This window comes from Kitasatospora sp. NPDC088391 (assembly GCF_044753345.1).
Lineage (GTDB): Bacteria > Actinomycetota > Actinomycetes > Streptomycetales > Streptomycetaceae > Kitasatospora.
The window spans coordinates 331,386-387,883 of record NZ_JBIVNB010000008.1 but is presented as its reverse complement, the minus strand read 5'-3'; the positions used below and the strand labels follow the sequence as shown (position 1 = coordinate 387,883).

Annotated in this window: 48 protein-coding genes and 1 pseudogene (1 of these 49 only partly in view); 27 read left to right on the top strand and 22 right to left on the bottom strand. The window is 74.4% G+C overall.

Annotated elements, in window-relative coordinates:
- On the top strand, window positions 1-1,687 hold the 3' portion of the coding sequence (locus ACIQBJ_RS24830) for an RNA ligase family protein (protein ID WP_400714544.1). Its footprint begins 5 nt before the window's first position; only the last 1,687 of its 1,692 coding nucleotides appear in the window; its start codon lies off the left edge, out of view; it ends in the stop codon at window positions 1,685-1,687.
- Window positions 1,687-4,386 carry a poly(A) polymerase gene (locus tag ACIQBJ_RS24825; RefSeq protein WP_400714541.1) on the top strand — a complete coding sequence of 900 codons (2,700 nt, stop codon included), beginning with the start codon at window positions 1,687-1,689 and terminating at the stop codon, window positions 4,384-4,386. Before ACIQBJ_RS24830 ends, ACIQBJ_RS24825 begins: the two co-directional genes overlap by 1 nt.
- A gap of 205 nt (window positions 4,387-4,591) precedes the next feature.
- On the opposite strand, the gene ACIQBJ_RS24820 is transcribed toward ACIQBJ_RS24825, so the two are convergent.
- Genes ACIQBJ_RS24820 through ACIQBJ_RS24795 form a run of 6 tightly spaced genes read right to left on the bottom strand, consistent with a single transcriptional unit; the run spans window position 4,592 to window position 11,161 of the window.
- Window positions 4,592-7,246, bottom strand: coding sequence for a fumarate reductase/succinate dehydrogenase flavoprotein subunit (locus ACIQBJ_RS24820; RefSeq protein WP_400714538.1), 2,655 nt, complete (start codon window positions 7,244-7,246; stop codon window positions 4,592-4,594).
- 17 nt (window positions 7,247-7,263) lie between these two features.
- Complete coding sequence (locus ACIQBJ_RS24815; RefSeq protein WP_400714535.1) at window positions 7,264-7,980, bottom strand: ABC transporter ATP-binding protein; 717 nt, start codon at window positions 7,978-7,980, stop codon at window positions 7,264-7,266.
- Window positions 7,977-8,762: an ABC transporter permease gene (locus ACIQBJ_RS24810; protein WP_400714532.1), complete on the bottom strand. Its 786-nt coding sequence runs from the start codon at window positions 8,760-8,762 to the stop codon at window positions 7,977-7,979. Before ACIQBJ_RS24810 ends, ACIQBJ_RS24815 begins: the two co-directional genes overlap by 4 nt.
- A complete protein-coding gene (locus ACIQBJ_RS24805) occupies window positions 8,759-10,144 on the bottom strand; it encodes an ABC transporter substrate-binding protein (RefSeq protein ID WP_400714529.1) in 1,386 nt (461 codons plus the stop codon). The genes ACIQBJ_RS24810 and ACIQBJ_RS24805 overlap by 4 nt, the downstream gene beginning before the upstream one ends.
- Before the next feature lie 11 nt (window positions 10,145-10,155).
- Window positions 10,156-10,383 carry a ferredoxin family protein gene (locus tag ACIQBJ_RS24800; protein WP_099900096.1) on the bottom strand — a complete coding sequence of 76 codons (228 nt, stop codon included), beginning with the start codon at window positions 10,381-10,383 and terminating at the stop codon, window positions 10,156-10,158.
- A 25-nt stretch (window positions 10,384-10,408) separates the two neighbouring features.
- Entirely contained in the window at window positions 10,409-11,161 is a 753-nt protein-coding gene (locus ACIQBJ_RS24795) for a GntR family transcriptional regulator (protein WP_400714524.1), read from the bottom strand.
- Between the two features lie 212 nt (window positions 11,162-11,373).
- Between ACIQBJ_RS24795 and ACIQBJ_RS24790 the strand changes: the two genes are divergently transcribed.
- Window positions 11,374-11,751, top strand: coding sequence for a VOC family protein (locus tag ACIQBJ_RS24790; RefSeq protein WP_400714521.1), 378 nt, complete (start codon window positions 11,374-11,376; stop codon window positions 11,749-11,751).
- Window positions 11,752-11,755: 4 nt separating this feature from the next.
- Here ACIQBJ_RS24790 and ACIQBJ_RS24785 read toward each other — a convergent pair whose 3' ends face one another.
- Window positions 11,756-12,484 (bottom strand): MOSC domain-containing protein, encoded by a 729-nt coding sequence (locus ACIQBJ_RS24785; RefSeq protein ID WP_400714518.1) that lies wholly within the window; start codon window positions 12,482-12,484, stop codon window positions 11,756-11,758.
- 100 nt (window positions 12,485-12,584) lie between these two features.
- Window positions 12,585-13,325: a cyclase family protein gene (locus tag ACIQBJ_RS24780; RefSeq protein WP_400714515.1), complete on the bottom strand. Its 741-nt coding sequence runs from the start codon at window positions 13,323-13,325 to the stop codon at window positions 12,585-12,587.
- 271 nt (window positions 13,326-13,596) lie between these two features.
- Between ACIQBJ_RS24780 and ACIQBJ_RS24775 the strand changes: the two genes are divergently transcribed.
- The 6 genes from ACIQBJ_RS24775 (at window position 13,597) to ACIQBJ_RS24750 (ending at window position 19,237) form a co-directional block, all read left to right on the top strand.
- Window positions 13,597-14,277, top strand: a complete 681-nt coding sequence (locus ACIQBJ_RS24775) for a UbiX family flavin prenyltransferase (protein WP_400714512.1) — start codon at window positions 13,597-13,599, stop codon at window positions 14,275-14,277.
- Window positions 14,278-14,395: 118 nt separating this feature from the next.
- Window positions 14,396-14,857: an Lrp/AsnC family transcriptional regulator gene (locus ACIQBJ_RS24770; protein ID WP_380473557.1), complete on the top strand. Its 462-nt coding sequence runs from the start codon at window positions 14,396-14,398 to the stop codon at window positions 14,855-14,857.
- 34 nt (window positions 14,858-14,891) lie between these two features.
- Window positions 14,892-15,854, top strand: a complete 963-nt coding sequence (locus ACIQBJ_RS24765) for a threonine/serine dehydratase (RefSeq protein WP_400714508.1) — start codon at window positions 14,892-14,894, stop codon at window positions 15,852-15,854.
- A 53-nt stretch (window positions 15,855-15,907) separates the two neighbouring features.
- On the top strand, window positions 15,908-17,071 hold the full coding sequence (mqnE, locus tag ACIQBJ_RS24760) for an aminofutalosine synthase MqnE (protein WP_400714505.1): 1,164 nt from the start codon (window positions 15,908-15,910) through the stop codon (window positions 17,069-17,071).
- A gap of 201 nt (window positions 17,072-17,272) precedes the next feature.
- Entirely contained in the window at window positions 17,273-18,193 is a 921-nt protein-coding gene (locus ACIQBJ_RS24755; protein WP_400714502.1) for a L,D-transpeptidase family protein, read from the top strand.
- A 96-nt stretch (window positions 18,194-18,289) separates the two neighbouring features.
- Window positions 18,290-19,237: a beta-ketoacyl-ACP synthase III gene (locus tag ACIQBJ_RS24750; protein WP_400714499.1), complete on the top strand. Its 948-nt coding sequence runs from the start codon at window positions 18,290-18,292 to the stop codon at window positions 19,235-19,237.
- A 192-nt stretch (window positions 19,238-19,429) separates the two neighbouring features.
- Here the strand turns inward: ACIQBJ_RS24750 and ACIQBJ_RS24745 are convergent, their stop codons facing one another.
- A complete protein-coding gene (locus tag ACIQBJ_RS24745) occupies window positions 19,430-20,071 on the bottom strand; it encodes a TetR family transcriptional regulator (RefSeq protein ID WP_400714496.1) in 642 nt (213 codons plus the stop codon).
- Between the two features lie 304 nt (window positions 20,072-20,375).
- Here ACIQBJ_RS24745 and ACIQBJ_RS24740 point away from each other — a divergent pair, with 304 nt between their 5' ends.
- Complete coding sequence (locus ACIQBJ_RS24740) at window positions 20,376-22,637, top strand: serine/threonine-protein kinase (RefSeq protein WP_400714493.1); 2,262 nt, start codon at window positions 20,376-20,378, stop codon at window positions 22,635-22,637.
- Window positions 22,638-22,698: 61 nt separating this feature from the next.
- Here the strand turns inward: ACIQBJ_RS24740 and ACIQBJ_RS24735 are convergent, their stop codons facing one another.
- The 9 genes from ACIQBJ_RS24735 to galE all read right to left on the bottom strand — a co-directional run bounded on the left by ACIQBJ_RS24735 (window position 22,699) and on the right by galE (window position 33,243).
- Complete coding sequence (locus ACIQBJ_RS24735) at window positions 22,699-23,760, bottom strand: threonine aldolase family protein (RefSeq protein ID WP_400714490.1); 1,062 nt, start codon at window positions 23,758-23,760, stop codon at window positions 22,699-22,701.
- Window positions 23,761-23,806: 46 nt separating this feature from the next.
- Window positions 23,807-25,024, bottom strand: a complete 1,218-nt coding sequence (locus ACIQBJ_RS24730) for an acetyl-CoA carboxylase biotin carboxylase subunit family protein (RefSeq protein WP_400714487.1) — start codon at window positions 25,022-25,024, stop codon at window positions 23,807-23,809.
- A gap of 29 nt (window positions 25,025-25,053) precedes the next feature.
- Window positions 25,054-26,658, bottom strand: coding sequence for a class I tRNA ligase family protein (locus ACIQBJ_RS24725; protein ID WP_400714484.1), 1,605 nt, complete (start codon window positions 26,656-26,658; stop codon window positions 25,054-25,056).
- 26 nt (window positions 26,659-26,684) lie between these two features.
- On the bottom strand, window positions 26,685-27,809 hold the full coding sequence (locus ACIQBJ_RS24720; RefSeq protein WP_400714481.1) for an FAD-dependent oxidoreductase: 1,125 nt from the start codon (window positions 27,807-27,809) through the stop codon (window positions 26,685-26,687).
- A complete protein-coding gene (locus ACIQBJ_RS24715; protein ID WP_400714478.1) occupies window positions 27,806-28,192 on the bottom strand; it encodes a cupin domain-containing protein in 387 nt (128 codons plus the stop codon). Before ACIQBJ_RS24715 ends, ACIQBJ_RS24720 begins: the two co-directional genes overlap by 4 nt.
- Window positions 28,193-28,194: 2 nt before the next feature.
- Entirely contained in the window at window positions 28,195-29,415 is a 1,221-nt protein-coding gene (locus ACIQBJ_RS24710) for a lysine N(6)-hydroxylase/L-ornithine N(5)-oxygenase family protein (RefSeq protein ID WP_400714475.1), read from the bottom strand.
- Window positions 29,412-30,683, bottom strand: a complete 1,272-nt coding sequence (locus ACIQBJ_RS24705) for an ATP-grasp domain-containing protein (protein ID WP_400714472.1) — start codon at window positions 30,681-30,683, stop codon at window positions 29,412-29,414. The genes ACIQBJ_RS24710 and ACIQBJ_RS24705 overlap by 4 nt, the downstream gene beginning before the upstream one ends.
- Window positions 30,680-31,960, bottom strand: coding sequence for an MFS transporter (locus ACIQBJ_RS24700; RefSeq protein ID WP_400714469.1), 1,281 nt, complete (start codon window positions 31,958-31,960; stop codon window positions 30,680-30,682). Before ACIQBJ_RS24700 ends, ACIQBJ_RS24705 begins: the two co-directional genes overlap by 4 nt.
- Before the next feature lie 308 nt (window positions 31,961-32,268).
- Window positions 32,269-33,243: a UDP-glucose 4-epimerase GalE gene (gene galE / locus ACIQBJ_RS24695; RefSeq protein ID WP_400714466.1), complete on the bottom strand. Its 975-nt coding sequence runs from the start codon at window positions 33,241-33,243 to the stop codon at window positions 32,269-32,271.
- Between the two features lie 201 nt (window positions 33,244-33,444).
- Here galE and ACIQBJ_RS24690 point away from each other — a divergent pair, with 201 nt between their 5' ends.
- Window positions 33,445-34,536: a S1C family serine protease gene (locus tag ACIQBJ_RS24690; protein ID WP_400714602.1), complete on the top strand. Its 1,092-nt coding sequence runs from the start codon at window positions 33,445-33,447 to the stop codon at window positions 34,534-34,536.
- Between the two features lie 118 nt (window positions 34,537-34,654).
- Here the strand turns inward: ACIQBJ_RS24690 and ACIQBJ_RS24685 are convergent, their stop codons facing one another.
- Window positions 34,655-35,809, bottom strand: coding sequence for a sensor domain-containing protein (locus ACIQBJ_RS24685; RefSeq protein WP_400714463.1), 1,155 nt, complete (start codon window positions 35,807-35,809; stop codon window positions 34,655-34,657).
- Window positions 35,810-36,096: 287 nt separating this feature from the next.
- Here ACIQBJ_RS24685 and ACIQBJ_RS24680 point away from each other — a divergent pair, with 287 nt between their 5' ends.
- The 12 genes from ACIQBJ_RS24680 (at window position 36,097) to ACIQBJ_RS24625 (ending at window position 47,357) form a co-directional block, all read left to right on the top strand.
- Window positions 36,097-36,504: an NADH-quinone oxidoreductase subunit A gene (locus ACIQBJ_RS24680; RefSeq protein ID WP_400714460.1), complete on the top strand. Its 408-nt coding sequence runs from the start codon at window positions 36,097-36,099 to the stop codon at window positions 36,502-36,504.
- On the top strand, window positions 36,495-37,124 hold the full coding sequence (locus ACIQBJ_RS24675) for an NADH-quinone oxidoreductase subunit B (RefSeq protein ID WP_400714457.1): 630 nt from the start codon (window positions 36,495-36,497) through the stop codon (window positions 37,122-37,124). The genes ACIQBJ_RS24680 and ACIQBJ_RS24675 overlap by 10 nt, the downstream gene beginning before the upstream one ends.
- The gene (locus tag ACIQBJ_RS24670) at window positions 37,121-38,275 is read left to right on the top strand and encodes an NADH-quinone oxidoreductase subunit C (protein WP_400714454.1); all 1,155 of its coding nucleotides are present in this window, start codon (window positions 37,121-37,123) and stop codon (window positions 38,273-38,275) included. The genes ACIQBJ_RS24675 and ACIQBJ_RS24670 overlap by 4 nt, the downstream gene beginning before the upstream one ends.
- Window positions 38,272-39,231 (top strand): NADH-quinone oxidoreductase subunit NuoH, encoded by a 960-nt coding sequence (gene nuoH, locus ACIQBJ_RS24665; RefSeq protein WP_400714451.1) that lies wholly within the window; start codon window positions 38,272-38,274, stop codon window positions 39,229-39,231. Before ACIQBJ_RS24670 ends, nuoH begins: the two co-directional genes overlap by 4 nt.
- Entirely contained in the window at window positions 39,228-39,779 is a 552-nt protein-coding gene (locus ACIQBJ_RS24660) for a NuoI/complex I 23 kDa subunit family protein (RefSeq protein ID WP_400714599.1), read from the top strand. Before nuoH ends, ACIQBJ_RS24660 begins: the two co-directional genes overlap by 4 nt.
- Entirely contained in the window at window positions 39,776-40,393 is a 618-nt protein-coding gene (locus ACIQBJ_RS24655) for an NADH-quinone oxidoreductase subunit J (protein WP_400714448.1), read from the top strand. The genes ACIQBJ_RS24660 and ACIQBJ_RS24655 overlap by 4 nt, the downstream gene beginning before the upstream one ends.
- Before the next feature lies 1 nt (window position 40,394).
- Window positions 40,395-40,757 carry an NADH-quinone oxidoreductase subunit NuoK gene (gene nuoK / locus ACIQBJ_RS24650; RefSeq protein WP_400714445.1) on the top strand — a complete coding sequence of 121 codons (363 nt, stop codon included), beginning with the start codon at window positions 40,395-40,397 and terminating at the stop codon, window positions 40,755-40,757.
- Window positions 40,754-42,751, top strand: a complete 1,998-nt coding sequence (locus ACIQBJ_RS24645) for an NADH-quinone oxidoreductase subunit L (protein ID WP_400714442.1) — start codon at window positions 40,754-40,756, stop codon at window positions 42,749-42,751. Before nuoK ends, ACIQBJ_RS24645 begins: the two co-directional genes overlap by 4 nt.
- 43 nt (window positions 42,752-42,794) lie before the next feature.
- On the top strand, window positions 42,795-44,321 hold the full coding sequence (locus ACIQBJ_RS24640; protein WP_400714439.1) for a NuoM family protein: 1,527 nt from the start codon (window positions 42,795-42,797) through the stop codon (window positions 44,319-44,321).
- The gene (locus ACIQBJ_RS24635; RefSeq protein WP_400714436.1) at window positions 44,321-45,859 is read left to right on the top strand and encodes an NADH-quinone oxidoreductase subunit N; all 1,539 of its coding nucleotides are present in this window, start codon (window positions 44,321-44,323) and stop codon (window positions 45,857-45,859) included. The genes ACIQBJ_RS24640 and ACIQBJ_RS24635 overlap by 1 nt, the downstream gene beginning before the upstream one ends.
- Window positions 45,860-45,965: 106 nt before the next feature.
- Window positions 45,966-46,823: a zinc metalloprotease HtpX gene (gene htpX, locus ACIQBJ_RS24630; protein WP_400714433.1), complete on the top strand. Its 858-nt coding sequence runs from the start codon at window positions 45,966-45,968 to the stop codon at window positions 46,821-46,823.
- Between the two features lie 135 nt (window positions 46,824-46,958).
- Complete coding sequence (locus ACIQBJ_RS24625) at window positions 46,959-47,357, top strand: SHOCT domain-containing protein (RefSeq protein WP_400714430.1); 399 nt, start codon at window positions 46,959-46,961, stop codon at window positions 47,355-47,357.
- A gap of 68 nt (window positions 47,358-47,425) precedes the next feature.
- Here ACIQBJ_RS24625 and ACIQBJ_RS24620 read toward each other — a convergent pair whose 3' ends face one another.
- Window positions 47,426-49,006: a purple acid phosphatase family protein gene (locus ACIQBJ_RS24620; protein WP_400714427.1), complete on the bottom strand. Its 1,581-nt coding sequence runs from the start codon at window positions 49,004-49,006 to the stop codon at window positions 47,426-47,428.
- A 188-nt stretch (window positions 49,007-49,194) separates the two neighbouring features.
- Here ACIQBJ_RS24620 and ACIQBJ_RS24615 point away from each other — a divergent pair.
- A pseudogene (locus tag ACIQBJ_RS24615) lies at window positions 49,195-49,317 on the top strand (YccF domain-containing protein); the annotation flags it as partial.
- Here ACIQBJ_RS24615 and ACIQBJ_RS24610 read toward each other — a convergent pair.
- Both ACIQBJ_RS24610 and ACIQBJ_RS24605 read right to left on the bottom strand, forming a co-directional pair.
- Complete coding sequence (locus tag ACIQBJ_RS24610) at window positions 49,301-51,181, bottom strand: recombinase family protein (protein WP_400714424.1); 1,881 nt, start codon at window positions 51,179-51,181, stop codon at window positions 49,301-49,303. The pseudogene ACIQBJ_RS24615 and the gene ACIQBJ_RS24610 sit on opposite strands and share 17 nt — an antisense overlap.
- Window positions 51,182-51,928: 747 nt before the next feature.
- On the bottom strand, window positions 51,929-52,501 hold the full coding sequence (locus tag ACIQBJ_RS24605) for a helix-turn-helix domain-containing protein (protein WP_400714421.1): 573 nt from the start codon (window positions 52,499-52,501) through the stop codon (window positions 51,929-51,931).
- Between the two features lie 183 nt (window positions 52,502-52,684).
- Here ACIQBJ_RS24605 and ACIQBJ_RS24600 point away from each other — a divergent pair, with 183 nt between their 5' ends.
- From ACIQBJ_RS24600 to ACIQBJ_RS24590, 3 genes are all read left to right on the top strand, one after another.
- Window positions 52,685-53,635: a DUF2637 domain-containing protein gene (locus ACIQBJ_RS24600; protein ID WP_400714419.1), complete on the top strand. Its 951-nt coding sequence runs from the start codon at window positions 52,685-52,687 to the stop codon at window positions 53,633-53,635.
- Between the two features lie 408 nt (window positions 53,636-54,043).
- Window positions 54,044-54,592, top strand: coding sequence for a plasmid mobilization protein (locus ACIQBJ_RS24595; protein WP_400714416.1), 549 nt, complete (start codon window positions 54,044-54,046; stop codon window positions 54,590-54,592).
- Window positions 54,589-56,337, top strand: a complete 1,749-nt coding sequence (locus ACIQBJ_RS24590) for a hypothetical protein (RefSeq protein WP_400714413.1) — start codon at window positions 54,589-54,591, stop codon at window positions 56,335-56,337. Before ACIQBJ_RS24595 ends, ACIQBJ_RS24590 begins: the two co-directional genes overlap by 4 nt.
- Window positions 56,338-56,498: the final 161 nt, after the last annotated feature.

Here is a 56,498-nt window from a genome sequence, read left to right as displayed (position 1 = left end):
CGTCTCCTACCCCCGGACCCCGCACCTCCCGTGGTCGCCGGGGGCGGCGGCCGACGACCTCCGCAGCGGCGACCTGTCCGGCCTGGCCGGGGCCGAGGTGGTGGTCACCGAGAAGCTCGACGGCGAGAACACCACGCTGTACGCGGACGGGCTGCACGCCCGCTCGCTGGACTCCGGGCACCACCCGTCCCGGGCCTGGGTGAAGGGCCTCCAGGGCCGGATCGGCGCGGGCGTCCCGGCGGGCTGGCGGATCTGCGGCGAGAACCTGTTCGCCCGGCACTCGCTGGCCTACACCGACCTGGACAGCTGGTTCTACGGCTTCTCGGTCTGGACGGCCGAGGACCGCTGCCTCGACTGGGACGCCACCGTCCGCTTCCTGCGCCGGCTCGGCGTCCCGGCGCCCCGGGTGCTCTGGCGCGGCCGGTACCAGGAGCGGGCGATCCGCGCGCTCAAGCTCGACCCGGAGCGCCAAGAGGGCTACGTCGTCCGCACCGTCGCCGGGTTCGACCGCGCCGAGTTCGGGCGGCGGGTCGCCAAGTGGGTCCGGCCGCACCACGTCCGGACCGACACGCACTGGATGCACGCCGCCGTGGTGGAGAACGGCCTCGGGCCGAACTCCGCGCTCTGGCACGTCCGTTCGGGCGGCGAACCGGACGCCGCCGGGCTCGGCGCCGCGCTCGGCCTCCCGCTGCACCCCGACCTCGACGACGTCACCGCCCGGCTGGACGCGCTCGGCCGCACCGGCGATGCCCGGCTCGCCGGCGTGCTCGCGCACGGGCTGCGCACCGCCCGCCGCGCCGAGCTGATGCCCCGGCTGGCCGGGCCGCTCGGCCTCCGCCAGGCCCGCCGGGTCGCCGACCTGGTCGGCCTCCACCCGCGGCTCGGGCAGCCCTTCCCCGACGAGGAGCGGCGGGCCGGACTGACCGGCCTCACCGCCGCCGCCGACCTCGGGGTGCTGCACGCCGTCGCGGCCGCCGCGCTGCCCGGCGACGAGCAGGTGGCCTGGTCGGCGCTGCACGCCGAGGACGCCGGGCTGCTCGGCCCCGACCCGCTGTCCTGGCTGCGCACCGGGCTGCGCGAGGCCCTGGCCGACCTCGACCCGGACGTCCGGGACCGCTGCTGGGCGCAGGCCCGGGAAGCGTACGCGCGCGGCCGGATCTCCACCGTCGAGGAGGCCGTCGCCGCCACCTGGTCCCGGCGGGACGGCCGCTTCCCCCGGTTGGTGCACCTGTGCGGGCCCTCCGGCAGCGGCAAGTCGACGTACGCGGCGACCCTGCCCGGGACGCGGATCTCGCTCGACGACCTGCGGGCCGCCCGCGGCTCCCGCGCCGAACAGCGTGACAACCCCGAACTCCTGCGAGAGGGTCTCACCGCCCTGGAGGCGGCCCTGGCCGGCGACGGCACCGCCGTCTGGGACGCCACCTCGCTCAACCGCCACCAGCGCGGCCACCTGCACGGCATCGCCGAACGCCGGGGCGCGCTGCTCACCCAGGTGGTCGCGGTCGTCGACGAGGCCGAACTGCTCCGCCGCAACGCCGTCCGCCCGCACCCCGTCCCCGCCGAGGTGCTGACGGCACAGCTCCACCGCTGGAACCCGCCCTACCCCGGCCAGGCCCACCGCACCCGCTACCTCGGCGCCGACGGCACCGTGCAGGACACCGCCGGCTCCCTGGACGAGGAGGACTGATGCGCCCCATCGAGCAGGTCTGCCAGCGCATCCGCTGGGACGACCGCTTCGACCCGGCCCGGTTCGTGCTCGGCGTCCGGCAGCGCGACGACCGCACCAAACTCGTCCCGCTGGAGACCTTCACCGCCGCCGGGGACGTGCCCTGGCACCGGGTCCGGCACGTCGAGGCCGACGGCCGGGTGGTCTGGGACCGCGCCACCGGCACCGACCTGCTCGACACCACCGACGCCGGACGGCGCACCGCCCCGCGCGGCCTGCCCGCCCCGTACTTCACCCCGAGCACCCCGCACGCCTGGCACCGCGACCGGGGCTGGCGCCCCGCCGACTTCCAACCCGGCCAGTTCACGCGGCAGTTGCGGGTGGTCAGCTGGAACACCCTGTGGGACCGCTACGACCCCGAGCTGATCCACACCGCCCGCCGCCGCCCGCTGCTGCTCGCCGCACTCGAAGCCGCCGACGCCGACCTGATCGCCCTCCAGGAGGTCGAACCCGCCCTGGTCAAGCAACTGCTGGCGCAGGACTGGGTGCGGGCCGGCTACACCCTGGGCGCCGACCCGTTCGGCCGCGAGATCGACGGCCACGGCCTGCTGCTGCTCTCCCGGCTGCCCGTACTGGAGGCCGGACGGCACGAACTGGGCCCGCACAAGGCCGTCACCGCGATCGCCGTGCACACCGGGGCCGCCCCGCTCACCGTCGCCGCCGTCCACCTCAGCAGCGACCACTCACCGCGCGGCGCCGACCGGCGCGCCGCCGAACTCGCCGAACTCGCCCGGGGGTTCGCCGAGATCGAGGGCGACCTGCTGGTGCTCGGCGACTTCAACGACAGCACCCGCACCCCCGCCGCGGCCCTCGCCCTGCGCGACACCTGGGCGGAGGTGCACGGCCCGCAGGACGACACCCCCACCTTCGACCCCGTCGCCAACCCGCTCGCCGCCGTCGCCTCGCTCAGCGGCCGCCCCGGCCGACTCGACCGCGCCCTGCTCCGCCCCGGCCCGGTCCGTGCCACCGCCGCCCGGCTGCTCGGCGACCGCCCCGACGCCACCGGCCTGCACCCCTCCGACCACTACGGCCTCGCCGTCGACCTCGACCTCGCCCCGGCCCCGGACGCCGGCCGGCTCGACGCCCCGCCCACCGCCCGGACCGCCGTCGCCTGGCTGCCGCCCGCCGAACTCCTGCCCGCCGTCCAGGAGTTGCGCGCCCGCTGCGACCCGCAGTACGACCGCTGGCCGCCGCACGTCAACCTGCTCTTCGGGTTCGTCGCCGAGCACCACTTCGACCGGGCCCTCCCGCTGCTCGCCGAGGCCGCCGCCGAGACCGCCCCGTTCACCACCACGCTGTCCGGCGTCCACACCTTCACCCACCGGCTCACCGCCACCCTCTGGCTCGACCCCGCCGTCGGCGCCGCCGCCCCCTGGGCCGCCCTCCGCCACGCCCTGGCCCGCCGCTTCCCCGACAGCCCCGTTCACGGCGACGGCTACCACCCGCACCTCACCCTCGGCCGGGCCCACGACCCGGCCGACGCCGAACGCGCCGCGGCCGCCCTCGGCAGCACCACCGCCACCGTCGGCGAACTCGTCGTGCTCTCCCGGCGCGGCGACGGCCCGATGCTCCCGCGCGCGACCGTCGCGCTCGGCACCGGCGAGATCCGCGAACTCCCCGGGGCGCAGTTCCCCGAACGCCCCGAACCAGCCGTCGACACCGCGGAGTTGACCCGCAGGATCGCCGCCGTCCTGCCCGCCGGGACGGTCCTCCACCAGGTCGGCTCCCGCCGCCTCGGCTGCCACCTCGACGGCGCCGACCTCGACCTGGTCGCCGCCCTCCCCGCCGAGCCCGACCCCGCCGACCTGCTCGCCCGGCTCGCCACCGCCCTCCCCGAGGCCCGCGGCCTCCGCGAGGTGCACGGCGCCCGCGTCCCCGGCCTGCGCGCGGACGTCGCCGGCCTCCCGGTCGACCTGGTGCTCGCCCCGCCCGACGCCGACCTCGCCCGCAGCGCCGTCACCGACGCCGACGCGGTCCTCGCCGCCGTCGGCGACCGCCACCCCGCCTTCGCGGCCCTCGCCCGCCGGGTCAAGACCTGGACCCGGGCCCGCGGCCTGCACTCCGCCCCCTTCGGCCAACTCCCGTCCCTCGCCTGGACGGTGCTCGCCGCCCGGACCGTCCGCGACCACCCCGGCGAGGACGACCCCGCCACGCTCTTCCAGCACTTCACCGCCACCTGGGCCGCCTGGGACTGGCAGCACCCCGTCACCCTGCTCGGCGACCCCGCCGCCCCCCACCCCGACCCCGTCACCGTCCTCACCCCCACCGCGCCCGTCCGCAGCTGCACCACCCAGGTCACCGCCGCCACCCGCGACCTGATCACCGAAGAGCTCTACCGCGCCTGGGAACTGGGCCCCGACCACCCCGAACTCCACACCCTCCCCCCGCTCCACCGCCGCCACGCCGCCTGGCTCCTCCTCACCCCCACCCCCGAAAGCCACGGCCCCACCCGCAGCCGCCTCCGCACCCTCCTCACCACCCTGCCCCCCACCGCCCACGCCTGGCCCCACCCCCTCCCCGGCCCCACCCTCGCCATCGGCCTCGGCCCCCACCCCCCGGACCGCGCCACCCTCCTCCCCGCCCTCCACCCCTGGCTCCGCACGGTCCCGGGCACCACCGCCCAATACCTCCCGGGCGGAGACCTGGACGTGCGCCCGTAGGGGGCCCGCCGGGCTCTGCTCTTCCGGGGCCCGGGGAGCGAAGCTCCAGGGGCCCGGGGAACGGCGGTGCCGAGTGGCGGGTGTCCGACGGGCCGCGAGGCGCCACCCCGTTTCGGGCCGAAGGTCCTCGGCGACAGCCCCGTGGCGCCCCACTGTCCTCCGGCGATCAGCCTCTCGGCCCCACCGTTCCCAGGCCCCTGATTTCTTAGGCGTTCAGGGCCAGCCGCGCGTACGCGCGGACGTCCGCGTCCGGGTCGGTGAGGCGTTCGTGGAGGGCGGCCGCGACCACGGCCTCCGCGGTGCCCGCCGCCATCGCGCGGACGGCGGCCTTCCGGACGTCGCCGTTGCGGTCCGCGGCCAGCGGGACGAGGGCGGGCCACCGTCCGGCCGCCCCCAGGGTCGCCGCCGCGGCCTTGCGGACCTGCCAGGCGTCGTCCGGGCGCTCCGCGAGGTCGGCCAGGGGGGCGGGGCCGCCCAGGCCGGCGGCGCCGGTGAACGCGGCGGCCCGGACCAGGGGGTCGGGGTCCTGGGCCAGGGCCGCCAGGACCGGCGCGGACGCGGGGGAGCCGATCACCCCGAGCCCCTCGCCGACGGCGACCCGCACCTCCCGGGCGGGGTCCTGCGCGCCGGGCGCCAGTTCCGCGGCGGCGTCCAGCGAGACCAGGCCCCGGACGGCCTGCAGCCGGACGGGGATCTCACGGTCCGTCAGTCCGGTGCTGAACAGGCCGGCCGTCCCGGTGCGCAGGACCCGGGCCAGTTCCAGGACGCCGGCCCGCACCACGGGGTCGGCGGAGCCGGCGACGGCGGCCAGCCCGGGGCCGAGCGAGGCGTCCAGGACCTCGACCAGTTCGCGGAGCGCGGCGACGGCCGCCGCCCGGACCCGCGCGTCGGTGTCGGCGAGGGCGCCGACCAGCGCGGCGCCCGTCCCCTCGGGGAGGTGCTCGCCGATCGCGGCGACGGCGGCCAGCCGGACGTCCGGCTCACGGTCCGTCAGGTAGCGGACGACCTCGGGGCCCTCGGCCCGCAGCACCTCCAGCACCCGGCCCTGCGGCTTCGCCGCCCCCGCGGCTCCCGTCCCGCCCGCGGCGACCGCGCTCGCGCCGGTGCGGCCGACCACCATCGCCTCGACGGTGCCGAGCAGTTCGACCTCCCCGGCGGGGGGCTCCAGGCCCTCGACCGGGACCAGGTAGGGGGCGACGGGGCGGGTCAGGAACTCCATCCCGCCGTCCGCCCGCTTGCGCAGGTTGAGGTGCCGGAACCAGGCGTCGTCGTCCTGCGCGGGCCGGTCCAGGCGCTGGTGGTAGAGGCCCCAGCGGGACTCCTCGCGGGCCAGCGAGGCGCGCGCCGCCATCTCGGCGCAGTCCCGGATGAAGTCCACCTCGACGGCCCGCATCAGCTCGTGCGGGGTGCGGGCGCCGATCCCGGCGACCTCGCCGCGCATCCGCTCGAAGTGGTCGAGCGCGACCGAGAGCCGGGCACCGGTCTTGGGCGGCGCGATGTAGTCGTTGACGAAGCGCCGCAGCTTGTACTCGACCTGCTGCTGCGGCGGCCCGTCGGGGTGGTCCAGCGCCCGGTACACCAGCCGGTGCGCGTCGGCGACCTGGTCCTCCGGCAACTCGTGTGCGACGGAAGGCAGTTGGGAGGCCGCATGGGTGCCTGCCAGCTCCCCGAAGACGAACGCCCCGATCATGTAGTTGTGCGGCACGCAGGCCAGGTCCCCGGCCGCGTACAGGCCGGGCACGGTGGTCGCGGCGTTCTCGTCCACCCAGACGCCGCTGGCGCTGTGCCCGCCGCACAGGCCGATCTCGGAGATGTGCATCTCGACGTCGTGGGTGCGGTAGTCGTGGCCGCGCCCGGCGTGGAAGGTGCCCCGGCTGGGGCGCTCGGTGGTGTGCAGGATCGACTCCAGCGCCTGCACGGTCTCCTCCGGCAGGTGGGTGGTCCGCAGGTACACCGGGCCGCGCTCGGAGGCGAGTTCGACCGCGAACTCGGCCATCATCTGCCCGGACCAGTAGTCGGAGTCGACGAACCGCTCGCCGTGCCGGTTCACCTGGTAGCCGCCGAACGGGTTGGCCACGTACGCGCAGGCCGGGCCGTTGTAGTCCTTGATCAGCGGGTTGATCTGGAAGCACTCGATGCCGGACAGCTCCGCGCCCGCGTGGTACGCCATCGCGTAGCCGTCGCCCGCGTTGGTCGGGTTCTCGTACGTCCCGTACAGGTAGCCGCTGGCCGGCAGGCCGAGCCGCCCGCACGGGCCGGTGGCCAGCACCACCGCCCCGGCCGAGACCAGCACGAACTCGCCGCTGCGGGTGTCGAACCCGGCCGCGCCGACCGCCCGGCCCCCGGAGGTGAGCACCCGCACCGGCATGACCCGGTTCTCGATGGTGACCTTCTCGCGCATCCGGCGCTCCCGCAGCACGCGGTACAGCACCTTCTTGACGTCCTTGCCCTCCGGCATCGGCAGCACGTACGACCCGGAGCGGTGCACCTGCCGGACCGCGTACTCGCCGTGCTCGTCCTTCTCGAACTTGACGCCGTACCGCTCCAGCCGCTGCACCATGGCGAAGCCGCGCCGGGCGGTCTGCCGGACGGTGGCCTGGTTGACGATGCCGTCGTTGGCCCGGGTGATCTCGGCGACGTACGCGTCCGGGTCGGCCCGGCCGGGGACGATCGCGTTGTTGACGCCGTCCATGCCCATCGCCAGCGCCCCGGAGTGGCGCACGTGCGCCTTCTCCAGCAGCAGGACGCGCGCCCCGGCCTCGGCGGCGGCGATCGCGGCCATCGACCCGGCGGTGCCGCCGCCGACCACCAGGACGTCGCACTCCAACCGGCGCGCCTCGCTGATCTCGGGTGTGCGCATCTGCCGTGCCTCTCAAGTCAGGTGTACTGGGTGAGGAGCAGCGCCCGCAGCGCGCTCCGGTCGGCCGCCGGGTCGCGCGGCGCGGGCACCTCGTGCAGGGCGGCCAGGGTGCCGCCGGACAGCACGGCGACCCGGTCGCCGAGCAGCAGCGCCTCGTCCACGTCGTGGGTGACGAAGACCACCGTGCAGCGCTCCTTCTCCTGGACGGCGAGCAGGAGTTGCTGCATCGCGGCGCGGGTCTGCGGGTCGAGCGCGCCGAACGGCTCGTCCATCAGCACGGCCTTCGGCGCGCCGACCAACGCCCTTGCCAGCTGGACGCGTTGGCGCTGGCCGCCGGACAACTCCCTTGGCAGCCGGTCGCCGTGGCCGTCCAGACCGACCCGGTCCAGCCAGTCGGCGACCGGGGCCCGCCGCTCGGCGCGCCGCAGCCCGGCGATGGCCAGCGGCAGTTCGACGTTGCGGCGGACGGTCCGCCAGGGCAGCAGCCCGTCCTCCTGGAAGACCAGCGCCCGGTCGGCGCCGGGGCCGGTCAACGGCCGCCCGTCGGCCAGCAGTTCGCCGCCGGACGGCCGGAGCAGCCCGGCCAGCGCCCGCAGCAGGGTGGACTTGCCGCAGCCGGACGGGCCGAGCACGGTCAGCACCTCGCCCGGCGCGACGTCCAGTTCGACGTCGCGCAGCACCGGCCGGCCGGGGTGGCCGACGCCCAGGCCGCGCGCGGTCAGTCGCAGGCTCATGCCCGCACCCCCGCCGGGCCGGCGGCGGGCAGCCAGCGGGTCAGCCGCCGCCCGAGCAGTTCGACCGCGCCCGAGGTGGTCCAGCCGAGCAGGCCGATGGTGGCCATCCCGACGAACACCCCGGGGTAGTCCAGCACGGTGTACGCGGACCAGGTCCGGTAGCCGACGCCGTACTGGCCGGAGACCATCTCGGCGGAGATCACGCAGATCCAGGAGACGCCCAGGCCGACCGACAGGCCGCCCACCACGCCCGGCAGCGCGCCGGGCAGCACCACGCCGAACAGCACCCGCCCGGTCCCGCCGCCCATCGTGCGGACCGCCTCCTCCCAGCGCGGCGGCACCGCCCGCACCGCGTGCCGGGTGGCCACCGTGATCGGGAAGAACGCGGCGGCGCAGGTGATGAACACGATGCCCTGCTCGTTCTCCGGGAACAGCATGATCGCCACCGGGACGAGCGCGATCGCCGGGATCGGCCGGACCAGCTCCAGCACCGGGCCGAGCAGGTCGGCGGCGAGGCGCGAACGGGCCGTCAGCACCCCGGCGGCGACGCCGAGCAGTGCGGCCAGCGCGAAGCCGGTGGAGATCCGCCGCAGGCTGTCCGCCAGGTCCTGCCAGTACACGGCGGTGCCGAGCTGGACCCGCAGCGCGTCGGCGACCTGGAGCACCGTCGGCAGGTGGTCGAACCGCACCCAGAACCGGGCCTTCCCGGCGGTCAGCGCCTGCCACAGCCCCAGGAAGCCGAGCAGCGCGCCCGCCCGCAGCAGCCTGCGCCGCGCGCTCACGCCGCGTCCAGGGCCTGCTGGTACGTCAGCTGCCGGGCCGCCGGGTGCGCGGCCAGGTAGGACTTCGCGCCGTCCTCGGTGGTGAACGGCTTGAACGCGTCGCCGTCCCGCACCCACCAGTCCTGGTCGGCGAACCACCGGGTGCCGGTGGCGGCGTCCGGCACGTACGCGGCCCGCAGCTTGCCGCCGCCCGGAGCCGCGCCCGCCTTCACGGCCTTCAGCAGGCAGGTCGGGTCGGCCGCCGGACGGGTCGACTCCTCGCCCTGGTACCAGAGTTCACCGGCCAGCGCGGGGTCGGCGACCGGGCGGCCGCAGACCGCGTCGGTGCCGGTGATCCGGGCCGGTTCGCCGTCCGCCACGCCCGCGCCCGCCAGGTACGACGGGTCGGTGAAGCGTGCGACGTCCAGCGCCTTGAGCACGCCGACCGAGGCCAGGAACGGCACGTCCTCGCGCAGCGCGGCCAGCAGCCGCGGGTCGAGCGCGGTGGCGAAGGTGGCGATGCCGTTCGGGCCGTTGTACAGGTACACCACCTCGGGCGGCAGGCCGGTGGCCGCGGCGACGGCCTCGGCCGCGGCCAGCGGGTGCGCGTTCAGGTCCCGGGTGGCGGCGTCCTGGGCGCGCAGGAAGGCCCGCACCACCTCCGGGTGGTCGCCGCCGAACTTCTGCCGCACCACCACCCCGTGCAGGGTCGGCCGGCCGAGCGCCGCGCCGTCGTACAGCAGCCGCCCGTCCCCGGCGAACACCACCGCGGCCGGCCAGGCCACGAACTGGGCCAGCGCGTCCACGCCGTGCGCCTTCAGCGCGGAGGCGCCGACGGCGGGCTGCTGGTTCTGCTTCTGGACGTCGGACTCGGCGACCCCGGCCCTGGCGAGGGCCTGCACCAGGGTGCCGTCGGAGGCCGAGCCGACCGAGCTGGAGACCTTCTTCCCCTTCAGGTCGGCCAGCGTGTGCGCGGGCGAGTCCTTCGGCACCACCACGGAGTTGAGCGCGCCCAGCAGGTTGTAGCCGGTCACCGACACCAGCCGGGTGCCGGGCCCGCCGGCCGCCTGCGACCGGGAGCCGTTGATCAGCAGCGGGTAGTCGCCCATCGACCCGATGTCGACCTTGTCGGCGAGCATCTGCGCGGTGATCGGCGCCCCCGAGTCGTAGTCCTGCCAGACCACCTTGTAGTGCCGCCCGTCCTTCCCGCCCAGCTCGGCGAGCTGCTGCTCGAAGTAGCCGCGGGCCCGCAGCAGGGTGCCCGCCGTGACGGTGTTGATGGTCTTCGACTGGTAGCCGACCACCACCTCCACGGTGTCGCCGTCCCCGGCCCGCGCCGAGCCGCACCCGGCCGCCAGCGCGAGCGCGGCCAGCGTGCCGAACGTCCTTCTCCAGGAATGCATCTGACGAGTCCTCAGCGAATCAGGTAGGGCATGTTGACGGTGACGGCCCCGGTGGGGCAGCGGGCGGCGCACGGGCCGCAGTACCAGCACTCGTCCACGTGCATGTACGCGGTGCCGCTCTGCTCGTCGATGGCCAGCGAGTCCAGCGGGCACATCTCGACGCACAGCGTGCAGCCGGCGATGCACAGCGAGGCGTCGATGGTCACGGGCACGTCGGTGCGGTGCTCGGCGAGCGCCATCGGTCCAACTCCAGGGTGAGAGGGGTCAGGTGAGGTCGCGCAGCAGTCGGCCGCGCATGGTCAGCCGGTCGCCGCGGAAGCGCACGTACTCCAGGTCCACCGGCCGTCCGTCGGCCAGCGTGGTCAGCCGCTCCAGCATCAACAGCGCGGCCCCGCGCGGGACTTCGAGCACCGTGGCGGAGTGCGCGTCGGCGTTGACGGCCTCCAGGGTGATGTCGGCGGCGCCCAGCGGGCAGCCCGCCGCCTCCTCGATCAGCCGGAACACGTCCCGGTGCGCGAGGTCGGCGGGCTTCAGCAGCGCGCCGATGTCGGGGGCCAGGTAGGTCAGGTCCAGCGACAGCGGCAGCCCGTTCAGCCTCCGCAGCCGCTCCACGTACACCACGTCCGCGCCCTCGGGCAGCCCGAGCCGGCGGGCCACCGCCCCCGGCGCCCGGACCGGCCCGAACGAGCGGACCTCGTTCAGCACCTCGCCGTGCTCGTGCAGGGTCTCCGCCAGGCCCTCCAGCCGGTTCAGCCCGTGCGGCACCTTCTCCGCCGCCACCAGCGTCCCCGCGCCCGGCACCCGGCGCACCAGCCCCTCCCCGCGCAGCAGGTCGAGCGCCTGCCGCACGGTGTTCCGGGACGCCCCGAACTCCCGTGCCAGCACGTCCTCGTGCGGCAGCGGCCCGGTCCCGAACGCCTCGCTCAGCACCTGCTGCCGCAGCACGTCCGCGACCTGCCGGGCCCGGTCGGCACGCGGCCGCCTGCTCGGGCCCCGCACGGTGTTCTCGCTGGTCATCGGGTCTGCTCCGGCCCTCGGCTGCGCTGTCGGCGGCAACACTAGGGCCGGAGCGCCCCGGGTTGGGTTGCCGCACCATTACGCCACCTGACGGCCCGTCGGGAACCCCGCCCACCAGCGCCGACACCGTTCCTGCCGAACGATGCGCCACCCGCCGCGCCGATCCGCCATGCTGGGAAGCGGGGACCACCGCGAGCGGAACGGGGAGCACGATGATCGGCACACTGCAGTGCGTGGTGCTGGACTGCCACGACCCGGCGGGCCTCGCCCGGTTCTACGCCGCGCTGCTCGGCGGCGAGGTCGACCGGCCCGACCCGCGCTGGTCGCTGGACGCCGACTGGTCCACCGTCCACCTGCCCGACGGCCGGGTGCTCGGCTTCCAGCGGGTCGAGGACCACCGCCCGCCGATCTGGCCCGACCCGGCCCACCCCCAGCAGCTCCACCTCGACATCGAGGTCGAGGACTACGACACCGCCGCCGCCGAGGCGGTCGCCCTCGGCGCCGAGCTCCGGACCCGCCACGAACGCTGGGGCGTCCTCACCGACCCTGCGGGCCACCCCTTCTGCCTGGTCCCGCGCCACCAGGGCTGACGGCTCAGACCCCGACCCGGGCGCGCACCGGCGCCAGTACGTCCCCGACCCGCAGCGTCCCAGGGCGGGAGACCGCCGCCAGCGCGCCCAGCTCGGTGTCCCGCTGCTGCGCGATCACCCGCAGCACCTCCGGCGCGTGCGGCAGCCCCGGCTGCGCCGCGCCCACCATCGCGCACCGCACGCTGGCCCGGACGAACGCCAGCCGCGCCCCGCCCCGCACCCCGGCCTCCCGGCCGAACCAGGAGTCCTCGACGAACGGCGGCGTCCCCGGCGGGGTCCGCAGCAGCACGTTCGGCCGGAACCGCCGCTCGTCCACCACCGCCGACGGCACCGCCCGGGCCACCCAGTCCAGGGTCGCCGTGGTCAGCACGCTCACCGGCAGCTCGTCGAAGTGCGAGACCGCGTCCTCCCGGGCCAGGCCGACGTCCTCCTGCTCCAGGTAGGCGCGCAGGAACGCGTCCGGGTCCGGCACCGGCATCCCCAGCGGGTCGAACAGCTCCGGCCCGTCGATCCGGCTGCCCAGCCGGGCGCTCAGCCGCAGCAGCCCGTCCATCCGCCGGAACCGCCGGGTGTTCTTCCCCGAGCCCAGCTTCCCCGCGCCGTCGCGCACCGCGTACAGGCGGTCGCCGACCAGGCCGCGCCCCTCCACCTCGACGGAGCCGAGCAACTCGCCGCCCGCGGACTTCACGGGGTAGCGCCACAAGCGCTCGACCACACCGAGGATCTCAGGCATGGCGCGAGCCTAGCGGCGGCACTCCCCTATGGTCTAGACCAAGTCCGGTGCGGGGGAGCCGATTCGAGCCGCCCCCGACCCCACCCGATCTCGCCCGACCTCAGCCGATCCGCGCCACCGCCCGCACCGGAGCCCCGTCCGCCGCCGTCAACCGCATCGGGAACAGCGAGACCTCCACCGGCACCCCCGCCGCCTGCGCCTCCAGCAGCGGCGTCAGGTCGGTCAGGTTCTCCGCGATCACCCCGCCGCCCTCCGGCCCCAGCAGCACCCGGTGCGCCGCCAGCGTCGACTGCTCCGGCTCCGGGTCGTGCTCGTCCTTCAACTCCGCCAGCAGCTCCGCCACTCCGGGGTCCGAGGGCCCCGGGTCCGGCGTCGGGTCCACCGAGAGGGCGTCCACCCCGACGGTGCGCACGCCCGCCGCGACGATCGCCTCCGCGGCCTCCGCCGAGAGGTACGGATGCGCGAAGTACCGGTCCGTCCCCCAGTACTTGGGCCACCCCGTCGCCAGCAGCAGCACCGTCCCCGGCCCCGAGACCGCGAGCGCCGCCGCGAGGTGACCCGCCGTCACCTCCCCCCGGGCCGGCACCTCCCGCAGGTCCACCACCACCGCCGGCCCCGTGAACAGCTCCAGCGGCAGCCCGTCCAGGGTCGGCCACCGCACGTCCAGGTGGTACGGCGCGTCCACGTGCGTCCCCGTTTGCGACCCCAGGTGCACCGCCATCACGTTCACCCCCTCCACCTCGGCCGTCAGCGCCGCCCGCAACTCCACCCCCGGGTCCCCCGGATACACCGGCATCCCGGACACCACCGGATGCGTCAGATCCACCAACACAGCAGCCATGCCGACCATTCTGGTTCAGACGAGCGAAAACAGGAGCCCCGCCGAGGCCCGCCGGGAGCGAAGCCCTGTCCGGGGCCCGCCGGGAGCGAAGCTCCAGGGGCCCGGGGAACGGCGGAGCCGAGTGGCCGGCGTCCGACAGGCTGCGAAGCGCCACCCCGTTTCGGGCCGAAGGTCCTCGGCCGACGCCCCGCAGCGCCCCGGCCCCACGCCTCTCGGCCCCGCCGTTCCCCGGCCCCCTGATCACCCAGCGTGTGCCGGAGAATGTCGACCCATGAGCACCTCCTCCCGAAAGCCCTGGGTCGTCGGCGTCTCCGGCGCCAGCGGCACCCCGTATGCCGCCTCGGTGATCCGCGCGCTCCTGGAGGCGGGCGAGTCCGTCGACCTGGTCGTGAGCCGGGCCGCGCGGCTGACCATCCTGGACGAGACCGGCATCTCGTTCCGGGACGCGCACTGGGCGGCGGACCTGGCCGACTGGCTGGAGGTGGCGGCGGAGGCGCTGGCGGACGTCCGGTACTGGCCCGCGGGCGACTTCGCGGCGGGGCCGTCCTCCGGCTCGTACCCGGCGAAGGGCATGCTGGTCGTCCCGGCGACCACGGGGGCCGCCGCCGGCATCGCGCTGGGACTGTCCAAGGACCTGCTCCAGCGGGTCGCGTCCGTCACCCTCAAGGAGCGCCGCCCGCTGGTGCTCTGCCTGCGCGAGACCCCGCTGACGGGGGCGACGCTGCGCCACCTGGTGGAGCTGGACGCCCAGGGCGCCGTCGTGCTGCCGGCTTCGCCGGGCTTCTACGCGGGCGGGTCGACCGCCCGGGAGCTGGTGGATTTCGTCGCGGGCCGGGTGCTGGACGCCGTCGGGGTGCCGCACGGCCTGTACCGCCGCTGGTCGGGCGAGCTGGGGGAGGCCGCGAGCACGCCGCGGCGACACCCGGAAAGCGACCCGCGCCGGGGCGAGTGAGCGGGCCGGTTACGGGAGAGTATGTTCTCTGGGATACCCGGGTTGATCGGTGCGCAGCGCCTTGGATTCCGGAAAATGATCTGTGGTTCTGGAGAGGTTCGGAAGGACGCGGCAGGCAATGGACTCTGTGGACAGACAGCTCATCCAGGCACTCCGGGAGAACGGCCGCGCGTCGTACGCCGAGCTGGGCCGCCTGGTGGGCCTGTCGGGCCCTAGCGTGACGGACCGGATCAACCGCCTGGAGCAGGCCGGGGTGATCACCGGGTACCGGGCGACGGTCAACCCCGCGACCCTCGGCTACGGGGTGACGGCCCTGATCGGGCTGCAGCTCACCGACGCGGCCGACCACGACGACGTCTCGCACCGGCTGAAGGACCTGCCGGAGGTCGAGGACTGCTGGTTCATCGCCGGCGACGACTCGTACATGCTGAAGGTCCGGGTGCCGGACGTGGAGGGCCTGGAGTCGGTGGTCAAGCGCCTCTCCGGCACCAAGGGGGTGGCCCGCACCCGGACCACGGTGGTGCTCTCCACCAAGTGGGAGAACCGGGTCGGCGAACTCCCGCTCCACCCGGCCGAGTAGTCACCTCACGCCCCGTCAACCCCGAGGACGCCGCATGACCCTGGTGGATCTGGAAGACCTGCACGCCGCCCGGCGCCGGATCGCCGGCACCGCGGTGCGCACCCCGCTGCTGCCCTGCCCGTGGGCCGAGGACGGCGGGCGGCGGCTCTGGCTGAAGCCGGAGAGCCTCCAGCCGACCGGGGCGTTCAAGATCCGCGGGGCGATGAACCGGCTGGCCGCGCTCACCGCGGAGGAGCGGGCCAGGGGAGTGGTCGCCCAGTCCAGCGGCAACCACGCCCAGGCGGTGGCGTACGCGGCGCGGCGGCTCGGCGTCAAGGCGGTGATCGTGATGCCCGACACCTCGCCCGCCGTGAAGATCGAGAACACCCGCTCGTTCGGTGCCGAGGTGGTGATCGTGACCGCCGAGCAGCGCGACACCGTCCCGGCCGAACTGGCCGCCGAGCACGGCTACGTCTGGGTGCCGCCGTACGACGACCCGTACATCGTCGCCGGTCAGGGCACCGTCGGCCTGGAGATCGCCGAGGACGCCCCGGACGAGCTGGACACCGTGCTGGTGCCGGTCTCCGGCGGCGGCCTGATCGGCGGCACGGCCGCGGCGATCAAGCTGGCCTGCCCGGGCGTCCGGGTGATCGGCGTGGAGCCGGAGTTCGCCGCCGACGCACAGGAGAGCCTGCGCAAGGGCGTCCGCACGGTCTGGCCGGTCGCCGACACCTACCGGACGATCGCCGACGGCCTGCGCACCCCGTCCGTCGGGGTGCTCCCGTTCGAGCACATCTCGGCGTACGTGGACGACATCGTCACCGTCTCCGAGGAGGAGATCCGGTCCACCGTCGCCCTGCTGGCCCGGCGCGGCCGGCTGGTCGCCGAGCCCTCCGGCGCGGTCGCCCCGGCCGCCTACTTCCACCGGGCCGGGGAGCTGGGCGGGAGGGTGTTCGCGGCCGTGGTCAGCGGCGGCAACCTGGACCCCGCCCTGCTGGCCGAGCTGCTGGCTACCTAGGCGTAGTCTCGGTTCCGGCAACGAATCGAAGTCGCAAGGAGGCGGAGCGCCGCATGGACGCAGGGCTCAAGCGCGAGCTGGAGGCGAAGGTCTACGCCGGGGAGCGGCTGACCCGCGAGGACGGGATCGCGCTCTACGCGAGCGACGACCTGGCCTGGCTGGGCGGGCTGGCGCACCACGTGCGGACGCGGAAGAACGGCGACGTCGTCCACTTCAACGTCAACCGCCACCTGAACATGACCAACGTGTGCAGCGCCTCCTGCGCGTACTGCTCGTTCCAGCGCAAGCCGGGCGAGAAGGACGCGTACACCATGCGGATCGAGGAGGCCGTCCGGCTCGCCAAGGCGATGGAGTCGGAGTCGCTGACCGAGCTGCACATCGTCAACGGCCTGCACCCGACCCTGCCGTGGCGCTACTACCCGCGCTCGCTCAAGGAGTTGAAGGCCGCGCTGCCGAACGTCTCGCTGAAGGCGTTCACCGCGACCGAGATCCACTGGTTCGAGCGGATCAGCGGCCTGAGCGCGAGCGAGATCCTGGACGAGCTGATCGAGGCCGGTCTGGAGTCGCTGACCGGCGGCGGCGCGGAGATCTTCGACTGGGAGGTCCGCCAGCACATCGTCGACCACGACACCCACTGGGAGGACTGGTCGCGCATCCACCGCCTGGCGCACGAGAAGGGCCTGAAGACCCCGGCCACCATGCTGTACGGCCACATCGAGGAGCCCCGGCACCGGGTCGACCACGTGCTGCGGCTGCGCGAGCTGCAGGACGAGACCGGCGGCTTCCAGGTCTTCATCCCGCTGCGCTACCAGCACGACTTCCACGACTCCAAGGACGGCAAGGTCCGCAACCGCCTGATGGAGCGCACCGAGATGGCCACCGGCGCCGAGGCGCTGAAGACCTTCGCGGTGTCCCGCCTGCTGTTCGACAACGTCCCGCACGTCAAGGTGTTCTGGGTGATGCACGGCGTCACCACCGCCCAGCTGGCGCTCAGCCACGGCGCGGACGACATGGACGGCTCGGTGGTCGAGTACAAGATCACCCACGACGCGGACAACTTCGGCACCCCGAACAAGCTCGGCCGCGAGGACCTGCTCGACCTGATCCGGGACGCCGGCTTCCGCCCGGTCGAGCGGAACACCCGGTACGAGGTCATCCGCGAGTACGACGGCCCCGACCTGCAGCGCCGGGAGACCCCGCAGGCGATGCGCCTCTGACCCGTCGTCAGTGCCTTCGGCGCCCGGTGGCCGCTTTTCGGCCACCGGGCGCGCCGCGTTCCACGGGGGGCGCACGGGGCGGTGACGCACCACCGGGGCGTCGGCGGGGTGCGGAAGAAACGTTTCCGGCCGCGTATGCTCACAGGCTCATCACACGGCCCGGGTTCCGTCGCGTCCCCGAGGTCTGGGAGGATCGTCCGCATGTCCGGTTCCCACCGCGCCGCCTCGCACCGCCGGTCGGCCCCCGCCAAGGGCCCCCGGAGCAGTGCCGAGCAGCAGCCCCAGGGCCGAGCCGCCGCGCGGGCCGCGGGCCGCCGCCGCAAGGCGAAGCAGCGCCGCACCCGCAGGTTCACCGTCGGCACCGCGACCCTGCTCGCGCTGGCGGCCGGCTGGTTCACCCTCGGCCCCGGCCGGACCTTCGCGCCGAGCACCGCCAGCGCCGCCCCGGACCGGGAGCCCGAGGTCGTCCCGATGCAGGCCGCCGAGGCCCGCACCGAGGCCCCCGCCGCCGACCGCTCCGCCCGCGACCGGCTCACCGCGATCCCCGGCCTCGGCGCCGACTGGACGGCGAAGATCCCCGCGCAGACCCGCCAACTGGTGGTCGCCACCGGCAAGGACAAGAACGCCTCGGACACCACCGTCACGCTCTGGACCCGCGCCGAGGACGGCAGCTGGCAGGCCGGCCAGGCCTGGCCCGCCCACAACGCCTACAAGGGCTGGACCACCGACCACCGGCTCGACGACCTGCGCAGCCCGATCGGCCTGTTCTCGCTCACCGACGCCGGCGGCCGCAAGGCCGACCCGGGCGCCCGGCTCCCGTACGACCAGGACCGGAACTTCGTGGTCTCCGGCCAGGGCTTCAACGGCGAGCAGCTGGCCGGTTCCTTCGACTACGTGGTCGCCATCGACTACAACCGGGTGCCCGGCCGCTCGCCGCTCGACACCACCTACCCGCAGGGCGCGGCCAAGGGCGGCGGCATCTGGCTGCACGTCGACCACGGCGGCCCCACCCACGGCTGCGTCTCGCTGCCCGAGGACCGGATGGTCGAGCTGCTGAAGACCCTCGACCCGGCCCTGCACCCGATGATCGTGATGGGCGACGCCGCCTCGCTGGCCGCCTGAGCAGCGGGTCGTTGTGAGGGACCTACAGCATCCGGCACCCGATCCTGTACCGGAGTGTCACCGCCCGACTCACCGGTAACCCGGTTGAGTGGCAGTATGACCGCCTCCCGCATCGTGGCGCTGGGCCACCACCAGCCGCCGAAGATCCTCACCAACGACGATCTCTCGGCGCTGGTCGACACCGACGACGAGTGGATTCGGACCAGGGTCGGCATCCGCACCCGGCACATCGCGGAGGACGAGACCCTGATCGACCTCGCGGTCGGCGCCGCCCAGAAGGCCCTCGCGCACGCGGGGACGACGCCGGACCAGATCGACCTGGTCGCCGTCGCCACCTGCACCGCCGTCGAGCGCAGCCCCAGCACCGCCGCCGCGGTCGCCGCCCGGCTCGGCATCCCGGCCCCCGCCGCGTACGAGCTGAACACCGCCTGCTCCGGCTTCTCCTACGCGCTGGCCACCGCCGACCACGCGATCCGGGCCGGCGCCGCCACCCGGGCGCTGGTGATCGGCGTGGAGCGGATGTCCGACATCCTGGACTGGACCGACCGCACCACCTGCGTGATCTTCGGCGACGGGGCCGGGGCGGCCGTGCTGGAGGCGGTGCCGGACGAGCGGGCCGGCGTCGGCCCGGTGGTCTGGGGCTCCGAGCCGGAGAAGGGCGAGGCGGTGGTGATCGGCGGCGACTGGAAGCCGGTCATCAGCCAGCAGGGCCAGACCGTCTTCCGCTGGGCCACCACCCAGGTCGCCCCGCTCGCCCGCAAGGCGTGCGAGAAGGCCGGCATCGACCCGTCCGAGCTGCGCGGCTTCGTCGCCCACCAGGCCAACCTGCGGATCATCGACGCCATCGCGGGCAAGCTCGGCCTCGCCGAGGACGCGGTGGTCGCCCGGGACGTGGTCGACTCCGGCAACACCTCGGCCGCCTCGATCCCGCTGGCGCTGTCCAAGCTGGTCGAGCGCGGCGAACTGCACAGCGGCGACCCGGTGCTGCTGTTCGGCTTCGGCGGCGGCCTGGCCTACGCCGGGCAGGTCGTGCGCTGCCCCTGAACGGGCGCCCCCGAACGGTCCGCCCCGGACGGGCGCGGAAAAGCGGAGGGGCGGCCGGGAGGACTTCTCCCGGCCGCCCCTCCGTCCGTAGGTGGATGGCGCTCCGCGGTACGTCGGCGAACCTCCCCCGAGGCACGGCCGCATCCGACACCCGGACAGGAACCGGGGCCGAGCGCCACAGGGAACGGGTTCCTACTTCGGCGGCTTCTTTCCGGTGACTCCCAGGTACACCTGGAGCGCCAGGTTGGGCTTGAGGTCCTTGACCTTCACGCCCCACGAGGTGAACGCCTTGCCGTGCTCGGCCGCCGCGGCCAGCAACGACACCAGGGAGCCGGCGATCGCCGACGGGTCGACCGTCTTGTCGGTCTTCCCCTGGTTGTTGCGCACCGCTTCGGCGAGCGGGGCGGCCACCGAGTTGAGGACCTTCATGCGGATCTTGAAGAACCGCTTGTCCCCTTCCGCGGCGCCGAGCGTGACCACTCGGAGAATGGCGTCATTCTTGCGCCAGAAGGCGAGGAATCCGTCCACCAGTTCTTCGGAAGTGGTGAAGCCGGTCTTTCCCGCCCAGGACTTTCCATCGACGAGCTCTTTGAGCCCGCCGCTGTCCTCGGCCATTTCCTCGGCGATCTCGAGGACGGCGCCCTCGACATCCGGGAAGTACTGGTAGAAGGTCGCGGGGGAGGTTCCCGCCATACGGGCGACGTCGATGACCTTGACGTCCCGGTAGGGCGACGTGCTGAGCATCTCGCGGAGGCAGTCGAGCAGCTTCTGCCGCGTCTCCTGTCCGCGCCGCCCGGCGACGCGACCGTCGACGGTGCGAACTTGTCCTGTCATGCCGTCAGCTTACAGCGGCAAGATCTTGGCGCTAATCGGTAGTGCGACTATTAGTCCGGCCGAGGGGAGAAACCGCTCCATTTCCGTGCGCGTTGTTGCCCCCCCGTGTGCTGATGACCCCACAGCGTGACGACAAGTCAGCTCCGGTGCCCCCGGCGGGCCGATCCGGCCGAGCCGGAGGGGGAAGCTCCGGTACCCGGGGGCGTGTCACGGGCGGGGGAGATTGGCTCCCGGGCGGCGGGCATTGGAGAATCGGGGACGCGCCACCGCCGGGGGGCGTTGGCGAAGGGGAGGTGGCTGCGGAGTGGACCAGCTGACGGCGCACGATCCGAGGCGGATCGGGCCCTTCGAAGTGCTGGCCCGGCTCGGCGCGGGGGGCATGGGTCTGGTGTACCTGGCCCGTTCCGCGTCCGGGCGCCGGGTGGCCATCAAGACCGTCCGCAGCGAACTGGCCGAGGACAACCTGTTCCGGGTCCGCTTCGCCCGCGAGATCGAGGCGGCCAAGACGGTCGGCGGCTTCTACACCGCGGCCGTGGTGGACGCGGACGCCGACGCCGCCGTCCCGTGGCTGGCCACCGCCTACGTGCCCGCGCCCTCGCTGGAGGACCTGGTCACCGAGTGCGGGCCGCTGCCGCCCGACGCGGTGCGCTGGCTGACCGCCGGCATCGCCGAGGCGCTGCAGTCCATCCACGCGGCCGGCCTGGTGCACCGCGACCTCAAGCCGTCCAACGTGCTGGTGGTCGAGGACGGGCCCCGGGTGATCGACTTCGGCATCGCGGCCGGCGTCTCCAGCACCCGCCTCACCATGACCAACGTCGCGGTCGGCACGCCCGCCTACATGTCGCCCGAGCAGGCCCGGGACAGCCGCAGCGTCACCGGCGCCAGCGACGTCTTCTCGCTCGGCTCGCTGGTGGTGTTCTGCGCCACCGGCCACCCGCCCTACCGCGGCGCCAACCCGGTCGAGACGGTGTTCCAGCTGCTGCGCGACCAGCCCGACCTGTCCGGCCTGCCCGCCGAACTCGCCGACCTGGTCCGGGCCTGCATGCGGCCCTCGCCCGAGCACCGGCCCACGCCCGCCCAGATCCAGGCCGAGCTGGCCCCGCACCTGTTCTCCCGCGCCGACGCCTCCGGCGAGGCCGGGGACTGGCTGCCCACCAGCGCCCTCGACCTGATCGAGGCCAAGCGCAGCAGCCGACGCCCCGTCAGCCCGCAGCCGCCCGCGGTGCCGCCGCAGCCGCCCGCCGCGCCGCCCGCGCAGGTCGGGGCCTCCGCCGAGCTGGGCTCCGCCACCGAGCGGATCAGGCCGCACCGGCGCCCGCAGCCCGACGGCGGCGGCGAGGTCCGGCTGCCCGGTGCGCACGTGCCGATAGGGCCCGGGCCGCGGGCCGAACCCGCGGCGCCGCCCGCCTCCCCGCCCAGCACCGACTGGGTGCGCCGCACCTCGGGCCCGTCCGCGGCCCCGCCGCAGCCCGCCGCCCGCTGGCGGCCCTGGCGGTTCCGGATGTCCAACGACGTCTGGGGCACCCCCGTGGTCGCCGACGGCACCCTGTTCGTCTCCAGCTTCGAGGTGCACGCCCTCGACATCCGCTCCGGCGAGCGCCGCTGGAAGACCCGGGACGTCGCCTGGGCGCTGGCCGTCGACTCCGGCCGGGTGCACGCCGCCGACGGCCCGCACCTCTACACCGTGGACTCCGCCGACGGCACCGAGCGCTGGCGCAGCTCGCTGGACGGCTGGGTCTACTCGCTGGACGCCGCCGACGGCGTGCTCTGCTGCGGCATCCGCGGCGGCGGGGTGCAGCTGCGCTCGGCCGCCAGCGGCGCCGAGCTGTGGCGGGCCGACGACGCCCAGCAGGAGTACGAGAACCCGCAGGCCGGCCCGGCCCTGATCGGCGGCGCCGCCTACTACCAGGGCGGCGGCCGGCTGCACTGCGTCGACCCGCGCGGCGGCGGGGTGCGCTGGTCGCACCCGCTGACCGGCGAGGTGCCGTCCCGCCCGGTCGGCCTCGGCGGCACCCTGTACCTGACCTCCGGTCAGCGGGTGCACGCGCTGGACGCCGCCACCGGCGCCGAGCGCTGGCGCTTCGACGCCCCCGTGGTGCTGTTCACCCCGCCCGCGGTGGACGGCCGGGCGGTGTACGTCGCCGACTACCTCGGCACCCTGTACGCGCTGGACGCCGTCACCGGCCGCGGCCTGTGGCGGGCCGCCACCACGGCCCGGCAGGGCGCCGAACCGGCCGTGGTCGCCGACGGCACCGTGCTGCTCGGCTCCGGCGAGACGCTGTTCGCGTTCGACGCGGCCACCGGCCGGGAGCGCTGGCGGTACGCGGCCCGGGCCGAGCTGGTCGGCTCCCCGGCCGTCGCCGACGGCCTGGTGCACCTCGGCAGCCGGGACCACTCGCTGCACACCCTGGAGCTGGCCACCGGCCGGCTGCGCTGGGAGCTCGGCACCAAGGGCGAGCTGACCGGCTCCCCGGTGGCGGCCGGCGGCCGGGTGTTCGTCGGCTCCAAGGACCGCTGCGTGTACGCGCTCGACTCCTTCTACGGCACCGCCGTCCCGCAGCAGTAAGCGGAAACGGTACGGCCCCGCCCCCGGTCGGGGGGCGGGGCCGTCCGCGCGGGCCGGGCGGTCAGGCGGCCGCGGCCAGCTCCTCGGCGATCGCGGCGGCGAACGCGTCCACGTCCGCCTCGGTGGTGTCGAAGGAGGTCATCCAGCGGACCTCGCCGGTCAGCACGTCCCAGGTGTAGAAGCGGAAGCGCTTCTGCAGGGCCGCGGTGACGGCCGGCGGCAGCACCGCGAAGATCTGGTTGGCCTGCACCGGGCGGTCGATCCGGACGCCGGGCAGGTCCCGGACGGCGGCGAACAGGCGCCGGGTCATCGCGTTCGAGTGCGTCGCGTTGCGCAGCCACAGGTCGGTGCCGAGCAGGGCCTCGAACTGCACCGAGACGAAGCGCATCTTCGAAGCCAGCTGCATCGAGGTCTTGCGCAGGAAGCGCACGCCCCGGACGGCGTCCGGGTTCAGCACCACGACCGCCTCGCCCAGCAGCAGGCCGTTCTTGGTGCCGCCGAGCGAGAACGCGTCCACCCCGGCGTCGGTGGTGAAGGCCCGCATCGGGACGCCCAGCGAGGCCGCCGCGTTGGCCAGCCGGGCGCCGTCCAGGTAGACCTTCATGCCCAGGCCGTGCGCGTGCTCGCAGACCGCCCGGACCTCCTCGGGCGTGTAGCAGGTCCCGACCTCGGTGGACTGGGCGATCGCGACCACCGCGGGCCGGGCCCGGTGCTCGTCGTCGAAGCCGTACGCCTGACGGTCGATCAGCTCCGGGGTGAGCTTGCCGTCCGGGGCGTCGACGGTGTGCAGCTTGAGGCCCGCCATCACCTCCGGCGCGCCGCCCTCGTCCACGTTGACGTGCGCGGTCCGGGCGCAGACCACCGCGTCCCGGCGGTCCGCCATGGCCTGCAGCGCGACCACGTTCGCGCCGGTGCCGTTGAACACCGGGAACGCCTCGGCGGTCGGGCCGAAGTGGCCGCGGAACACCTCCTGGAGGTGCTCGGTGTAGGCATCCTCGCCGTAGCTGACCTGGTGGCCGCCGTTGGCGACCGCGATCGCCGCCAGCACCTCGGGGTGCACGCCCGCGTAGTTGTCGCTGGCGAAGGCGCGGAAGGCGGGGTCGTGCCGCTGCTGCTGGGTCATCGTCGTGCTCGTTCCTCACGTACGGGGGGGGGGGGAGGGGCGGGGGTCAGGGCCGGACCGGTTCCACGTCGAGCCGGTACTCGGCCATCACCCGGCGGGCCGCGGCCCGCACGCCGCGCTCGTCCGGCCCGGACAGCCGGAAGCGGCCCGGCACGTGGAAGTAGCCGCCGGTGCCGTCGTACACCGTGCCGGGCTCGGGGAGCACCTCGGCGTACACCTGCGGCACCACGCCCGTCATCGGGGTCCGGCCGACCACCCGGGCGGGCCGCGGGGCGGGCTCGGGCACCACGACCCAGCCCGCGCTCGCGTGCCCGAAGGTCCGGCCGGCCGACTGCAGCGGGAGGCCGAGCACCGTGCGGAAGGTCTCCGCCATCAGGTCGATGCCGTGCACCTCCCGGTGGACGAACGGCACCTCGGCGCCGCCCGGGCGCATGCCGACCTCCAGGAAGACCGGCTCGCCGCCCGGCCGGCGGATCACCTCCAGGTGGAAGCAGCCGGTCTCCAGGCCCAGCGCCCGGACGCAGGCCAGCGCGAAGGCCGCCAGCTCCTCGCGCAGCGCGCCCGGGTCCAGGAACACCGAACCCAGCGGGCGGCCCTCGGTGAACTCCAGCGGGGTGTTGACGTAGCCGGAGACGCTGACGAAGTGCGCCCGGCCGTCCGCGAGCACCCCGTCGACGTGGTAGATCTCCGAGGAGACGTACTCCTCGCACTCGTACTCCTCGGCGTCGGTCTCCGCGAGCGCCGCCACCAGGGCGGCGGAGTCGTGGACGATCCGGACGCCGGACGAGCCGGCCCGGGCCCGCGGCTTGAGGACCATCGGGAAGCCGACCGCGCGCTCCAGCTCCGCCGCCGACGCGCCGCCCGCCAGCGCGGCGAACCGCGGCACCGCCAGCCCGGCCGCGGCCACCCGCTCCTTCATCACCACCTTGTCCTTGAAGGCCCGGACCAGGTCCGCCGACGGGCCGGGCACGCCCAGCGCCTCGCGGACCCGGGCGGCGGTCAGCACGTCGTACTCGGACAGGCCGACCACGCCGTCGAAGGCGCCGTGCCGCTCCCGCAGCTCCAGCGCGGCCGCCAGGACGGTGCCGAACTCCAGGTCGGGCACGGCGGCCACCCGGCCGGCCGGGACCGGGCCGAGCGCGGGCACGCCGTCGGGCGTGCTGACGACCGAGAGGTCGCAGGGCAGGTCGGCGCAGTACCGGTGGTACTCGGCGTCCTCGTCGTCGTACCGGTTGAGGACCAGGTAGTGCGGGTGTGCGGGCACGCGGGGGCTCCGGAGGGGTGCGGTGGCGGTCAGTTCAGGGTGTCCGGCAGGCAGCGGGCGAAGTCCGCCCCGGCGACCGGGGTGAACCAGCGCCGGTGCGCGGCCGCCGCCGGGGCCGGGCGCTCCGGGAAGGCGGCGAAGTTCGGGTCGCCGGTCCCCCCGAGCCGCCGCCACAGCTCGGCGCCGAAGTCCGGCATGACCGGGAAGCCCAGCAGGGCCAGGCCCTTGAGCCACCAGTAGCCGAGGTCGGGCGGGCAGTCGGCGCCCGGGAAGGCGTCGATCCAGGAGTCCAGCACCGCGCCGGCCTCGGCCATCCGCACGGTCGGGCCGTCCAGTGCCCGCTCCAGCCGGTCCAGGTGCGCGTCCAGCTCCGCCAGCACCGGCCCGTCGAGCGCGGCCGGGGCGGCGGGCAGCCGCTCCCAGGCCGCGGCGACCCGGTCCTCCAGGACGCCCGCCAGCCGCCGGTTGGCGCTGTCCAGGAACTCGGCCGGCTCGAAACTGGTCTGCCCGGCCTCCGGGTTGACCAGCGCCAGGTGGTAGCGGACCGCGTCCGGCCGCAGGCCGTGCACCGCGGCCACGCCCGAGGCGGTGATCGCGTGCCGGCGGCTGGTGGAGAACTTCTCCCCGGCCAGCTGGTAGAACTCGTTGATCAGCACCCGGTCGTAGGGCCGGGTGTCGCCGTGCACCAGCGCGACGGCGTTGATGCAGACCAGCGCGGACACCACGTTGTCGCAGCCCAGGCTGGTCACCGTCACCACGTCCGACTCCGGCGAGAAGGAGTTCACCGCCGCGCCGATCCGCTGCCGGTGGATCTCGCCGAGCAGCCGGGCGAACATGAAGCCGCCGGTGTACGAGAACAGGCTGGACGGGACGCCGTCCCGACCGCCCGGCAGCGCCATGCCCCAGGTCTCGGGCACCCCGAGCCGGATGGTGGCGCCGCCCCGGCCGAGCAGCGCGCGGACCGTCGAGCGGTACCGCTCGGCGAGGTCCAGCCGGTCGAACTCGGGCTCCAGCTCGGCCAGTCCGGCGGTGCGCAGGAAACGGGTCTCGATCTCCCGCCACTGCCAGCCGGCGTCCGCGGCCAGCCGCGGCCGCGGGTCGACCACCTCCTCCGGGCGGAAGTGCGCGCCGCAGCCCTCGCAGAAGTAGCTCGCCACCTCGGTGCCGCAGTCCGGGCAGCGGCCGAGCAGCAGCGGCCCCACCACGAACCGGTCGCCGACCGGCTCGTACGGGACCTTCTCGGCCAGCGTGCGCACCGCGCCGCGGGCGTCCAGCCGGGCGACGCAGCTGTCGATCTCGCGCTGGAACATGCCGTGCCAGGGCTCCTCGGCGGGATTGACGAACGCGTCCATCCCGATCCGCAGCGCGGCCAGGTCGTCCTGCATGACCTGGTGGTAGTGGGCGACCACCTCGCCCGGGTCGACGCCGTCGACCCGGGCCTTCATGGCGACCCAGGGCTCGTACGCGTCGGTGCCGGTCATGATCGCCGGGTGGTCGCCGCGCATCCGCAGGAAGCGGGCCAGCGCGTCCACCCGCAGGAACGGGCCGGCGATGTGGCCCAGGTGCAGGTGCCCGTTGGGCGTGGGCTCCGGGGGGACGAGCAGGTAGTGGCGGGGGGAGGCGTTGGTTCGCATCACGGTCCTCGGGGCGGTTCGGGAGGTCAGGCCAGGCCCAGCAGGGCGAGGGCGCCCTCGGCCATGGCCGGGGCGAGGCGGAAGCCGGAGCCGGCGCCGCCGGTCGCCAGGACCGCGCCGTCCAGGCCGTCCAGCGGGGCGATCAGCGGGGCGAAGTCCGGCAGGTAGAGGTCGGTGCCAGTCCGACAGCCGGTGAACTCGGTCCGGAATCCCGGCAGTTGCTCGGCGAGGACGGCCTCGGCCAGCTTCCGGTCGGCCGGGTCCGGGGCCAGCCGGCCGCGCTCGGACGGGCAGTCCCAGTCGGCGCTGGTGATGCTGTAGCACCAGTCCGACCCGGACCCGACCGGCAGCAGGAAGGCGTCCGGCTCGTCCAGCACCAGCAGCGGGCGGTCGCCGCCCGGCTCGCCGCCGCGCAGCCGGTAGGCGACGATCTTCTTGGTCCGGGCGCCGAGCCGCTCCGCCGTCGCGGCGAACGGGCCGTGCAGCGCGCCCGCGCCCGGCGCGGCCAGCACCCGACGGGCCGTCAGCTCCGCGCCGTCCGAGGCGACCAGCCGGTGGCCGTCCGCGCAGGGCTCGATCCGGCGCACCGCGAATCCCTCGACCAGGTCGCGCCGCGGGCCGTCGCCGTCCGGCGCGCCGGGGCCCGCGCCGAGCAGCCCGCCCGGGGCCCCGCCGCCCAGCACGCCGAGCAACTGCTCGACGGCGGCGGCCGGTTCGGACACCGTCGCCGCGGCGGAGCGCCACAGCCCGGTGCCGGCCGCGCCGACCGCCCCGCCGAACACCGCCCGCAGCGCCGCCCCCTGTCCGGGGTCGCACGGCCGCACCGCGTCGCCGACCAGCCGGCCGTCGACCGCCGCCGCGCCGCCGTCCGGCAGCACCCAGTACGAGGGCCGCGACCCGGCGTTCAACGCCGGTGCCAGCGCAGCCAGTTCGGCCCGCAGGTCGAGGCTGCGGCGGGCCAGCGCGCGCTGCCGTTCGGTCCGCCCCGCCGGGATGTCCACCGCGAGCGAGCGGACGGTCGAGCCGTCGTGGACGGCGCCCGCGCACACCGCGACCACCGAGGCCCCGGGGTGGCGCAGCGCCGCCAGCGCGACGGCGGTGGCGCCGACGATGCCGGTGCCGACCACCGCGAGGTCGTACGTCCCGCTCACGCGCCGGACTCCTGCCACCAGAGCGAGAGCACCGTCATCTCCTCGTCGCCGGTGTGCAGCCGGTGCTCCTCGCCGCCGGGCAGCGCGTACAGGCCGCCCGGGCGGGCCGGGTGCTCGCGGCCGCCGCAGGTGATCACCCCGTGGCCGCGCTGCACCAGCCACAGCTCCTGCGAGCGGTGGCAGTCGGGCATGGTGGCCGAGTGCGGGGGCACGGTGAACAGCGCCAGGTTGACGGGAACCCGGCCGACGGCCGCCAGGGCCTCGGCCGCGCCCAGGTCGGCCTCCAGGCTGGAGGTGCCGGTCTCGTCCACGTCGGGCGCGAGGTAGCGGATCTCGACGGACCGGTCGCCGGTCGCCGGGTCCGCCCCGGAAAGCTGATGCATCGTCAGTTGCCCCCGTCGGTCAGGATGCTGTCGAGGATGACCCGGCTGCGCCAGGCGAGCAGGCCCAGGTTGGGGTCGGTGATGCCGAACGCGTGCCGGGCGCCGTTCTGCAGGTAGATCCGGTTCCCGGCCGGCCCGTCCCAGTCCACCGAGTAGTCCCGGCGGACCACCGGGAGGCCGTCCTCCAGCCGCATCCGGCCGGCCAGCTCCCCGACGCACTGCGGCAGCCGCTGCACGTAGCCGGTGGCCAGCACCACCGCGTCGCAGTCCACCGCGGTCTCCTCGGTCGCGGACTTGAGCACCAGGCGCAGCCCGTCGCCCCGCTCGTCGAGCCCGGCGACCTCCTGCCCCGGCAGCAGCCGGACCAGCTCCGGCCGCCCCTCCACGTGGCTGGTCAGGTAGACGATCCGGTACAGCTCGGCCAGCAGGCTCTCGTTGACGCCGTCGCTGGCGTACTTCTGCTCGGCCAGCAGGGCGGCGCGCTGCTCCTTCGGCCGGTCGAAGAACTCCCGGGCGGCCTCCGGCAGGTACAGGTCGTTGGTGAACGCCGACTCGTCCAGCGGCAGGAAGCCGGGGCGCCGGCTGATCCAGCTGACCTGCTCGGGCCGGTCCCGGCCGACCAGCAGGTGGCGGACGATCTCGGCGCCGCTCTGCCCGCCGCCGACCACCGCGACCCGGCGGCCGGCCAGCGCCTCGGCGTGCTGGACGAACTCGCCGGAGTGGAACACCGCCGGTCCGGTCGCGCCCTCCAGCGCGGGCGGGAGGTACGGCTGCGGGCCGGTGCCGACGACCAGGTGCCGGGACCGGAAGGCCCCCCGGGACGTCTCGGTCTCGAAGTGGTCGCCGCGGAACCGGACCCGGGTCACGTCGTGGTCGTAGCGGACGGCGTCGCCCAGCTCCTCCGCCACCCAGCCGAGGTACTGGTTGAACTCGGCGCGGTGCACCGCCGGGAAGCGGGCGGTCAGGAACTGGTAGAACCGGCCCTTCGCGGCGAGGAAGGACAGGAAGGAGAACCGGCTGGTCGGGTCGACCGGGGTCACCAGGTCCTTGAACGGCGAGTTCTGCAGCGTGGCGTCCGGCAGCAGCAGGCCCGGGTGCCAGGCCGGCCGCTCCCGGCGGTCCAGGTGCAGCCCGGCGGTGCCCGGGCGGGCCGCCGCCTGGGCGGCCAGGCTCAGGTTGGCCGGGCCGGCGCCGACCGCCAGGTAGTCGAGCAGCTCGCTCACCGTTCCTCCTCCGCCTCGGGGTTGATCCGGACGGCGGCGTCCACGGCGCCGCGCAGCGCGGTCGCGGCGGCCGGCGAGGCGGCGGTGAAGACCGCCTGGCCGAGCCGGCAGCGGAAGTCGTCCAGGTGCGGGTGGATCGGGTCGCCCGGGGCCAGGTCGAGCCGGACCTCGCGCACGCCCGGCAGGGCGGCGGCCGCGTCCAGGCCGGTGGCCCGCTCGAAGCGGGTCTGCCCCGGGGCGGTGAAGAAGTGGATGCCGGCCACCGCCGCGACCGGCTCGCCGAAGGCGCCCGCCTCCCGCGGGTCGAGGCCGAGCAGCGCGGCCAGCCAGACCCGGGGCAGGCTCACGCCGGTGGCGAGCAGCGCCAGCTCGGCGATCCGGTCGCCGCCCATCCGGGCCCCGATCTCGACCAGCACCGGGCCCCGGCCGGTCAGCCGCAGCTCGCAGTGGAACGGCCCGACGGTCAGGCCGACCGCCCGGGCCACCGCCCCGACGTACTCCTCGACCGCCGCCGCGTCCCCGGCCGACAGGTCGGCCGGCAGCTGGTGGCCGACCTCGGCGAAGTACGGCTCCGGCGCGAGCAGCTTCTCGGTCACCGCGACGACGGTGACCGCCCCGTCCAGGACGTAGCCCTCGACGCTGTACTCCGGCCCGTCCAGGTACTCCTCGACCAGGGCCCGGGCGATCATCGGGCGGCCGAGGTCGACGAAGGTGTCGGTGCTGAGCCGGCGGTACGCGTCGGTCAGCTGCTCCAGGTCGTGGACCACCGACACGTGCAGGCTGCCGGACTGGTCCACCGGCTTGACCACGCACGGGAACCCGGCGTGCTCGGCGGCCTTCGGCAGCTCCTCGACCGCGCCCACCTCGGTGAAGCGCGGGCCGCGCAGCCCGGCGGCCGCGACCGCCTCGCGCATCCGGGTCTTGTCCCGGACCTGCTCCACGGTCCGCACGTCCAGGCCGGTCAGCCCGAGCTCGGCGGCCAGGTGCGCGGCGTTCGGGACGTAGACGTCACAGCCCGGGAAGACCGCGGACAGCGGCAGCCGGTCGTGCAGTTCGCGGACCGCGGCGAGCAGCGCGGGCAGGTCGTTGGTCTCGACGGTCACCAGTTCGTCGATGCGGTCGCGCAGGTGCGCGGGCATCACCCGGTCCTCGCTGTCGGCGCTGGCGACCACGACGCCGATCCCCAGGTCCAGGGCGGCCTCCACCAGCAGCACACCCCCCGAGAGGGCTTCGATCACGAGGATGCGGCGGTCGGAATGCTTGGTCATCGTGCGGTGTCTTCCGGTTCGTGGGCCACGGCGGCCACCGGGGCGGCGGCGTGGCGGAGTGAGGGTGTGTTGTCAGGACGGTCAGGACGGTCAGGACGGTCGGAGCGACCTGGGCGGTCGGCCCGGGCCAGCCCGGGCAGCAGGGCCAGGGTCAGCACCAGCGCCCCGAGCGCGGCGACCCGCAGCAGGACCGCCGGGTCGACCGAGGAGCCGGCCAGCGCGAGGGTCGCCCCGGCCACCGGCATCGGCGCCACCAGCAGCAGCCCGAAGGCGGCGACCGCGCTGCCGTACTCGGCGGTCGGCACGCGCTCCGCCCGGGTGGTGCGCAGGTAGACGCTGAACAGCGAGTCCAGGGCCAGGAACACGCCGAGGGCGGTGCCGAACAGCGCCAGGTCCGGCGCGGCCGACAGCCCCAGGCAGACCAGGGCGGAGGCCAGCGCCAGGCCGATGCCGTAGCGCCACAGCCCGAGCCGGCCGATCAGCCAGGGGGCGAAGCCGACCACCGCGACCGAGGCGACGCCGGCCGCGGAGTAGACGAAGCCGAGCGTGCTCTCCGAGACGCCGTACCGGGTGGCGACCAGCGCCGGGGCACTGCCGATCAGCAGGCTGAGCAGGTAGTTCAGTCCCATGGTCAGCAGCACCACCCGGCGCAGCACCGGGTCCCGCACGGTCCGGCGCAGGCCGGCCAGCGGGGACGGCGCCGCGTCCGGGTCGGCCCGCCCGGCGGGCAGCGTGCGGACCAGCAGCAGGCTGACCGCGTAGCCGGCGCCCGCGGTGGCGACGAACACCACCGGCGGGAACAGCAGCAGCAGTCCGCCGAGGGCCGGTCCGGCGATGATCGCGGACTGCTCCAGCCCGGTCAGCACCGACTGGGTCCGGGCCGTCCGCTCCGGCCGGACGAGCAACTGCCCGGCCTTCTCGCCCGCGACGAAGGTCTGCTCGAAGAACGCGCCCGACAGCATGCCGAAGACCAGCACCACCGGCACCGCGGTGCCCGGCCGGAGCAGGATCAGCAGGCAGCAGACGACCGCCAGGACGAGCCGTCCCGCGTCGGCGACGGCGAAGACCTGACGGATCGACAGCCGGTCCACCAGGTAGCCCGCGCCGGCCAGCGAGAGCAGCCGGGGCGTCCAGGTCAGCACCACGGCCAGGCCCGACCAGGCGAGCCCGCCGGTCACCCGGTAGCAGAGCAGGGGGATGCCGAAGACCAGCAGGTTGTCCACCAACCAACCGATCGAGCGCAGCACGAAATAAGCCGTCATGCGGCCGGACGCCATGGAAGTTCCCCCGTAGAACCTCGGAAATCGCCACCCCGGACGGGCTGCTGACAGCCCGGCATGTGCACGACCGTAGTGTGTTCGTACCGGAAAAGCTAGATCGTTTTTCCGGTTCCACCAGAGGATCTGTGCTGGTCTGACGGTGTGACAGGAGAATCTTCGGAAAGGGCTTGACGCAACGGGGGTTGACACGGCGGGGGTCGAGGCGGTGCGGGCGCGCCGCGACGACAGGGCCCCGGACCGCTGCGGCGGTCCGGGGCCCTGGGGGGCTGTTCGGTGTGGGGAGGGGTGCGCCTGGGCGGGGCGGGCTACGGGTGGCGGTGCTGCCAGCCCGCCCAGGCCGAGGCGACCATCGAGCGCAGGTCGTGCTCGGCGCTCCAGCCGAGCTCCTGGCGGATCAGGTCGGCGGCGGCCACCACCCGGGCCGGGTCGCCGGCCCGGCGGGCGATCACCTCGGGGGCGATCCCGATCCCGGTCACCTCGGCGATCTCGGCCAGCATCTCGCGCACCGAGGCGCCGTGCCCGGTGCCGATGTTGAGGGTCAGCCGGACCGGGTCGCCCGGCCCGGCCGCGGCCAGCCGGCGGACGGCGGCGACGTGCGCGGAGGCCACGTCCGAGACGTGGATGTAGTCGCGGACGCAGGTGCCGTCCGGCGTCGGGTAGTCGTCGCCGTAGATCAGCGGCGGCAGGCCGGCCGTCAGCCGCCCGAAGGCCAGCGGCACCAGGTTGGCCGCGCCCGGGTCGGACAGCTCGGGGGAGGCGGCGCCCGCCACGTTGAAGTAGCGCAGCGACACCGCGGACAGGCCGTGGGCCGCCGCGCAGGCGTTCAGCAGCCACTCGCCGGCCAGCTTGGTCTCGCCGTACGGGTTCATCGGCGCGCACGGGGTCTTCTCGTCGACCAGGTCGACGTCCGGCATCCCGTAGACGGCCGCGGAGGAGGACAGCACCACCCGGCGCACCCCCGCGTCCACCGCGGCGGCCAGCACCGTCCGCAGGCCCTCGACGTTCTCGTGGTAGTACCGCAGCGGCCGCTCGACCGACTCGCCGACCTGCTTCTTCGCGGCCAGGTGCAGCACGCCGGTGACGCCGTGCTCGGCCAGCGCCGCGTCCAGCAGCGGGCGGTCCAGCGTGGAGCCGGGCACCAGTGGCACGCCGGGCGGCAGGTGGGCGGCCGCGCCGCTGCTCAGGTCGTCCAGCACGGCCACGGACTCGCCGGCCGCGACCAGCTCCCGCACGACATGGCCGCCGATGTAGCCGGCGCCGCCGGTGATCAACCAGGTCATGACTCCGATCCTAGTGCCGGGCCGGTCGGGGCCGGGTCGTGCGGCGGGCGGGTCGTGCGGCGGCGCGGGGCGTGCCGCCTTCCGGGGTGTCCGCTGGTGTGTCTGCGCGGAAACACGGACATACCGGTGAAATGCTGACAAAGCCCTGTCCTGCGACCTGAGGTGGCCGCCGTGCGCCCGAAGAAGGAACCGACCCGCCCGATCCCGGCCGGCCCCCGGCCCACCGGGCCCAAGCTGTGGTTCGGACCGGCCGCGGTGCTGGTCTCGGCCGCGCTGCTGGTGGCGGGTTGCTCCAGCTCCGGCAAGGGCGGCGGCTCCTCCGCGGCCGCCAGCGGCAGCGCGTCCTCCTCGGCCCCGGCGCCCGCGAGCAGCAACCAGCTGGAGCAGGACTACCAGCACGTGATCGCCCAGGTGCTGCCCTCCGTGGTGCAGATCACCGCGGGCAACAGCCTCGGCTCCGGCATCGTCTTCGACGACAAGGGCGACATCGTCACCAACGCGCACGTGGTCGGCAGCGCCACCACCTTCACCGTGACGCTGGCCAACAGCAGCAAGCCGCTGGACGCCACCCTGGTCGGCAGCTACCCCGACTCCGACCTCGCCGTGGTCAGGCTGAGCAGCCCGCCGAGCGGCCTCAAGCCCGCCGTCTTCGCGGACAGCGCCAAGGTGGCGGTCGGCCAGATCACCCTCGCCATGGGCAGCCCGCTCGGCCTGTCCAGCAGCGTCACCCAGGGCATCGTCTCGGCGGTCGGACGGACCGTCAGCGAGCCGCGGACCGCGGACTCGCCCGGCGCCACCATCGGCAACATGGTGCAGACCTCGGCCGCGATCAACCCCGGCAACAGCGGCGGCGCGCTGGTCAACCTCTCCAACCAGGTGATCGGGATCAACACCCTGACCGCCGTCGACCCCGAGCTGAACGGCTCGGCCGCGCCCGGCATCGGCTTCGCGATCCCCGCCGTCACCGTGACCAACATCGCCAACCAGCTGATCAAGGACGGCAAGGTCAGCAACTCCGGCCGGGCCGCGCTCGGCGTCACCGTGCGCCCCTACTTCGACGCGAACTTCCAGCCCGCCGGGGCGGCCGTCGTCTCCGTCACGGCCGGCGGCCCCGCCGCCTCGGCCGGCCTCCAGGCGGGCGACGTCATCACCAAGGTCAACGACACCGCGATCACCAGCCCCTCCGCGCTGACCACCGCGCTGGCCTCGCTCGCCCCCGGCGACAAGGCCACCGTCGGCTACCAGCGCGAGGGCAAGGACCAGACCGCGCAGGTCACCCTCGGGACGCTGTAGCCGCAGCGCCCGCCGGACCCGGGCCCGGAGTGCCGTACCGCGCAAGGGAGACGGCACCCCGGGCCCGCCCACGCCCGGACCCGCCCGGCCGACGGGGCGCGGGCGGGGCGGACGGCGGTCAGCCCTGGCGGCCCGCCCGCGTCCGCCACGGGAGCTCGACCGCGACCGTGGTCGGGCCACCCGCCGGGCTGTCGACCACGAAGACGCCGTCCACCGACTCGGCGCGCTCGGCCAGCCCGGCCAGCCCGCCGCCGGGCCGGACCACGGCCCCGCCGCGCCCGTCGTCCTCCACCGCCAGCATCAGCCGGTCGTCCTGGCGCCAGACGTCCACCGAGGCGGAGCGGGCGCCGGAGTGCTTCGAGGCGTTCGTCAGCAGCTCGCTGACGGTGAAGTAGGCGATGCCCTCGACCGCGGAGTCCGGCCGCTCGCCGCCCAGCTCGACCCGGACCCGGACCCCGCCGGGCAGCGTGCAGCGGGCCGCCACCGAGGAGAGCGCGGCATCCAGCCCGCGGTCCGTCAGCACCGCCGGGTGGATGCCCCGGGCCAGGTCCCGCAGCTCCTGCAGGGCGAGCTTCACCTCGCCGTGCGCGGCGTCCACCATCTGCGCGGCGGCCTCCGGGTCCTCCGTCAACTTCTCCTTGGCCAGGCCGAGATCCATCGCCAGCGCCACCAGCCGGGCCTGCGCGCCGTCGTGCAGGTCGCGCTCGATCCGGCGCAGGTCGGCCGCCGCGGTGTCGACCACCGCGCCCCGGTCGTCCTCCAGCTCGCGGACCCGCTCGGCCAGCGCGCCGGGCCCGACCAGGCCCTCGACCAGCAGCCGGTCCGCCATCGCCAGCGCCCGCATCGCCCAGGGCAGCGCCGGCCAGCCCACGATCAGCAGCACCAGCGTCAGCGCGAAGGAGACCACCCCCCAGGGCAGCATCACCACGCAGTACAGCACCGACCGCCAGCTCAGCCCGTCCGACAGGGCGGCCACCACCCGGCCCGTCAGCCCCGCCCGGCGCGGTGCCAGCGGCGGCGGCTCGCCCACCGAACTGCCCAGGTCCGCCCGGGCCCTGGCCCGGGCCAGTCGGCCGAACTGCCGCGCCGAGGACAGCCCGAACGCCAGCAGCGGCAGGCCGAGCACCGTCACCGCCAGGCCCAGGCCGACGCTCACCAGCACCACCGTGGCCACGAAACCGGCCAGCCCGATCGGGAAGTTCAGCAACTCGTGCCGGACCTGCCGCCACAGCCGCGCCCCGTACAACGACGGGCGCTTCGCCTCGTCCTCCATGCTTCGCGCCCTCTCCTCGTGCTCGCCGTGCCCGTTCACCTGATCTGTCGATGATCAGCATCCCGGTCCGCCGCCCCCCGGCGCCATGGTGCTGAACTCCGTCTTCGCCCGGGGGTTATCCCCACCTCCGGTCCGGAGGCCCGGACCAGGAGGGCCGTCGAGCGGAATTCCGGCGAATGTCCACCGACCGTCTTGCAGGGCGGGCAGGTGGAGGAGTAGACGAGCGGTGCACATAGACTCCCGCGATAGCGATGGTTATGGACGGGCAAAGAAGAAGGGCGTAACCCATGGAGTGGCAGCCGCTCGCTGCCGACCCCGCGTCCGGCAGCGGCTACTTCGACGCCTACGCGGCCGTCGGTCTGCTGGCGGTCATCGGCGTCCTCTTCGTCGCGGTGTCCTTCACCGCCAACCGCCTGCTGCGACCCTCGGTCGACACCCCGGAGAAGCTGCTCGCCTACGAGTGCGGCGTCGACCCGGTCGGCGAGGGCTGGGCGCACACCCAGATCCGCTACTACGTCTACGCCTTCCTGTACGTGATCTTCGCGGTCGACGCGATCTACCTGTTCCCGTGGGCCACGGTGTTCGCCGCCGCCGGCTTCGGGGCGGTCACGCTGGTGGAGATGTTCGTCTTCGTCGGCTTCCTCGCGGTCGGACTGCTCTACGCCTGGAAGAAGGGCGTTCTGGAATGGACGTGACGCACGCGCACGGGACGCCCGGGGACGGCCCCGTCCCGCTCGGCATCCCCGACCCGGCCCGCCCCGGCGCCGCCGTCGAGCAGCGCCGCCTCGGCCCGCTCGCCCGGCTCGCCCCGGACCCGGTCAAGGTGGTGCTCAACTGGGGCCGCCGCTACAGCCTCTGGTGCTTCAACTTCGGCCTCGCCTGCTGTGCGATCGAGTTCATCGCCGCGTCGATGGCCAAGCACGACTTCATCCGGATGGGTGTCATCCCGTTCGCGCCCGGCCCCCGCCAGGCCGACCTGATGATCGTCTCGGGCACCGTCACCGACAAGATGGCCCCCGCCGTCAAGCGCCTGTACGAGCAGATGCCCGAGCCCAAGTACGTGATCTCCTTCGGCGCCTGCGCCAACTCCGGCGGCCCGTACTGGGACTCCTACTCCGTCACCAAGGGCGTCGACCAGATCATCCCGGTCGACGTCTACGTGCCCGGCTGCCCGCCCCGGCCCGAGGCGCTGCTCCAGGGCATCCTCAAGCTCCAGGAGAAGATCGCCGCCGAGGACGTGCCGCAGCGCTACGCCGCGCCCCCCGCCGCGCTCCGCCGACCCCTGCAGCCCGCGCCGGAGGGGGGCGAGAAGTGACCGACACCCCGGACACCCCGGACACCCCCGACGCTCCGACCGCCGACGAGCCGTCAGCCCCCGTCGAGCAGACCCCCGCCGAGCAGACCCCCGCCGAGCGCACCGCCGCCGCGATCGGGGCGTGGGCGAAGGCCACCGAGGCGTACGGCCTGCTCACCGTCGACGTCCCCGCCGAGCACTGGACCGAGGCGCTCACCGCCGCCCGCGACACCCTCGGACTCGCCTTCCTGGACTGGCTGAGCGCCGTCGACGACCTCGCCGAGGGCTTCGCCGTCTGCGCCCACCTGGCCGCCGTCGGCGAGCCCGGCACCGTGCGCCGCCTGCTGCTGCGCACCCGGGTGCCGCGCGACAGGGCCGTGCTGCCGACCGCCGTCGGGGTCTACGCCGGAGCCTCCTGGCACGAGCGGGAGACCCTGGAGATGTTCGGCATCGAGTTCACCGGCCACCCGTACCCGGCCACCCTGCTGCTCCCGGACGGCTTCGAGGGCCACCCGCTGCGCAAGGACTTCGTGCTGGCCGCCCGGGTCGCCAAGGACTGGCCCGGCGCCAAGGAGCCCGGCGAGGCCGCCGACCACGGTGGCCCGGCCCGGCGCAAGATGCAGCCGGCCGGTGTCCCCGACCCGAACGAGTGGGGCCCGCTCAAGGGCACCCTGCCCCCGGTCGCCGAACGCCCCGCCCGCGCCGCGCGGGCCGGCGGCGCGGCCGCCGCCCGGGCCGGGGCCGGGGCCGGCGTCGACCGCCCGCGCCGCACCCGCAGCGTGGGGGAGGGCTCGGTCGGCCAGGCCGCCGAGGCCCCGCCCGCCGACACCGCCCCGGAGGCCCCGCCGGTCCGGGCCGACCGCCCGCGCCGCACCCGCAGCGTCGGCGAGGGCTCGGTCAGCCAGGCGCCCGACGCCCCGTCGGCCCCCGGGACGGCCGAGGCCCCGTCGGCCCCCGAGGCCCCGCGCCGCACCGCCCGCACCCAGTCGTCCGACGCCCCGTGGCACGCGCCCGTCCCGGCCCACGACGACGGGAAGCCCGCGGCGGCCCCCGAACGACCCGAGCCCGAACAACGACCCGAGCCCGGACAACGACCCGAGCCCGGACAACGACCCGAGCCCGGACAACGACCCGGGGCCGAACCCGAGCAGCAGGACGGAGACAGCGCGTGAACCTCCTCGACACGCTGCTGCGCTGCGTCGGCACGCTGGTGGCGTTCCTGGTGCTGCCGTTGGTGGTCGGCCAGACCGAGCACAAGGCGATGGCGCACATGCAGGGCCGGCTCGGCCCGATGTACGCGGGCGGCTTCCACGGCTGGGCGCAACTGGTCGCCGACGGCGTGAAGTTCGTCCAGAAGGAGAACGTCGTCCCGAAGGACGCCGACCGGAAGGTGTTCCAGCTCGCCCCGGCGGTCGCGCTGCTGCCGTACCTGGTGGTGCTGCTGGTGATCCCGATCGGCCCGGACGGGCTGGTCGGGCAGGCGGTCGACGCGGGCATCTTCTTCGTGCTGGCCGTGATGGGCATCGGCGTGCTCGGCTCGCTGATGGCCGGCTGGGCGTCCGCCAACAAGTTCTCGCTGCTGGGCGCGCTGCGCACGGCCGCCCAGCTGATGTCGTACGAGCTGCCGATGCTGCTGGCCGCCGCCTCGGTGGCGATGGCGGCGGGCACGGTGGCGCTGCCCGGGATCGTGGACGCCTTCCACTGGTGGTGGGTGCCGTGGCAGGCGATCGGCGCGTTCGTGTTCTTCACGGCCGGCCTGGCCGAGCTGCAGCGCCCGCCGTTCGACATGCCGGTGGCCGACTCGGAGATCATCTTCGGCGCGTACACCGAGTACACCGGCCTGCGCTTCGCCCTGTTCCTGCTGGCCGAGTACGCGGGCATCGTGGTGCTCTGCGCGCTCACCTCGGTGCTGTTCCTGGGCGGCTGGCACGGCCCGTTCGCCGACGGCCTGGGCTGGCTCTGGACGCTGCTGAAGACCTTCGCGCTGGCGTTCGTGGTGATCTGGCTGCGGGTCACCTACCCGCGGCTGCGCGAGGACCAGCTGATGCGCTTCGCGTGGACGGTGCTGATCCCGCTCGCCCTGGCCCAGCTCGTCCTGACCGGTGTCGTCAAGGTGGTGTTGCTCTGATGGGCGTTCCCGGCTCCGGCCTGGCCAAGGGCCTGGCCGTCACCATGCGCACGATGATGCGGAAGACCGTCACCGCGCAGTACCCGGACGTCCAGCCCGACCTGCCGCCGCGCTCGCGCGGCGTGATCGCGCTGCTGGAGGAGAACTGCACGGTCTGCATGCTGTGCGCCCGCGAGTGCCCGGACTGGTGCATCTACATCGACTCCCACAAGGAGACGCTGCCCGCCGCCGACCCGAACGCCCGCGCCCGGACCCGCAACGTGCTGGACCGCTTCGCGATCGACTTCTCGCTCTGCATGTACTGCGGGATCTGCATCGAGGTCTGCCCGTTCGACGCGCTGTTCTGGTCCCCGGAGTTCGAGTACGCGGAGACCGACATCCGCGAGCTCACCCACGAGCGCGAGCGGCTGCGCGAGTGGATGTGGACCGTCCCGCCGCCGCCCGCGCTCGACGCCGCGGCGGAGGAGCCCAAGGAGATCGCCATGGCCCGCAAGGCCGCCGACAAGCTGGCCGCCGCCGCGGCAGCCCAGGAGGGGGAGCCGAGTTGAGCACCCTGCTGGCCGCGGCGGGCTCGCTGGAGCCCGCCGCGCGCTCCTACCTCTCGCCCACCGGGCAGGAGATCGTCTTCCTGCTGGTCGGCGTCCTCGTGCTCGGCGCGGCGGTCGTCTCGGTGACGACCCGCCAGCTGGTGCACGCCGCGCTCTGGCTGGTGGTCGCGCTCGGCGGCCTGGCCGTCGAGTTCCTGCTGCTGACGGCCGAGTTCGTGGCCTGGGTGCAGGTGCTGGTGTACCTGGGCTCGGTGGTCGTGCTGGTGCTGTTCGGCCTGATGCTGACCCGCGCCCCGATCGGCCGCTCCCCGGACGCCGACTCCGGCAACCGCCCGGCCGCGCTCGCCGTCGGCCTGGCCTCCGCCGCGACCCTGGTCACCCTGGTCGTCGACGCCTTCCGCTCCTCCTGGATCGACCTGTACGGCGCGGCCGGCACCACCCGCCTCACCGGCGAGTACCTGTTCTCGCACTGGGTGCTGCCGTTCGAGGCGCTGTCGGTGCTGCTGCTCGCCGCCCTGGTCGGCGCGATCGTGCTGTCCCGCACCGCGGGCGGGCGGGCGAAGCCGCGGCCCGGCCGCCTGCGCACCGCCGCGACGAAGCCGAAGGAGCGCTGACGTGCACCTCGCCTACCCCGCCGTCCTGGCCGCGCTGCTGTTCAGCGTCGGCGTGTACGGCGTGCTCGCCCGGCGCAACGTCGTCCTGGTGCTGATGTCGGTCGAGCTGATGCTCAACGCCGTCAACCTCAACCTGGTCGCCTTCGACGTCTGGCTGCGCGACACCCTGCACGCCGGCCAGGCGCTCACCCTGTTCACCATCACGATCGCCGCCGCCGAGATCGGCCTGGGCCTGGCGATCGTGCTGCTGGTGTACCGCACCCGGGGCACCGCCGCCGTCGACGAGGTCACCGCGCTCGGCGACCGCCACGAGGCGGACCCCGCGGTGGACCCCGCGGCGAACCCCGAGGAAGTTGCCCGATGAACCTCGCGCTGCCGATCCTCGTCCCCGCGCTGCCCGCCCTCGGTGCCGCCGCCGGCCTGGCCACCGGCCGCCGCCACCCCGGCCTGGCCCGCCCGCTCGCGGTGCTCCCGGTCGCGGTCTCCGCCGTGCTGGCCCTGGTCACCGCCCTCCAGCTCGGCACCGGCACCGCCCTGGACGCCGCCACCCGGCTCGCCCCCACCGGCGGCCCCGAGATCTCGCTCGCCCTCCACCTGGACGGCTACTCCTCGCTGATCTCGGTGCTGGTCGGCCTGGTCGCCACCTGCGTGCAGGTCTACTCGACCGCGTACCTGAAGGACGACCCGCGCTACCCCTCGTACGCGGCCCTGGTCTCGCTGTTCACCGCCGCGATGTTCCTGGTCGTCTACTCCGGCGACCTGATCGTGCTGCTGGTCGGCTGGGAGGTGATGGGCATCTGCTCGTACTTCCTGATCGGCCACCACTGGGAGACCGCCGACGCCCGCGGCGCCTCGCTGAAGGCGTTCCTGGTCACCAAGCTCGGCGACGTGCCGTTCCTGTTCGGCCTGTTCCTGCTCGGCGCGGACGCCGGGACCTTCCGGATCACCGAGGTGCTGCGCACCGCCGCCGCCGGCGGCCTCCAGCACCCCACCCTGATCGCCCTGCTGCTGCTCGCGGGCGTGGCCGGCAAGAGCGCCCAGTTCCCGCTGCACACCTGGCTGCCCGACGCGATGGCCGGCCCGACGCCGGTCTCCGCGCTGATCCACGCCGCCACCATGGTCGCCGCCGGCATCTACCTGGTCGCCCGCCTGCTCCCGGTCTTCCTGCAGTCCTCGGCCGCCCTGCTGGTGCTGGCCGTGATGGCGGCCGTCACCATGGTCGGCTCGGCGCTGTGCGCGCTCGCCCAGGACGACCTGAAGCGGGTCCTCGCCTACTCGACGGTCGGCCAGCTCGGCTACATGGCCGGCGCGCTGGCCTCCGGCGACCGGCAGGCCGCCGTGTTCCACCTGGTCGCGCACGGTGCCTTCAAGGCCCTGCTGTTCCTCACCGCCGGCGTGGTCATCCACGCCGCGCACACCAACTCGATCGGCGCGATGTCCCGGATCGACGGCCTGCGCCGCCGCGTCCCCGACGCCTACTGGACGATGGGCATCGGCCTGGCCGCCCTGGTCGGCCTGCCGCCGTTCGCGGGCTTCTTCTCCAAGGAGTCGGTGCTCACCGCCGCCGAGCACGCCGCCCACGGCGAGGCCCTCACCGGCACCCTCGGCCCGGCCTCCGCCGTCCCCGCCGCGGCCGGCTGGACCGTCCTGGTCGCCGGGCTGCTCACCGCGCTGCTCACCGCCGCCTACGCCACCCGGCTCTGGCTGGTCGCCTTCCACTCCGCCCCGGGAGCCGCACCGGTGGCCGTCCCCGCCGACGCCCCGTACTCCCCGGAGATCGACGAGGCCGACCCGGCGCACGCCGAACCCGCCGCGATGCGCTGGCCGCTGTGGGTGCTGGCCGTGCCCGCGCTGGGCTTCGGCCTGCTCGGGCTGCGCACCGACTGGCTGCCCGCCCTGCTCGACGGCGAACCGCTGAGCCCCGCCGTCACCACCATGGCGCTCGGCACCGGCGCCGCCCTGGCCGGCGTCCTGGCCGGGTACGCCGCCTGGCGCACCGCCGCGGCCCGCGCCACCGCCGGGCTGCCCGCCACCGCCGGGCAGCCCGCCACCGCCGGGCAGCCCGCCACCGACCCCGGCCGCCTGCTGCTCGGCCCGCTGTACGGGCCCGCCCAGCACGGCTTCGGCGTCGACCGGCTCTACACCGCGCTGTTCGTCCGGCCCACCGCGGCCGCCGCCCGGCTGGTCCGGTTCCTGGACCGCGCCGTGGTGGAGACCTACGTCCGCGGCGCGGGCGCCGCCCCCGGCTGGCTCGGCCGCGCCGTCCGCTTCGCCCAGACCGGCAACGCCCAGGGCTACCTGAGCGCGCTGCTGGCCGGAGCCGTCCTGCTCGCCGTCCTGGTGGCGGTGGGCTCATGACCCGTCCTCACCTCCCCGTCCCGGCACGCCCTTGGAGCCCCCGATGAACGCGGTCCTCATCGCCCTCCTGGTGCTGCCGCTGCTCGGCGCCGCCCTGACGCTCGCCCCGATCGGCGACAAGCAGGCGCTGCGCCTCGGCACCACCGTCACCGGCGGCACCCTGCTGCTGGCGGTCGTCCTCGCCGCGGGCTTCGACCACGGCGACCCCGGCCGGATGCAGGCCGGCACCGACGTGTCGTGGATTCCCGCGCTGGACGTCCGCCTGCACCTCGGCGTCGACGGCATCTCGCTGCCGCTGCTGGTGCTGACCGCGCTGCTCACCTTCCTGTGCGCGCTCTACTCGGTGAAGAAGCTCCCGGCCGGCCCCGGCGGCCGCGCCTTCACCGGCCTGCTGCTCCTGCTGGAGACCGGCATGCTGGCCACCTTCGCGGTGCTCGACCTGGTGCTGTTCTTCCTGGCCTTCGAGATCGTGCTGATCCCGATGTACTTCCTGATCAGCCGCTGGGGCAGCGGCAGGAAGGTCCCGGCCGCCAACCGGTTCATCCTCTACACCCTGCTCGGCTCCGCCGTGATGCTGCTCGGCTTCCTGCTGATCGGCACGAAGGCCGGGACGTTCGACATGGTGAAGCTGGCCGCCGCGCACGGCTCCGGCCTGTCGCACACCACCCAGCTGATCGCCGCGCTGGCGATCCTGGTCGGCCTCGCCGTGAAGGCCCCCGCCTGGCCGCTGCACTCCTGGCTGCCCGACGCGCACACCGCCGCCCCGACCGTCGGCTCGGTGCTGCTGGCCGGCGTGATGCTCAAGATGGGCACCTACGGCCTGGTCCGGGTCCTGCTCCCGATCGTCCCCGACGGCACCGCGACCTTCGCCCCCTACCTGGGCGCGTTCGCCGCCGTCGGCATCGTCTACGGCTCGCTCGCCTGCCTCGCCCTTGCTCGGCCGGGAGCCAAGGGCGACCTGAAGCGCCTGATCGCGTACTCCTCGGTCGGCCACATGGGCTTCGTGCTGCTCGGCATCGCCTCGCTCACCCCGACCGGCCTGAACGGCGCGCTGTTCGCCAACATCGCGCACGGCCTGATCACCGGCCTGCTGTTCTTCGTGGTCGGCGCCCTCAAGGACCGCTACGGCACCGCCGACCTCGACACCCTCTCCGGAGCCACCGGCGCCGCCCTCTACGGCCGCGCCCCCCGGATCGGCGCCCTGCTCGCCTTCGCCGCCGTCGCCAGCCTCGGCCTGCCCGGCCTGGCCGGCTTCTGGGGCGAACTGCTCGCCATGTACGGCGCGTTCGACCCCGCGGACGGGCTCTCCCGCCCCGCCTTCGTCACCTACCTGGTGCTGGCCGGCCTCGGCACCCTGCTCACCGCCGCCTACCTGCTGATCGTGGTCAAGCGGATCTGCATGGGCGACCCGAAGCAGCCCGCCCCGGTCGCCGACCTGCCCGACCTGCGGGGCTACGAGGCCGCCAGTTGGACGCCGCTCGCCGCGCTCACCCTGCTCGCGGGCCTGTGGCCGGCCCTGCTGCTCGGCCTCTCCGACCCGGCCGTCAAGCACCTCCTCGGGAGCGGCTGATGACCACCACTCACGACCTGGGGCAGCCCGTCATGACTCAGCTCGCCGTCGCCGACCCGGGCGCCCTGATCCAGTCCGTCGACTGGGTGGCGATCGCCCCGCCGCTGATCACCGCGCTCGCCGCCCTCGCCGTCCTGGTCACCGACCTGTTCCTGCCCGAGGCCCGCAAGCGCCTGCTGGGGTGGCTGAGCGCCGCCGGACTGCTCGCCGCGCTGGCCGCCCTGCTGCCACTGGCCCTCGGCGACACCCGCTCCACCTTCTGCTTCAGGAGCCCCGGCGGCGGCTGCTCCTACACCGCCGACCACTTCGCGCTCGCCTTCCAACTGCTCGCCCTCGGCGGCGCGCTGCTGACCGTGCTGCTCTCCCTGCACACCGTCGAGGACGAGAAGCTGCCCGGCGGCGAGTACTGGTTCCTGCTGCTCTCCTCCGCCTGCGGCGCCGCCCTGCTCCCGGCCTCCCGCGACCTCGCCACCCTGGTGATCGCGCTGGAGGTCGCCACCCTGCCCGCGTTCGCCCTGGTCGCGCTGCGCCGGGACGGCCGGGGCGCGGAGAGCGCGCTCAAGTTCTTCCTCTCCTCGGTCACCGCGACCGCCGTGATGCTGCTCGGCGTCAGCTTCGTCTACGCCGCCGCCGGGACGGTCCAGCTCCAGGGCATCACCGACGGACTCGCCCACGCCCCGGCCCAGTTGAAGCCGCTCGCCGAGGCGGGCGCGGTGCTCACCCTGGTCGGCTTCGCGTTCAAGACCGCCGCCGTCCCGTTCCACTTCTGGGTGCCCGAGACCTACGTCGGCGCCCCGCTCCCGGTGGCCGGCTACCTCTCGGTGGTCGGCAAGGCGGCCGGCCTGTCCGGCCTCGCCCTGGTCACCACGCTGGCCTTCCACCCGTACGGCCGGACCTGGGGCCTGGTGCTGGCGGTGCTCGCCGCGCTCACCATGACGGTCGGCAACGCGGCCGCGCTGCGCCAGCGCACCGACACCCCGCACGGCGCGGTCCGGCTGCTCGCCTGGTCCTCGGTCGGCCAGGCCGGCTACCTGCTGGTGCCGCTGGCCGCCGCCGGGTACGCCGGTTCGGCCGAGCCGCTGGGCGCGACCGTGGCGTACGCGCTGATCTACGGCCTGGTGAACCTCGGCGCGTTCGGCGCGGTCGCCCTGGTCGGCGGCTCCGGCCGGCTGGACGACTTCCGCGGCCTGGCCGCCCGCAACCGCTGGGCGGCGTTCGCGCTGGCCTTCTTCCTGCTCTGCCTGGCCGGCCTGCCGCCGGGCGTGGTCGGCCTGTTCGGCAAGGTCGTGGTGTTCCGCGCCGCGGTCGACGCGGGCCTGGGCTGGCTGGCCGTGGTGATGGCGGTGAACGTGGTGGTCGCGCTCGCCTACTACCTGAAGTGGACGGCGCTGCTGTTCGCCCCGTCCGCCGAACCGGCCGGGCCGGGCCGCGCCCCGGCGTCCCTCACCGCCGCGCTGGGCCTGGCGGCCTGTGGCGCGGCGGTGCTCTCGGTGGCCCCGCAGCTGGTGCTCCAGGTGGTGTCGGGCAGCCTGTTCTGACCTGTGGTCGAATGCCCGGGGGAACGAACGGGCCAGCTCGGCGCGTTGATCCCGGCAGAGGGAAGCTGCTCAGGGGGCTTCCGCCGGCACCACAGGAGGGCCCGCAGTGCACCGCCACCACAACGGATTGCGGACGGCCGTCCTGCTGGGGGGCCTGTCCGCGCTGATCCTGGTGATCGGCAGTTTCTTCGGCCGCACCGGTCTGCTGGTGGCCCTGCTGGTCGCGGTCGGCACCAACGCCTACGCCTACTGGAACAGCGACAAGCTGGCGCTGCGCGCGATGCGGGCCCGCCCGGTCAGCGAGATCGAGGCCCCGCGGCTGTACCGGATCGTCCGCGAGCTCTCCACCGCGGCCCGCCAGCCGATGCCGCGGCTGTACATCTCGCCGACGCCCGCCCCGAACGCCTTCGCCACCGGCCGCAACCCGCGCAACGCCGCGGTCTGCTGCACCGACGGCATCCTCCGGCTGCTGGACGAGCGCGAGCTGCGCGGCGTGCTCGGCCACGAGCTGAGCCACGTCTACAACCGGGACATCCTGATCTCCTCGGTCGCCGGGGCGCTGGCCTCGGTGGTGATGTTCCTGGTGAACTTCGCCTGGCTGATCCCGGTCGGCCGCTCGGACGACGACGACGGCCCGGGCCTGGTCGGCATGCTGGCGATCATGATCCTGGGGCCGGTCGCGGCGGGCCTGATCCAACTGGCCGTCAGCCGCTCCCGCGAGTACCAGGCGGACGCCGACGGGGCCCGGATCACCGGCGACCCGCTGGCCCTGGCGAGCGCCCTGCGCAAGCTCGACTCCGGCACCCAGCGCCTCCCGCTGCCGCCCGAGCCGCAGCTGCAGACCGCCGGCCACATGATGATCGCCAACCCGTTCCGCCCCGGCGAGCGCGGCGCGAAGCTGTTCTCCACCCACCCGCCGATGCGCGAGCGGATCGCCCGGCTGGAGCGGATGGCCGGTCGCTGAACCGGTGGCCGGCAGGTCACCTTCCGTACTCGCTCGGCATGCGACGCCCGTTTCGGGGTGGTACGAATCGTTTCGTCCCCCGACGATCCCCGTCCCCGGGGACTCTCGTCCAACCGTGCGCGGGATCGGAGCGTCATGGACAACTATCCGCTGCTCAACATCTTCTGGACGATGCTGGAGCTGTTCCTCTGGATTCTCTGGTTCTTCCTGCTCTTCAAGATCATCACGGACATCTTCCGCAGCAACGACATGGGCGGCGGCGCCAAGGCCGGCTGGACGATCTTCGTCATCCTGCTGCCCTTCCTCGGCGTCCTGGTCTACCTGATCGTCCGCGGCGGCTCGATGCACGAACGCGACCTCGACCAGGCCAAGCAGGCCGACGCCGCCTTCCAGGACTACGTCCGCCGGGCCGCCGCCGGAACCCCGCCCTCCACCAACCACGTGGACGAGCTGTCCAAGCTCGCCGAGCTGAAGAACAGCGGCGCCCTGTCCGAGGACGAGTACCGGCGGGCCAAGGACAAGCTGCTCGCCTGACCGGCCGTCCCGGACCGGAGGCCCGCCGCGGAGCAGGTTCCGCGGCGGGCCTCCGGCGTGCGCGGGCCCTACTGGGCGTCCTGGAACTCCCGGTCGTGGCCGCCGTGGCGCCGGCGGCCGTCGCTGCGGTCCCGGACCAGGGTGAAGCGGTCGAACAGCACCGGCACCGGGTCGGGCTGCCCGGCCACCGCGGTCGCCGAGTGGTAGTAGCTGACGGTGATGCTGGTCCGCCCGCCCGGCGCCAGGCCGGGGTCCACGTCGAACACCGCCATGCCGTACGGGAAGGCGTGGTCCGGGTCGCGGACGGCCGACCAGGTGGCCTTCTCCTTGGCGTCCGGGTCGGCCTTGAAGGTCAGCCGCTGGGTGCGGACGAACGCGTCCGGCACGCCGCCGGCCGGGTCGGTCAGGAAGTCGTCGTCGTGCGAGGCGGTGCCGCCGCCGCCCAGGATCAGGTGCACGGTGCCCCGGGAGCTGTCGATCTGCCGCAGCTCGTCGTCCACCACGCTCGGGCGCAGCAGGGTGCCCGGGTCGGTGCCGCGGACGGGGTGGGTGCGCTCGTAGTCGTGGTCGTGGCCGGCCAGCACCAGGTCGACCGAGTAGCGGTCCAGGACCGGCAGCAGGTGCTCGCGCAGGCCCATGTCGCCGCCGTGGCTCTTCGCGGAGGAGGACATCGCGAACTGGTGCATCGAGACCACCACCCAGTCCACCTCGCCGCCGCTCCGGGCCCGCGCCAGGGTGCGCTCCAGCCAGCGCAGCTGGGCGCCCTGGCTGTAGCCGAAGATGTAGACGGACTGCCCGGTGGCCGGGTCGATCGAGGCGTCGTCCTCCACCGAGAGGTCGTTGCCGTCCAGGCTGAGGAACAGCACCGAACCGACCTGGAAGGCGTACCAGTTGCCGCAGAAGTCGCGGGTCCGGTTGTCCGGCAGGTCGAACCGGGCGTGGTACGAGGCGTAGCCCAGCTCGCCGCCGCCGGCCTCCACCTCGTGGTTGCCGGGCGCGGGCATCCAGGGGCGGTGGGCGGCCGACTGCTGGAGGTTGTTCATGAAGGCGTCCCAGCACTGCGGCTGGAGCTGCGGGTTGTTGTTGGCGTAGGCGAGGTCGCCGTTCAGCAGGTGGAACAGCGGGTCGAAGCGCTCGACCTGACGGACCGCCGCGGCCGCGTGGACCGAGGACTTCGACCACTTCGGGTCGCCCGCGCCCAGGTCGCCGAAGCTGGTGAAGCGGAACGCCGCCCGCCCCGGCCGCGGCGCGGTCCGGAAGCTGCCGCGGACCGGGGCCGCGCCGTCGTGCGCCACCTCGTACACGTAGGCGGTGTCCGGGCGCAGCCCGCGCAGCCGCACGCTGTGGGTGTACGTCTCGACCTTGTTCAGCCCGTCCAGGTACGAGCGGCTGTGCGCCGGCTCGGTCCGGCCGAAGCCCTCGCGCGCGGTGCCGAGCCGCAGCTTCGGCCGGCGCACCGAGCCCGCGGTGGCCCAGGAGACGGTCATCTCGGTGGACGGCTCCTCGCCCCACTGCAGGTGCACCTGCTCCGGCGCGGGGACGCCCGCCACCGCGGGCTGGGTCCACAGCAGCGCCGAGCCGGGAACGGCGGCCAGCACGCCGGCCGTGGTGGTGGTGCGGAGCACCGTTCTGCGCGAGGGGTGAGCCACTGTCGCCTCCGTTGTAGACAGTCGAGAGCCGCCCGGACCCTCCCAGCCCCCGGCGAACACCGCACCCCCGCCCGCCACCGCCCGGCCGAACCCCGGGTGAACGCCCCGGAACCGACGCTCCGTCACACCCCTGCCACAGCCGCGGGCCGCCGCCGCGCGTTCCGCGCCCGGTGTGCGAGCCTGGAGGCATGAAGCTGGTCAACTTCCTGCTCAACGTCATCTGGCTGCTGTTCTGCGGACTGTGGATGGCGCTCGGCTACGCCGTCGCCGGGATCGTCTGCTTCGTGCTGATCGTCACGATCCCGTTCGGGAGCCTTCACCGGGGATCAGCATCACGCGCGGGTCGACCCGCCCTTCGATTCGCATAGGCGGCACGAGGTCGAGGACGGGGAGCGGTACCCGTTCGATGGTGTCGAGGATGGTGTTGACGGTTGACCAAGTCCCGTCCTGAGCCCATTCGTTGAAGTACTTCGAGGCAGTACTGGTCGACCCGTACTCCTCGCGGAGCATCGGCCAGGAGGCCCCGGTCCGGGCCTTGGCGAGGATCGCGTCGACCGAGCGGCGGACCCGGTTGCCGCGGCCGGTCGGCAGCAGGTGGGCGATCAACTGCCAGCTCTCGTCGGACAGATCGCTCGCCGGTACGGCCAGGTTGGCGGAGCGGTACCAGGACTGGACCGTGCAGGGCACGCCGCCTCGGCGGAGCGGGACGGGCCCCTCCATGAACACCTTCACATCGAGCAGGGCGAGCACCTCGCTCTGCTCCTCGGGCTTCATGTCGGCGAGATGGTGACGGGCCGTCCGGGCGAGCTGCCGGAGGTCGCGGGCGCGGCGGTCCGCGTCCTCGATCTCCGCTAGCCAGGCGGCGGCTTCCGCCCGCATCTGGTGGAGCTGCTCCAGCTCGGCGTTGAGCGAGGCGGTCGCCTCCGCGATGGCGTTCGCCGACTGCTGCTGCTTGGCGGAGACGACGATCACGGCAGCGATGGAGCTGTCCAAGGCGGCGATCTGGCGGTCGAGTTCTGCGATTCGCTCGGTGTGTGCGGACTGGTCGCCCTGGGCCATGCCGACCCACTCGGCAGCGAGCCGCTCCAGCTTCTCGGAGTCGCCGAGCAACTCGACCACCTCGGACCAGACCCGGGTCTCGACGGCCTCGGCGTCGACGTAGGAGCAGTCGCACACCTCCTGCTCGGGGACGGTCTCGGTCTTGCCGCTGCAGCGGTAGTTCCGGCGGCCGGTGGCGAGCGACTCGCGGCTGATCCCGGTGTAGGGCTCGCTGCAGAGCCCGATGAGGCGCCCGCTCAGCGGGTAGACCGCTCGGTTGCCGCTGCTGGGCTTCGACCGCGAGGAGACCTTCCTGCGCAGGGCCGCCGCCTCGTGCTCCTCGAGGATCCGCGACAGCGCGATCGTCACCGACTCGCCCCACACCGGGTTGCCGTCCATGTCGGTCATAGCGTGCACGCCACGGAAGACGAACTCGGCGTCGAGGACGGCGCGGGACATGATGCGGTCGCGCAGGTTGGCGGCTGACCATGGCCTGCCGGACCGGGTCGTCCTCCCCTCGGCGTTGAGCCGGATGGCGATCTGACGGAAGTTGAGGTTCTCGGCCACCACCATCCGGTAGACGCGCCGGACGAGCTTCCGCTCGCCCTTGTCGATGACCAGGCGGGAGGCGCGCTTCGTGCCCTTGTGCTTGATCCGGTACCCGAACGGTGGCCGGCCGCCGATGTGCGGGGTACCGGGCTCCTCGGCCTTCTCCTGGAGGCCGCCCTGGGTCCGGGAACGGATGTTCTCCCACTCGGTCTCGGCGTAGTCGGCCTCGCGGCGCATCTGCGCGCGGCCCTCGGGCGTGGTGTTGTCGATGTTCCGGTTGACGATGGCGACGAAGACGTTGATGTCCTCCAGCGCCCAGACCCAGCGCCAGAAGGCGCGGCCGGTCCGGCCGATGCGGTCGCCCTTCTCCACCACGACGATGTCGAACTCGTCCCGCTCGGCGCACTCCATCAGGCGGTCGAAGTCCGGCCGTTCGCCCATCTCCTTGGAGCCGGAGACGCCGTCGTCCTCGAAGGTGCCGACGTGATCCCAGCTCTTGCCCTTGATGTGCCGGGCGTTCTTCTTGGCCTGGCTGGCGATGCCGAAGCCCAGCTTCTGCTCCTCGGTGCTGACCCGGAGGTAGTCCACTGCTCGGAGCGTGCGAGGCGCCATGGCGCGGGCGAGCGTGGCGGATGCGGCACGTGGGCGGGTGCTGGGATTCGTCATGTCGGCTCCTGGGCGGTCGGCCGGCCCCGGCGACGGCTGAAGCCGTCGCCGGGGCGCTCAACGTGGGGTGAAGGTATGCGAATTACTCGCGAGATGGTGCTGTTTCCGCGCCAGCGCGAGGAGTTGAAGTGCGTGGAGCGAATAGGAGGCGCAGGAGGCGGGCGCGCTCAGCTGGTGTCAGGTCGGCCCCCTGCGACCACGTCACGGAGATCCTGGGCTGCCGGACGCCTTTAGGGCGAACGCTCCTGTGCAGTTGGCTGTCGAAGGAGGCCGTGATGTTGGGGCAGTTCAGCTGGGGGAACTGGGCGTGGGTAATGGGACTCCTTGGGCTTCAGGATTGGGGAGGGGAGGCGGTGGCCTCGGTGGGGGTGATGGTGACGCGGCCGTGTCCGGATAGGGGACAGGCCAGGGAAGCTGCGGTCGGTCGAGGCAGGGCGGAGGCCTGCGTCGTACGGCAGCTGGCGAAGACCGTCAGATCGGTCTGGGAACTCGGCGGTGACCGCCGAGGTCAGGGAGAGCGCCGTGTCCGTGACGACGGCGTGATCAGCCCGTGAGCTGAGCTCAAGGGCCGAGGGGTGGGGCGCCTGGCTCCTTTCTCGGTGACGGCAAGGCAGTTCGGCAACAGGGCCGAGGATGGTGACCGGCCGGAACTGGCAGGGAAACCGGCGGTTACCCCTCGGGTGTGGCGTCGCCCTGCAGCCGCTCCGCCTGCCGCTTGGCTTCCTCGAAGGCCGGGAAGCGGAAGAAGATCAGAGGGGAGATGCGGACGGGGCCGCGTCGGCGGCTCTCCTCGCTGAGGGCGCGGACGATGCGGTCGTTCAGCTCCTTGGCGTGTTGCGGGAAGATCGCGTTGTACTGGTCGATGGCCTCGAACACCGTGTTGGTGCTCTGCAGCAGGTCCAGCAGGAAGCGGTACCTGGCGACCACCTCGGTGGTCAGCTGGGAGATGTGCTTGTCGGAGGAGGACTCGGGCGGGCCGAGGAACTCCTCCAGGGTGAGGTCGAAGACCTTGGCGAAGCCGATCGCCTCGTCGAGGTTGATCCGCCGGCGGGGCTCGCCGCTCTCGATCCGCCAGACCGACGACTGGTTCATGGGGTAGCCGGAGGCGGTCATGCGCTTGGCGAGTTCGCCGGTGCTCCAGCCGAGGTACTCGCGCTCCAGGCGGACTCGCTCGGCGGCGTGCTCCTCGCTGAGCGCGGGAGCTGCAGGAGAGCTCTCGGGCTGGCCCGGCTCGTCGGTCACTCGATTCACCTCGCATCGAAGTCGGCTCGTTCTTGCATCGTCGCTAGAGTGAAGCTACAGTCATCCCTGGCGGATGGCAAGTCCATCCGAAATGCATCATCCATCGAGCCCCCGGAGCCCACCACGACCCCCGCTACCGCGATACTCCCCGCTCGCCTTCCGTCCCCTGCCCGGGCTGTCCGGGTGACCTCCTGGGACCGGCTCGCCGTCGCCCTGATCGGCGTGGCCGGATTCGCCCTGTTCTTCGACGCGCTGCAGCAGATGGCCGTCGCCATCCACGTGCGCGGCCCGCTGGCGTACGTCTTCCCGCTCACCGTCGACGGGTTCATCGCCTACGGCGTGCGCGCCCTGCTGGTCCTGCGGGCCGCACCGTGGACGGCGCGCCTGTACGCCTGGTTCCTGTTCGCCGGTGCGACCGCCGCCAGCGTGTGGGCCAACGCCCTGCACGCCGTGCGCCTGAACCAAGTGCTCGACCAGGGCGGCGGGCTGCAGCTCGGCGACGCCGTCCACCTCTACATCCTCATCGCCCGCCACGCCGTCACCCCGCAGCCCGCCCCGGCTGGAGCGTCCGGCAGGACTTCTGCCGACCCCATGTTCCCGGACCCCGGCGCGCCGGACCGGCCGATCGGTGGTCCGGTTGCACCCGCCCGGCCGTCCGCCGCGACCGGACCGTCCGTCTCCAGCGGTCCGGAGGGTTTGGACGGGACTGCGGTCCGGTCCGCGCCGTCCGCCTCCTCCGCGCCAGACGAAGTCGGTGGTCCGCTCTCGTCCGTCGCGGACCCGGTGCTGGTCCGGGCCGCCGGTGGTCCGGGGGCGGGGTCGGCAGAACTCTCCGGCTCCGAGACGCGGACGGACGGCGGTCCGGATGCCGATGGCATGGCCGAGCCGCCTCCTGCTGCTGGGGGTGGTCCGGGGCGGCGGGCGGGTCGTCCGGTGGGAGCGTCGATGGAGCGGCTGCTGCAGGTCAGCCGGCCTGCGGTCCGAGCCCATGGCCGCCCGAGCCGCCCGGTTGTCGAGCGTGCGGTCCGCGAGGCCAACCTGCCCATGGGCAGTACCCGCTTCACGGTCCTGATGGACGAGCTCCGCAAGGAGTTCCCGCACGGTCCGGACCGCGAGCACCCACCGGTCGACTGACCCCACCCCGGCGTACCGGTCTACCGTCCGGTGCGTCCGCTCCGACTTCTGCCGATGCGCAGAACTCCCTGGTCCGGTTCGGTCCGTCCGCAGCTGACCCGGTCGCTGCGGACGGACCGCATCCCTTCGCCGTGCGCACACCGGACCATCCCGCCTCCGGAGCATGGCGGCCTGCGCGCGAAGCCTTCCGCCCTCGTGCTGGGCATGGTCCGGACGCTGACCAACCTGATCCCGACAACCCCTGGAGCATGCCCTGACCGACATCTTTCCCGTTCCGGACCACCGCTCTGCCGGTGGTGTAACCTCCTTCGGCCGCACCGGAGTTGACCATCCACGCGTCAACGGCGGAGCAAGCGAGTGCGGGGCCCCTACGGGGCCCCGCACGCGGACGTCCACGCCCAAGGGGGCGTGGACGTGCCGGTGCTGCCGAGGGCGGCAGCACCGGAGCTTCACCGCGGGGGCGCGGCGAAGCAGGAGAAGACGCCCGCCGTCGAGCCGCACCCGTCCGCCCGATCCGCCGAGCGTGCCCCGCGTGCCGTCGTCCGCCGTGCCAAGCGCCGCCGGCGTGACAACGACAACCCGAAGACGAAGAAGCTCGGCTTCCGGTGCACCGCGGAGCGGGAAGCGCAGATCAAGCGGCTCGCTCAGGAGGCCGGCCTGAACGTGGCCGACTACCTGGAGCGCCAGGCCCTGACTCCGTGCGGCGCCGGGACGGTGACCCGTGATGAGCAGCTCGATCAGGCCGTGCAGGCGCTGGACGCCGCGCGCTTCCAGGTCAGCCGACTCGGCGTCAACGTCAACCAGATCGCCTTCCAGCTCAACGCCGAGATGGGCATCGAGCACGGCCCGGCGCAGGCCACCTTGGCCAGGGCCAGGGAGGCGGTGGCCGAGGTCCGCAGGGCGGTGGCCGGGGTGGACGCTTCGGCGATGCGGGTGGCGAAGGCCGCCCGCCGGTGATCACCACCGCCCGCTCCGGGGCGGACACGCTCAAGGCGCTCAAGTACCTGTACGGTCCGGGCCGGCGCAACGAGCACACCGACCCGCACCTGGTGGCCTCCTGGGACGGCTTCGCCCCCGACCCGGGCCGCGACGGCGAGGCCACCTTGGCCCAGCTGCGCGACGCCCTCGACCTGCACGTCGTGCGCTACGGCAGGCCGGTCGCCAAGCACGTCTACCACCGCATGGTCCGTGCCGACCCCACCGACCGGACCCTCGGCGACGAGGAGTGGGGTGCGATCGCACGCCGGGTCGTGGCCGCCGCCGGCATCGCCCCCGACGGCGATCCGGACGGCTGCCGGTGGGTCGCCGTCCACCACGGGGACAACCACATCCACATCCTCGCCACCGTGGTGCGCGCCGACCTGACCCAGGCCCGCCTGCGGGGCGACCAGTACCGGACGGAGGCCGAGCTCACGAAGATCGAGCGCGAGTTCGGGCTCAAGGACTGGTCCGACACCCGAACCCGCGACTACCGGGCGGGGATCCCCAAGCGCCCCAAGAGCCCGGAGCTGCGCAAGGCCGAGCGCCTGGGCCAGGAGGAGACGGGGCGGGCCCGGCTGCGGACCGGCGTGCGGCGGGCCCTCGCGGGGGCTGTGGGGGAGGAGGAGTTCCTCGCCCGCCTGGCCGTGCAGGGCATCCGGTGCGAGGTCCGCCGCCTGCCCTCCGGCGACGCCAGGGGCTACAAGTTCGCCCTGCCTACCGGCGAGCTGGGTCCTCCGGTGTGGTTCTCCGGCAGCCAGCTGGCCGCTGACCTGACCCTGCCCAAGATCCACGAACGGTTCGCCGCTGGCATCGACGAACCCGCACTGGTCGGCAAGGGGCGGCCGGTCACGGTCAGGTACCGGGCCAGCACCAGCCTCGACCGCGCCACCGCCACCGTCGACGACGACCCGCGTGCGGGTCAGGTCAGCGCGGTGGTCAGCGGCACGATCGAGGTCCTCGACACCCTCGCCCTCACCAGCCCGGTCCTGTCACGGAAGGAGATCAACCAGGCCGCCCGGGCCCTGGAGTTCACCGCGGTCGCCCGCACCCGCGCCGCCCGGGCGGAGGCGCGGGCGATGCGCTCGGTAGCCCGCGAACTTCTCTACGCCGGCCCCGCCGGAGGCCGGGGTGAGGAGGGCACGGCCGCCGCCACGATCCTGGCCAGCCTGATCCTGCTGGCGATCGTCATCGCCAAGTGGCACGCCGCCCAAGGCCACCAGCACCAGGCCGCCGCCGCACGGGCAGCGGCACAGCACCTGCGGACCGCCTACGGCAGGCACGCGGGACGGCCGATCGCTGTCCTCGACACCCAGGGCCGCCAACTGCCCCAGCCCGCCCGCGACCGGCACGAGACACACGCCCGCCGGGCACTGCCTGCCGACCTGGCAGCCCGGGTGCTCGCGGACCAGGGCTGGGCGGCGCTCGCCGCCACCCTGGCCGAAGCCGAGCAAGCCGGCCACGACCCACAGGCCCTGCTCGCCCAGGCCGCCGGGCAGAGGGAGCTGGCCAGTGCCGACTCCCCGACCACCGTGCTCACCTGGCGCATCCGCCGAGGCGCCCACCTCCCGGCACCCGCGCCGATCGTCACCCCGGAGGAGCGCCGCACCAGTGCGGCGCTGTCCCGCACGGTCACCCACCGCACCGCTGGCACGCCGGCCATCGCGGTCAGCCCGCCGTCCCCGCCGCCCCCCGGACCGGATACCGGGCGCCGCACGCGGTGACCAACCCCGGTGGGGGGGGGGGGGGGGCCCCCCCCCCCCCCCCCCCCCCCCCCCCCCCCCCCCGCCGGGGGGCGGGGGGGGGGGCCGGGCCGGGCCCCGCGCCCGCGGGGGGGGCGGCCGGGCCGGGCCCGGGCCCCCGGGACGGTACGGGTCAGGAAGCG

Bases quoted from the DNA above. Each gene is read 5' to 3' on its own strand.
- ACIQBJ_RS24685 (WP_400714463.1), bottom strand. From the start codon at position 35,809: ATGGAGGACGAGGCGAAGCGCCCGTCGTTGTACGGGGCGCGGCTGTGG.
- ACIQBJ_RS24780 (WP_400714515.1), bottom strand. From the start codon at position 13,325: ATGGCTGCTGTGTTGGTGGATCTGACGCATCCGGTGGTGTCCGGGATG.
- ACIQBJ_RS24755 (WP_400714502.1), top strand. From the start codon at position 17,273: ATGTCCGGTTCCCACCGCGCCGCCTCGCACCGCCGGTCGGCCCCCGCC.
- galE (WP_400714466.1), bottom strand. From the start codon at position 33,243: ATGACCTGGTTGATCACCGGCGGCGCCGGCTACATCGGCGGCCATGTC.
- ACIQBJ_RS24775 (WP_400714512.1), top strand. From the start codon at position 13,597: ATGAGCACCTCCTCCCGAAAGCCCTGGGTCGTCGGCGTCTCCGGCGCC.
- ACIQBJ_RS24705 (WP_400714472.1), bottom strand. From the start codon at position 30,683: ATGACCAAGCATTCCGACCGCCGCATCCTCGTGATCGAAGCCCTCTCG.
- ACIQBJ_RS24790 (WP_400714521.1), top strand. From the start codon at position 11,374: ATGATCGGCACACTGCAGTGCGTGGTGCTGGACTGCCACGACCCGGCG.
- ACIQBJ_RS24805 (WP_400714529.1), bottom strand. From the start codon at position 10,144: ATGCATTCCTGGAGAAGGACGTTCGGCACGCTGGCCGCGCTCGCGCTG.
- ACIQBJ_RS24770 (WP_380473557.1), top strand. From the start codon at position 14,396: ATGGACTCTGTGGACAGACAGCTCATCCAGGCACTCCGGGAGAACGGC.
- mqnE (WP_400714505.1), top strand. From the start codon at position 15,908: ATGGACGCAGGGCTCAAGCGCGAGCTGGAGGCGAAGGTCTACGCCGGG.
- ACIQBJ_RS24795 (WP_400714524.1), bottom strand. From the start codon at position 11,161: ATGACCAGCGAGAACACCGTGCGGGGCCCGAGCAGGCGGCCGCGTGCC.
- ACIQBJ_RS24765 (WP_400714508.1), top strand. From the start codon at position 14,892: ATGACCCTGGTGGATCTGGAAGACCTGCACGCCGCCCGGCGCCGGATC.
- ACIQBJ_RS24715 (WP_400714478.1), bottom strand. From the start codon at position 28,192: ATGCATCAGCTTTCCGGGGCGGACCCGGCGACCGGCGACCGGTCCGTC.
- ACIQBJ_RS24745 (WP_400714496.1), bottom strand. From the start codon at position 20,071: ATGACAGGACAAGTTCGCACCGTCGACGGTCGCGTCGCCGGGCGGCGC.
- ACIQBJ_RS24700 (WP_400714469.1), bottom strand. From the start codon at position 31,960: ATGGCGTCCGGCCGCATGACGGCTTATTTCGTGCTGCGCTCGATCGGT.
- ACIQBJ_RS24640 (WP_400714439.1), top strand. From the start codon at position 42,795: ATGAACGCGGTCCTCATCGCCCTCCTGGTGCTGCCGCTGCTCGGCGCC.
- ACIQBJ_RS24735 (WP_400714490.1), bottom strand. From the start codon at position 23,760: ATGACCCAGCAGCAGCGGCACGACCCCGCCTTCCGCGCCTTCGCCAGC.
- ACIQBJ_RS24675 (WP_400714457.1), top strand. From the start codon at position 36,495: ATGGACGTGACGCACGCGCACGGGACGCCCGGGGACGGCCCCGTCCCG.
- ACIQBJ_RS24820 (WP_400714538.1), bottom strand. From the start codon at position 7,246: ATGCGCACACCCGAGATCAGCGAGGCGCGCCGGTTGGAGTGCGACGTC.
- ACIQBJ_RS24635 (WP_400714436.1), top strand. From the start codon at position 44,321: ATGACCACCACTCACGACCTGGGGCAGCCCGTCATGACTCAGCTCGCC.
- ACIQBJ_RS24785 (WP_400714518.1), bottom strand. From the start codon at position 12,484: ATGCCTGAGATCCTCGGTGTGGTCGAGCGCTTGTGGCGCTACCCCGTG.
- ACIQBJ_RS24815 (WP_400714535.1), bottom strand. From the start codon at position 7,980: ATGAGCCTGCGACTGACCGCGCGCGGCCTGGGCGTCGGCCACCCCGGC.
- ACIQBJ_RS24625 (WP_400714430.1), top strand. From the start codon at position 46,959: ATGGACAACTATCCGCTGCTCAACATCTTCTGGACGATGCTGGAGCTG.
- ACIQBJ_RS24725 (WP_400714484.1), bottom strand. From the start codon at position 26,658: ATGCGAACCAACGCCTCCCCCCGCCACTACCTGCTCGTCCCCCCGGAG.
- ACIQBJ_RS24680 (WP_400714460.1), top strand. From the start codon at position 36,097: ATGGAGTGGCAGCCGCTCGCTGCCGACCCCGCGTCCGGCAGCGGCTAC.
- ACIQBJ_RS24800 (WP_099900096.1), bottom strand. From the start codon at position 10,383: ATGGCGCTCGCCGAGCACCGCACCGACGTGCCCGTGACCATCGACGCC.
- ACIQBJ_RS24750 (WP_400714499.1), top strand. From the start codon at position 18,290: ATGACCGCCTCCCGCATCGTGGCGCTGGGCCACCACCAGCCGCCGAAG.
- ACIQBJ_RS24645 (WP_400714442.1), top strand. From the start codon at position 40,754: ATGAACCTCGCGCTGCCGATCCTCGTCCCCGCGCTGCCCGCCCTCGGT.
- ACIQBJ_RS24825 (WP_400714541.1), top strand. From the start codon at position 1,687: ATGCGCCCCATCGAGCAGGTCTGCCAGCGCATCCGCTGGGACGACCGC.